Origin of the sequence: Staphylococcus sp. NWU MK-U1 (genome assembly GCF_033283505.1) — a bacterium.
GTDB lineage: Bacteria > Bacillota > Bacilli > Staphylococcales > Staphylococcaceae > Staphylococcus > Staphylococcus haemolyticus.
Map to the genome: position 1 here is coordinate 1 of NZ_JAVSMG010000003.1, position 57,671 is coordinate 57,671.

58 protein-coding genes and 1 pseudogene (1 of these 59 running past the window's edge) are annotated in these 57,671 nt (G+C 34.4%); 25 read left to right on the forward strand and 34 right to left on the reverse strand.

From position 1 onward, the window contains the following. Window positions 1-109 precede the first annotated feature (109 nt). Window positions 110-277: a TM2 domain-containing protein gene (locus tag SBL16_RS05535; RefSeq protein WP_317953376.1), complete on the forward strand. Its 168-nt coding sequence runs from the start codon at window positions 110-112 to the stop codon at window positions 275-277. A 648-nt stretch (window positions 278-925) separates the two neighbouring features. Here SBL16_RS05535 and SBL16_RS12200 read toward each other — a convergent pair. Beyond that, a complete protein-coding gene (locus tag SBL16_RS12200) occupies window positions 926-1,063 on the reverse strand; it encodes a hypothetical protein (protein WP_370444498.1) in 138 nt (45 codons plus the stop codon). Here SBL16_RS12200 and SBL16_RS05545 point away from each other — a divergent pair. The 3 genes from SBL16_RS05545 (at window position 1,017) to arcC (ending at window position 4,255) form a co-directional block, all read left to right on the forward strand. Next, complete coding sequence (locus SBL16_RS05545; RefSeq protein ID WP_226955423.1) at window positions 1,017-2,003, forward strand: PTS sugar transporter subunit IIC; 987 nt, start codon at window positions 1,017-1,019, stop codon at window positions 2,001-2,003. The genes SBL16_RS12200 and SBL16_RS05545 overlap by 47 nt on opposite strands. A 305-nt stretch (window positions 2,004-2,308) precedes the next feature. After that, window positions 2,309-3,307 (forward strand): ornithine carbamoyltransferase, encoded by a 999-nt coding sequence (argF, locus tag SBL16_RS05550; RefSeq protein ID WP_011274587.1) that lies wholly within the window; start codon window positions 2,309-2,311, stop codon window positions 3,305-3,307. 18 nt (window positions 3,308-3,325) lie between these two features. Beyond that, a complete protein-coding gene (gene arcC, locus SBL16_RS05555) occupies window positions 3,326-4,255 on the forward strand; it encodes a carbamate kinase (RefSeq protein WP_107612595.1) in 930 nt (309 codons plus the stop codon). Between the two features lie 254 nt (window positions 4,256-4,509). Here arcC and SBL16_RS05560 read toward each other — a convergent pair whose 3' ends face one another. Genes SBL16_RS05560 through SBL16_RS05580 form a run of 5 tightly spaced genes read right to left on the reverse strand, consistent with a single transcriptional unit; the run spans window position 4,510 to window position 8,604 of the window. Beyond that, window positions 4,510-5,532 carry a lipoate--protein ligase gene (locus tag SBL16_RS05560; RefSeq protein WP_107612597.1) on the reverse strand — a complete coding sequence of 341 codons (1,023 nt, stop codon included), beginning with the start codon at window positions 5,530-5,532 and terminating at the stop codon, window positions 4,510-4,512. An 11-nt stretch (window positions 5,533-5,543) separates the two neighbouring features. After that, on the reverse strand, window positions 5,544-6,458 hold the full coding sequence (locus SBL16_RS05565; protein WP_107612599.1) for an SIR2 family NAD-dependent protein deacylase: 915 nt from the start codon (window positions 6,456-6,458) through the stop codon (window positions 5,544-5,546). Then, window positions 6,442-7,239 carry a protein-ADP-ribose hydrolase gene (locus tag SBL16_RS05570; RefSeq protein WP_107613808.1) on the reverse strand — a complete coding sequence of 266 codons (798 nt, stop codon included), beginning with the start codon at window positions 7,237-7,239 and terminating at the stop codon, window positions 6,442-6,444. The genes SBL16_RS05565 and SBL16_RS05570 overlap by 17 nt, the downstream gene beginning before the upstream one ends. Beyond that, entirely contained in the window at window positions 7,240-7,581 is a 342-nt protein-coding gene (locus SBL16_RS05575) for a glycine cleavage system protein H (protein ID WP_107612603.1), read from the reverse strand. It abuts the gene before it with no gap. A 21-nt stretch (window positions 7,582-7,602) separates the two neighbouring features. Then, complete coding sequence (locus tag SBL16_RS05580) at window positions 7,603-8,604, reverse strand: LLM class flavin-dependent oxidoreductase (RefSeq protein WP_107612606.1); 1,002 nt, start codon at window positions 8,602-8,604, stop codon at window positions 7,603-7,605. A gap of 239 nt (window positions 8,605-8,843) precedes the next feature. On the opposite strand from SBL16_RS05580, the gene SBL16_RS05585 reads away from it, so the two are divergent. The 6 genes from SBL16_RS05585 to SBL16_RS05610 all read left to right on the forward strand — a co-directional run bounded on the left by SBL16_RS05585 (window position 8,844) and on the right by SBL16_RS05610 (window position 15,178). Then, window positions 8,844-10,037 (forward strand): NADH-dependent flavin oxidoreductase, encoded by a 1,194-nt coding sequence (locus SBL16_RS05585; RefSeq protein ID WP_317953152.1) that lies wholly within the window; start codon window positions 8,844-8,846, stop codon window positions 10,035-10,037. A gap of 133 nt (window positions 10,038-10,170) precedes the next feature. Continuing rightward, window positions 10,171-10,449, forward strand: coding sequence for a hypothetical protein (locus SBL16_RS05590; protein ID WP_107612610.1), 279 nt, complete (start codon window positions 10,171-10,173; stop codon window positions 10,447-10,449). Further along, window positions 10,380-12,161, forward strand: a complete 1,782-nt coding sequence (locus SBL16_RS05595) for a GTPase domain-containing protein (protein WP_317953155.1) — start codon at window positions 10,380-10,382, stop codon at window positions 12,159-12,161. Before SBL16_RS05590 ends, SBL16_RS05595 begins: the two co-directional genes overlap by 70 nt. Beyond that, entirely contained in the window at window positions 12,161-13,786 is a 1,626-nt protein-coding gene (locus SBL16_RS05600; RefSeq protein ID WP_107626186.1) for a LeoA/HP0731 family dynamin-like GTPase, read from the forward strand. The genes SBL16_RS05595 and SBL16_RS05600 overlap by 1 nt, the downstream gene beginning before the upstream one ends. Before the next feature lie 160 nt (window positions 13,787-13,946). Then, on the forward strand, window positions 13,947-14,912 hold the full coding sequence (bioB, locus tag SBL16_RS05605) for a biotin synthase BioB (RefSeq protein ID WP_107612642.1): 966 nt from the start codon (window positions 13,947-13,949) through the stop codon (window positions 14,910-14,912). Window positions 14,913-14,977: 65 nt separating this feature from the next. After that, window positions 14,978-15,178, forward strand: coding sequence for a hypothetical protein (locus tag SBL16_RS05610; protein ID WP_142399504.1), 201 nt, complete (start codon window positions 14,978-14,980; stop codon window positions 15,176-15,178). A 73-nt stretch (window positions 15,179-15,251) separates the two neighbouring features. Here SBL16_RS05610 and SBL16_RS05615 read toward each other — a convergent pair whose 3' ends face one another. The 3 genes and pseudogenes from SBL16_RS05615 to SBL16_RS05625 form a co-directional block, all read right to left on the reverse strand. Next, entirely contained in the window at window positions 15,252-15,782 is a 531-nt protein-coding gene (locus SBL16_RS05615; protein WP_107634596.1) for a hypothetical protein, read from the reverse strand. A gap of 256 nt (window positions 15,783-16,038) precedes the next feature. After that, window positions 16,039-16,125, reverse strand: a pseudogene (locus tag SBL16_RS05620) (hypothetical protein); the annotation flags it as partial. 194 nt (window positions 16,126-16,319) lie between these two features. Then, window positions 16,320-17,738, reverse strand: a complete 1,419-nt coding sequence (locus tag SBL16_RS05625) for an anion permease (RefSeq protein ID WP_107612649.1) — start codon at window positions 17,736-17,738, stop codon at window positions 16,320-16,322. Between the two features lie 191 nt (window positions 17,739-17,929). Here SBL16_RS05625 and SBL16_RS05630 point away from each other — a divergent pair, with 191 nt between their 5' ends. Next, complete coding sequence (locus tag SBL16_RS05630) at window positions 17,930-19,129, forward strand: DUF819 domain-containing protein (RefSeq protein WP_317953379.1); 1,200 nt, start codon at window positions 17,930-17,932, stop codon at window positions 19,127-19,129. 66 nt (window positions 19,130-19,195) lie between these two features. Here SBL16_RS05630 and SBL16_RS05635 read toward each other — a convergent pair whose 3' ends face one another. Both SBL16_RS05635 and SBL16_RS05640 read right to left on the reverse strand, forming a co-directional pair. Further along, window positions 19,196-19,981, reverse strand: coding sequence for a putative hydro-lyase (locus SBL16_RS05635; protein ID WP_107612653.1), 786 nt, complete (start codon window positions 19,979-19,981; stop codon window positions 19,196-19,198). Window positions 19,982-20,255: 274 nt separating this feature from the next. Further along, entirely contained in the window at window positions 20,256-21,866 is a 1,611-nt protein-coding gene (locus tag SBL16_RS05640; protein WP_107612657.1) for a BCCT family transporter, read from the reverse strand. A gap of 218 nt (window positions 21,867-22,084) precedes the next feature. On the opposite strand from SBL16_RS05640, the gene nagA reads away from it, so the two are divergent. Together nagA and SBL16_RS05650 are read left to right on the forward strand one after the other, a co-directional pair. Beyond that, complete coding sequence (nagA, locus tag SBL16_RS05645) at window positions 22,085-23,242, forward strand: N-acetylglucosamine-6-phosphate deacetylase (protein ID WP_107612659.1); 1,158 nt, start codon at window positions 22,085-22,087, stop codon at window positions 23,240-23,242. Window positions 23,243-23,371: 129 nt separating this feature from the next. Next, window positions 23,372-23,620 (forward strand): hypothetical protein, encoded by a 249-nt coding sequence (locus SBL16_RS05650; RefSeq protein ID WP_037550762.1) that lies wholly within the window; start codon window positions 23,372-23,374, stop codon window positions 23,618-23,620. 69 nt (window positions 23,621-23,689) lie between these two features. Here the strand turns inward: SBL16_RS05650 and nagB are convergent, their stop codons facing one another. Both nagB and SBL16_RS05660 read right to left on the reverse strand, forming a co-directional pair. Further along, complete coding sequence (nagB, locus tag SBL16_RS05655) at window positions 23,690-24,418, reverse strand: glucosamine-6-phosphate deaminase (RefSeq protein WP_107612500.1); 729 nt, start codon at window positions 24,416-24,418, stop codon at window positions 23,690-23,692. 24 nt (window positions 24,419-24,442) lie between these two features. Beyond that, window positions 24,443-25,114 (reverse strand): N-acetylmannosamine-6-phosphate 2-epimerase, encoded by a 672-nt coding sequence (locus SBL16_RS05660; RefSeq protein ID WP_107612498.1) that lies wholly within the window; start codon window positions 25,112-25,114, stop codon window positions 24,443-24,445. 173 nt (window positions 25,115-25,287) lie between these two features. Between SBL16_RS05660 and SBL16_RS05665 the strand changes: the two genes are divergently transcribed. Further along, window positions 25,288-26,094, forward strand: a complete 807-nt coding sequence (locus SBL16_RS05665; RefSeq protein ID WP_037550756.1) for a MurR/RpiR family transcriptional regulator — start codon at window positions 25,288-25,290, stop codon at window positions 26,092-26,094. A gap of 61 nt (window positions 26,095-26,155) precedes the next feature. Here SBL16_RS05665 and SBL16_RS05670 read toward each other — a convergent pair whose 3' ends face one another. Beyond that, window positions 26,156-27,019, reverse strand: coding sequence for an ROK family protein (locus SBL16_RS05670; RefSeq protein ID WP_107612496.1), 864 nt, complete (start codon window positions 27,017-27,019; stop codon window positions 26,156-26,158). Window positions 27,020-27,263: 244 nt separating this feature from the next. Here SBL16_RS05670 and SBL16_RS05675 point away from each other — a divergent pair, with 244 nt between their 5' ends. The 4 genes from SBL16_RS05675 (at window position 27,264) to SBL16_RS05690 (ending at window position 31,456) form a co-directional block, all read left to right on the forward strand. Continuing rightward, window positions 27,264-28,145: an N-acetylneuraminate lyase gene (locus tag SBL16_RS05675; protein WP_107612494.1), complete on the forward strand. Its 882-nt coding sequence runs from the start codon at window positions 27,264-27,266 to the stop codon at window positions 28,143-28,145. Window positions 28,146-28,196: 51 nt separating this feature from the next. Beyond that, window positions 28,197-29,729, forward strand: coding sequence for a sodium:solute symporter (locus SBL16_RS05680; RefSeq protein ID WP_107612492.1), 1,533 nt, complete (start codon window positions 28,197-28,199; stop codon window positions 29,727-29,729). Window positions 29,730-29,832: 103 nt separating this feature from the next. Next, entirely contained in the window at window positions 29,833-30,648 is an 816-nt protein-coding gene (locus tag SBL16_RS05685; RefSeq protein ID WP_107612490.1) for a CPBP family intramembrane glutamic endopeptidase, read from the forward strand. 199 nt (window positions 30,649-30,847) lie between these two features. Beyond that, on the forward strand, window positions 30,848-31,456 hold the full coding sequence (locus SBL16_RS05690) for an NDxxF motif lipoprotein (protein ID WP_107612488.1): 609 nt from the start codon (window positions 30,848-30,850) through the stop codon (window positions 31,454-31,456). 134 nt (window positions 31,457-31,590) lie between these two features. Here SBL16_RS05690 and SBL16_RS05695 read toward each other — a convergent pair whose 3' ends face one another. Beyond that, window positions 31,591-32,409: a CPBP family intramembrane glutamic endopeptidase gene (locus SBL16_RS05695; protein WP_107612486.1), complete on the reverse strand. Its 819-nt coding sequence runs from the start codon at window positions 32,407-32,409 to the stop codon at window positions 31,591-31,593. 155 nt (window positions 32,410-32,564) lie between these two features. Here SBL16_RS05695 and SBL16_RS05700 point away from each other — a divergent pair, with 155 nt between their 5' ends. Next, on the forward strand, window positions 32,565-33,227 hold the full coding sequence (locus SBL16_RS05700) for a CPBP family intramembrane glutamic endopeptidase (RefSeq protein ID WP_107612484.1): 663 nt from the start codon (window positions 32,565-32,567) through the stop codon (window positions 33,225-33,227). Between the two features lie 72 nt (window positions 33,228-33,299). Here the strand turns inward: SBL16_RS05700 and SBL16_RS05705 are convergent, their stop codons facing one another. From SBL16_RS05705 to SBL16_RS05740, 8 genes are all read right to left on the reverse strand, one after another. Beyond that, on the reverse strand, window positions 33,300-33,932 hold the full coding sequence (locus SBL16_RS05705; RefSeq protein ID WP_107612482.1) for an ATP-binding cassette domain-containing protein: 633 nt from the start codon (window positions 33,930-33,932) through the stop codon (window positions 33,300-33,302). After that, a complete protein-coding gene (locus tag SBL16_RS05710; RefSeq protein ID WP_107612480.1) occupies window positions 33,919-34,692 on the reverse strand; it encodes an ATP-binding cassette domain-containing protein in 774 nt (257 codons plus the stop codon). The genes SBL16_RS05705 and SBL16_RS05710 overlap by 14 nt, the downstream gene beginning before the upstream one ends. Beyond that, window positions 34,659-35,426, reverse strand: a complete 768-nt coding sequence (locus SBL16_RS05715) for an ABC transporter permease (RefSeq protein WP_107612477.1) — start codon at window positions 35,424-35,426, stop codon at window positions 34,659-34,661. Before SBL16_RS05715 ends, SBL16_RS05710 begins: the two co-directional genes overlap by 34 nt. Then, the gene (locus tag SBL16_RS05720; RefSeq protein WP_107634595.1) at window positions 35,416-36,375 is read right to left on the reverse strand and encodes an ABC transporter permease; all 960 of its coding nucleotides are present in this window, start codon (window positions 36,373-36,375) and stop codon (window positions 35,416-35,418) included. The genes SBL16_RS05715 and SBL16_RS05720 overlap by 11 nt, the downstream gene beginning before the upstream one ends. Further along, window positions 36,368-37,930, reverse strand: coding sequence for an ABC transporter substrate-binding protein (locus SBL16_RS05725; protein ID WP_107612473.1), 1,563 nt, complete (start codon window positions 37,928-37,930; stop codon window positions 36,368-36,370). Before SBL16_RS05725 ends, SBL16_RS05720 begins: the two co-directional genes overlap by 8 nt. Window positions 37,931-38,123: 193 nt before the next feature. Continuing rightward, the gene (gene pcp / locus SBL16_RS05730; RefSeq protein ID WP_107612471.1) at window positions 38,124-38,762 is read right to left on the reverse strand and encodes a pyroglutamyl-peptidase I; all 639 of its coding nucleotides are present in this window, start codon (window positions 38,760-38,762) and stop codon (window positions 38,124-38,126) included. A 24-nt stretch (window positions 38,763-38,786) separates the two neighbouring features. Then, window positions 38,787-39,713: a DUF979 domain-containing protein gene (locus SBL16_RS05735; RefSeq protein ID WP_011274623.1), complete on the reverse strand. Its 927-nt coding sequence runs from the start codon at window positions 39,711-39,713 to the stop codon at window positions 38,787-38,789. Beyond that, a complete protein-coding gene (locus tag SBL16_RS05740; protein ID WP_011274624.1) occupies window positions 39,706-40,410 on the reverse strand; it encodes a DUF969 domain-containing protein in 705 nt (234 codons plus the stop codon). The genes SBL16_RS05735 and SBL16_RS05740 overlap by 8 nt, the downstream gene beginning before the upstream one ends. A 350-nt stretch (window positions 40,411-40,760) precedes the next feature. On the opposite strand from SBL16_RS05740, the gene SBL16_RS05745 reads away from it, so the two are divergent. Further along, window positions 40,761-42,137 carry an MFS transporter gene (locus SBL16_RS05745; protein WP_107613151.1) on the forward strand — a complete coding sequence of 459 codons (1,377 nt, stop codon included), beginning with the start codon at window positions 40,761-40,763 and terminating at the stop codon, window positions 42,135-42,137. A 51-nt stretch (window positions 42,138-42,188) separates the two neighbouring features. On the opposite strand, the gene SBL16_RS05750 is transcribed toward SBL16_RS05745, so the two are convergent. The 3 genes from SBL16_RS05750 to SBL16_RS05760 all read right to left on the reverse strand — a co-directional run bounded on the left by SBL16_RS05750 (window position 42,189) and on the right by SBL16_RS05760 (window position 45,491). Beyond that, window positions 42,189-43,163 carry a choloylglycine hydrolase family protein gene (locus tag SBL16_RS05750; protein WP_317953187.1) on the reverse strand — a complete coding sequence of 325 codons (975 nt, stop codon included), beginning with the start codon at window positions 43,161-43,163 and terminating at the stop codon, window positions 42,189-42,191. Between the two features lie 52 nt (window positions 43,164-43,215). Next, window positions 43,216-44,418: an MFS transporter gene (locus SBL16_RS05755; RefSeq protein WP_107611197.1), complete on the reverse strand. Its 1,203-nt coding sequence runs from the start codon at window positions 44,416-44,418 to the stop codon at window positions 43,216-43,218. A gap of 110 nt (window positions 44,419-44,528) precedes the next feature. Beyond that, the gene (locus tag SBL16_RS05760) at window positions 44,529-45,491 is read right to left on the reverse strand and encodes a rhodanese-related sulfurtransferase (RefSeq protein ID WP_107611198.1); all 963 of its coding nucleotides are present in this window, start codon (window positions 45,489-45,491) and stop codon (window positions 44,529-44,531) included. A gap of 276 nt (window positions 45,492-45,767) precedes the next feature. Here SBL16_RS05760 and SBL16_RS05765 point away from each other — a divergent pair, with 276 nt between their 5' ends. From SBL16_RS05765 to SBL16_RS05775, 3 genes are all read left to right on the forward strand, one after another. Next, window positions 45,768-46,745 (forward strand): SMP-30/gluconolactonase/LRE family protein, encoded by a 978-nt coding sequence (locus tag SBL16_RS05765; protein ID WP_107611199.1) that lies wholly within the window; start codon window positions 45,768-45,770, stop codon window positions 46,743-46,745. Window positions 46,746-46,958: 213 nt separating this feature from the next. After that, window positions 46,959-47,054 (forward strand): type I toxin-antitoxin system Fst family toxin, encoded by a 96-nt coding sequence (locus SBL16_RS05770; protein WP_107611299.1) that lies wholly within the window; start codon window positions 46,959-46,961, stop codon window positions 47,052-47,054. Between the two features lie 243 nt (window positions 47,055-47,297). After that, window positions 47,298-48,944 (forward strand): phospho-sugar mutase, encoded by a 1,647-nt coding sequence (locus tag SBL16_RS05775; RefSeq protein WP_107611200.1) that lies wholly within the window; start codon window positions 47,298-47,300, stop codon window positions 48,942-48,944. 138 nt (window positions 48,945-49,082) lie between these two features. Here SBL16_RS05775 and SBL16_RS05780 read toward each other — a convergent pair whose 3' ends face one another. The 7 genes from SBL16_RS05780 to SBL16_RS05810 are packed head-to-tail and all read right to left on the reverse strand — an operon-like array spanning window position 49,083 to window position 54,151. Next, a complete protein-coding gene (locus SBL16_RS05780; protein WP_107611201.1) occupies window positions 49,083-49,940 on the reverse strand; it encodes an urease accessory protein UreD in 858 nt (285 codons plus the stop codon). Then, window positions 49,940-50,554: an urease accessory protein UreG gene (gene ureG, locus SBL16_RS05785; RefSeq protein ID WP_053016234.1), complete on the reverse strand. Its 615-nt coding sequence runs from the start codon at window positions 50,552-50,554 to the stop codon at window positions 49,940-49,942. The genes SBL16_RS05780 and ureG overlap by 1 nt, the downstream gene beginning before the upstream one ends. 12 nt (window positions 50,555-50,566) lie before the next feature. Then, window positions 50,567-51,256 (reverse strand): urease accessory protein UreF, encoded by a 690-nt coding sequence (locus tag SBL16_RS05790; protein ID WP_107613154.1) that lies wholly within the window; start codon window positions 51,254-51,256, stop codon window positions 50,567-50,569. Further along, window positions 51,249-51,701, reverse strand: a complete 453-nt coding sequence (ureE, locus tag SBL16_RS05795; RefSeq protein ID WP_053016236.1) for an urease accessory protein UreE — start codon at window positions 51,699-51,701, stop codon at window positions 51,249-51,251. Before ureE ends, SBL16_RS05790 begins: the two co-directional genes overlap by 8 nt. 12 nt (window positions 51,702-51,713) lie before the next feature. Next, window positions 51,714-53,429, reverse strand: a complete 1,716-nt coding sequence (gene ureC / locus SBL16_RS05800; protein ID WP_107611204.1) for an urease subunit alpha — start codon at window positions 53,427-53,429, stop codon at window positions 51,714-51,716. Continuing rightward, complete coding sequence (locus tag SBL16_RS05805; protein ID WP_107611205.1) at window positions 53,429-53,836, reverse strand: urease subunit beta; 408 nt, start codon at window positions 53,834-53,836, stop codon at window positions 53,429-53,431. The genes ureC and SBL16_RS05805 overlap by 1 nt, the downstream gene beginning before the upstream one ends. Before the next feature lie 12 nt (window positions 53,837-53,848). Further along, window positions 53,849-54,151 (reverse strand): urease subunit gamma, encoded by a 303-nt coding sequence (locus SBL16_RS05810; protein ID WP_107611206.1) that lies wholly within the window; start codon window positions 54,149-54,151, stop codon window positions 53,849-53,851. Window positions 54,152-54,368: 217 nt separating this feature from the next. Between SBL16_RS05810 and yut the strand changes: the two genes are divergently transcribed. Further along, window positions 54,369-55,271, forward strand: a complete 903-nt coding sequence (gene yut / locus SBL16_RS05815) for an urea transporter (protein ID WP_317953202.1) — start codon at window positions 54,369-54,371, stop codon at window positions 55,269-55,271. 77 nt (window positions 55,272-55,348) lie between these two features. Here the strand turns inward: yut and SBL16_RS05820 are convergent, their stop codons facing one another. Then, window positions 55,349-56,272: an ABC transporter substrate-binding protein gene (locus tag SBL16_RS05820; protein ID WP_107611208.1), complete on the reverse strand. Its 924-nt coding sequence runs from the start codon at window positions 56,270-56,272 to the stop codon at window positions 55,349-55,351. Between the two features lie 376 nt (window positions 56,273-56,648). Between SBL16_RS05820 and SBL16_RS05825 the strand changes: the two genes are divergently transcribed. After that, window positions 56,649-57,671, forward strand: the 5' portion of a protein-coding gene (locus SBL16_RS05825; RefSeq protein ID WP_107611209.1) for a polysaccharide deacetylase family protein. Its footprint extends 117 nt past the window's final position; 1,023 of the gene's 1,140 nt are visible here — the first part of the coding sequence; it begins with the start codon at window positions 56,649-56,651; its stop codon lies beyond the right edge, outside the window.

The window sequence follows — 57,671 nt, forward strand, 5'->3', positions numbered from 1 at the left end:
TAGTTTATAATACGGATTTAAAATCCAAGGGAGCCTACAGTCTACTTCTCTCTACAACTATAAAAAATAGCTGTGAAAAAATCTATCGTCATAGATTTCTTCACAGCTAATCTTAGTATGTTTAGGTAGCTTGGGGGCACACAGATTTTATAGAAAGCAATATGGTAAAGCACTATTATATATATTTTTTTGTTGGACAGGTATTCCTGGTGTTATTGGAATGATAGAGGGAGTTATAGCATTTATAAAAACTGCAGATGCCCAAGGTAATATTTAAGACATAATATGGAGTAGGGAGTGAGACAGAATTTAACTTGAATTCAGTTTCATTCCCTTGTTTTATGCATAGCAAAAGCACTTATAGCATTGGGAGAACTATAAGTGCTTTAACGGCCATATTGGCGTTTTGGGAAAATACAATTATTGGGTTTTAATAAAATGTATAGTAAGGATACATTTTATCGGCATGGGATCATTAGTGATTCATAAATGTACTCTATAATTTAAGGAAGTGTGAGTAATTCAATCTAAATTGAAAAGAAAAGAGCATGTAATTCAACACGTAAGAAATTACTAATGCAATGATTATCCCAAAACAAATACATCAATTATGTATCTACTTTTAATAAATACCCATTCAAATTAAAATAAAACTCTTTTAACAAACAAAAAGAATAAAAATATTAACTTTATTGAAATCAAAAGTAATCTACTTAAAATTGCGCTACGTTAATAATAAATAAAAAGTCATTCCAATTACCAAATAATAATATTAAATGCGAAATTCGTATATATTCTTTTGCATAGTATTAATTTTGCTTTTTACATAAAAAATAATAAATTCCGTGGAATATAATTTGTTTTTTTAGTAAAATAGTCACTAAATGAGGATAAAAGATAACTTTAGGCGTCTAAAACAGTTAACTTATATTCTCATTTTTTTATTATCTACAAGGGGATGGGAAAATTTTATGGATTTACTAATTGGTACTTTATTCTTAATTTTAGTTCTTATTATTTTTACATTATTTACGTATAAAGCGCCTAACGGAATGCGTGCGATGGGAGCACTGGCAAACGCGGCTATTGCGACATTCTTAGTCGAAGCATTCAACAAGTATGTTGGTGGAGAAGTATTCGGAATCAAATTTCTAGAAGAGCTAGGGGATGCTGCGGGAGGTCTTGGCGGTGTTGCTGCAGCCGGCTTAACTGCGCTTGCGATTGGTGTATCTCCAGTCTACGCACTAGTTATTGGTGCTGCCTGTGGTGGTATGGATCTCTTACCTGGTTTCTTCGCAGGTTACCTTATCGGTTACGTTATGAAGTATACAGAGAAATACGTTCCAGATGGTGTTGATTTGATTGGTTCAGTAGTTCTACTTGCACCACTTGCAAGATTGATTGCAGCAGGTTTAACGCCAGTCGTTAATAATACACTTTTAAAAATTGGCGACATTATTCAAAGTAGTACAGATACGAACCCAATATTTATGGGTATCGTTCTTGGCGGTATTATTACAGTTGTTGGTACTGCGCCATTAAGTTCAATGGCATTGACAGCTTTATTAGGACTAACAGGTATACCTATGGCAATCGGGGCTATGGCAGCATTTAGTTCAGCATTTATGAACGGTACATTATTCCACCGTTTAAAATTAGGTGATCGCAAGTCAACGATTTCAGTAAGTATTGAACCTTTGTCACAAGCAGATATAGTATCAGCTAACCCAATTCCGATTTACATAACGAATTTCTTTGGTGGAGCAGCTGCAGGTTTAATAATCGCATTATCAGGCATGATCAATGATGCGACAGGAACAGCAACACCAATTGCTGGATTCCTTGTAATGTTTGGTTTTAATAATCCAATGACAGTCGTTATTTATGGCGTTGTCATGGCTATCGTTGGTGGACTTGCAGGTTGGATTGGTTCACTCGTATTTAAGAAATATCCAATTGTTACTAAACAAGATATGATTGATCGAGGCGCTAAAGACGCATAGCACTAAAATAAACCTTCTTTGTATCGTAATTACAAAGAAGGTTTTTTGATATATAAATTCTTAAAAGAAAGTATTTACTAAATAAGTTTAATAATGCTATTTTATGTGTAATAATAAAATCATAAAAATCATAGTAATCACTTTCATTATAGCGCTAAAAATTGTAAATATATCAAAAAACATGTTATTGTAAACATTTTGTCAATTATACATAAATAATTTATAAAGTTATTTGAAAAGTGTTGTATTATATTTTGCAATCGCTTACAATACATGTGAAAGATATCACAAAGGAGTTGTACAAGATGCAAAATTTAAGAAACAGAAGTTTTTTAACACTATTAGACTTTTCACAAAAAGAGGTTGAGTTTTTACTAAATCTATCAGAGGATTTAAAACGCGCGAAATACGCCGGTATAGAACAGCAAAAACTTAAAGGTAAAAACATCGCATTAATTTTTGAAAAAGATTCTACTCGTACACGTTGTGCGTTTGAAACTGCAGCATATGATCAAGGCGCTCACGTGACATATCTTGGACCAACTGGAAGCCAAATGGGTAAAAAAGAATCTGCGAAAGATACTGCTCGTGTATTAGGTGGTATGTATGATGGAATCGAATACCGTGGCTTCTCACAACGTACTGTTGAAGAATTAGCGAAATATTCAGGTGTGCCTGTGTGGAACGGCTTAACAGATGAAGATCATCCAACTCAAGTACTTGCTGACTTCTTAACAGCAAAAGAAGTATTGAAAAAACCTTACCACGAAATCAACTTCACATATGTTGGAGATGGACGTAACAATGTAGCAAATGCATTAATGCAAGGTGCAGCTATCATGGGAATGACTTTCCACTTAGTTTGCCCTAAAGAATTAAATCCAACAGATGAGTTATTAAACCGTTGTAAAGAAATCGCAGCTAAAAATGGTGGCGAAATCTTAGTGACTGATGACATCGATGAAGGTGTTAAAGGTTCAGACGTTATCTATACAGACGTTTGGGTATCAATGGGTGAACCTGATGAAGTTTGGGAAAAACGTATCAAATTATTAGAACCATATCGTGTAACTAAAGAAATGATGGAAAAAACTGGTAACCCACGTGCCATCTTTGAACACTGCTTACCATCATTCCACGATACTGAAACTAAAATTGGTAAAGAAATCCAAGAAAAATATGGCTTAACTGAAATGGAAGTTGCTGACGAAGTCTTTGAAAGTGAACAATCTGTTGTCTTCCAAGAAGCTGAAAACAGAGCACACACTATTAAAGCTGTAATGGTTGCAACTTTAGGAGAATAATTGAAGGGAGACCTACCTATGTCTAAAATCGTAGTGGCTTTAGGTGGTAACGCTTTAGGACAATCACCTGAAGAGCAATTAGAATTAGTTAAAGGAACAGCTAAATCATTAGTTAGCTTAATCCAAAAAGGTTATGAAGTTGTAATCAGCCATGGTAATGGACCACAAGTCGGCAGTATTAATTTAGGATTAAATTATGCAGCTGAAAATGGTCAAGGACCAGCGTTCCCATTCCCAGAATGTGGCGCAATGAGTCAAGCTTACATTGGTTATCAACTACAAGAAAGCTTATTAAATGAACTTCATGCTTTAAATATTGATAAACAAGTGGTTACATTAGTGACTCAAGTTGAAGTAGCTGGTGATGACCAAGCATTCAATAATCCTACGAAACCAATTGGCTTATTCTATACAAAAGAACAAGCGGAACAAACAATGGAAGAAAAAGGTTACAAATTTGTAGAAGACTCTGGACGAGGTTATCGTCGTGTTGTACCTTCTCCAATGCCAATCAACATTGTAGAATTAGATAGCATTGAAACATTAATTAAACACGGTACATTAGTTATTGCAGCTGGTGGTGGCGGTATCCCAGTTGTCAAAGAAGAAGGTAACTATAAAGGCGTCGATGCTGTTATCGATAAAGATAAAACAAGTGCTTTACTAGCAGCACACTTAAAATCAGATCAATTAATTATCTTAACAGCAGTAGATTATGTTTATATTAATTACGGTAAAGATAATCAAGAAGCTTTAGGTGAAGTAACAGTGGATGAAATGAATCAACATATTGCTGACGGTCAATTCGCAAAAGGTAGTATGTTACCTAAAGTAGAAGCGGCATTACAATTTATCGAGAAAAATCCAGAAGGTAGTGCATTAATCACATCTCTTGAAGATTTAGGAGATGCCCTAGACGGTAAGATTGGTACATTAATTAAAAAATAATAAACGTGATTGACTTTTGACATGGTTATACAATAACACTCAATACATTTTAATAAATAAGTTGAATCTGGGCTTAATGTATGTGATTTACATACGTAAGCTCAGGTTTTTTTAGTGGTCGTTTGGGTATCAAAAATCCCCTCACTAGTTGGCGTAGTGAGGGGACTGGTGTTTACTAAATGTATTATGAAACTTGTTAAAGCATTTCAATATCAGAAAGTGTAAAAATGCGACTTCAAATTACCTTATTGTAATTAACTCAATATAAATGACACAAATTCTTCTACGCTAAGATTGCCGAAGTAGAACGTCAAATCAATGTCATTTAAACGTTCAATCAAGTCAGCTTTGACCATACGCGTACCAATTAAATGTTCCTCAACATCGTGAATGTTACCTTGGCCAAAGAAATCGCCATAAATACGACAAGCGGCAATACGGTTATGTTCAATTGATAGGGAAATATCAATTGTGCCACAACTAAAGCGCTCATTTCGATTGTATTCATATCGTGGTGAACGGCCATAGTTCCATTCCCAATTATCATACTTTTCAGCGACTAATTGATCAATGCCAGCCCAATCTTCGTCTGTTAATTCATAGCGTTTGGCATCTTTAATGCCATCTATTCCCATAATTTGCTTAATCATGAGATCTTTGAATTCATGAATGGTGATATCTTGATATTTAGGGTCTAAAGCGTCGCGGATTTGACCGACGCGGGCACGGACTGATTTGATGCCTTTAGATTCAATCTTCTTACGGTTTGGTTTCAATACGTTGACCATGGCGTCGTAATCGACATCTAATAGTAATGAATAACCACCATAAATACGGTTATTCAATAATGTCATCGCAGCACCTGAAATTTTCTTGTCATTTAAAGCGAGATCATTACGACCACTTTGAATGACGTCAGTTGCGCCTAAATTATGCAACGCTTGAATAGCAGGGCGGTAGAAGCGTTGGAAATCACCATAAATGGATGTATCTTGTTCTAAAATACAACATACGTTGACAGCACCATCATCGACGTAAACTGCGCCACCGCCTGTATCGCGACGTACGACTTTAATGTTGTTCTCATCGACGTAGTCTTGATTGATTTCAACCGCTGTATTCTGGAAACGACCGATTTCTACTTTAGGTTGGCAATAATATGGAAGTAATATATCTTCGTCCAGAAAGATATTGTTATTAATATATACTTGCATCGCCAAGTTTACGGCGCCATCATCGATATATTTACCATTACGAATAGGTTCTATTAAATACATGTTTTCGTCTCCTAAGTTGTTAATTGTCTTTGTGCGTTAATGATTAATGATGCTATATCTTCAGTAAGATGAATGGTTCTATCTTGGATTGATTTAGGGATACGATACGCTTTCTTGTTTAACGTCATAAACACGGCATTGGGATTGTGACGCGTCATGCGTTGGAAAGGATGTTTCACAAATTGTGGTGTCGTATAACCAATACCAATTTCAAGATATAACACTTTGCCATTCTTATGAGTATCTAGAAAATGATTGTAGCGATCTAATTGTGCATGGAAATCTGCATCTTCAACCATGCCGACTTGTGCTTTACGTTTGTTAATCTCCATAGGGGCATCACATTTTGGGCAATGTGGAATCAACTCATATGGGATTTTCATGTCTTCTTGCTTGGCTACCATTTCGCGAATGGCATCATCATCACGATAGGTTTGTGCATGACAGTGTTGGCTACATTGCCAAAGAATGTATTCTCCTTGAATATGGAATACTTTATTTAAATCATAATCTGCCACTAAAAAGGCATTATCTGCATTGGTCGTAATAATATGATAATCCTTGTGTTCAAGCATCTTTTTAAGTGCAACGTAAGAAGGGCCGACAGGTTGGTCTAAGTAGTTCAACTTCACGAAACGACTTTCAAATGCCCAATATTCCTGCCAACTATCAAACGGGTGCAAACTCGCTTGCAACATATCGAAGAAATTATATTTCTCGATAAAGTCGGGAAAGTTCTGCGTAAAACGTTCACCAATATAAGTGAAACCGTCTGAAGCAGACATACCAGCGCCTATGCCGACAACAATGGCATCAGCTTCATCAATGGCTTGTGCCAAAATATCCGTTTGAGTGGTGTCTTGTTGTTGCGCCTTATCAAGCGCTATCCAATTCTCGTTATGCGTTGGGTTATCTGTTGTTGTCATTGAAAGCCTCCTTATATAGTTCTATATCTCTGTCTGTAAATACGTTAAAGAGTACTTTCAACTCTGAGCCAGTTTCATGTAAATATTGACGTGTCGTTTCAATCGCTATACGACTTGCCTCATCTTGTGGGAATCCAAAGACACCTGTTGAAATACAACAGAATGCTAAGTGTCTTAACCCCTTTTCATCGGCAAGCGCTAGACAGCTACGATAACAACGTGCAAGCAAATCTTTATTCATCTGAGATACAGGTTGTTTACGAATTTGCGGGCCAACCGTATGAATGACATATTTGGCTGGTAAATTATAAGCAGAGGTAATCTTTGCTTTACCAACACCTTCTTTACGTCCTTGTTGCTCAATTATATGAGCGCAATCTAGACGTAACTGTACACCAGCCTTGGTATGAATAATGTTATCTATGCAGTCGTGATTCGCTTGCATACATCCTAAGAATCGGCTATTCGCTGCGTTGACTATACCGTCAATTTCAAGTGTTGTAATGTCACCTTGCCATAAATATAATGGTTCATCTGAAACAGGCGTTAAATCATCAATATGTGTAATGTCTTGTTGGTTGTTTAATGTAGATAAATAGGCATCTTGAATATCTAAGTACTCAGAACTAACAGGCATAGGAGGGCGCACATTGGCTAAACCTCGATAAAGTTCCCATTGTTCTGTGTCAGTGTGAGGGAAGTCTAAAGGTTTGTCACCATATTGTTCCTTCCACATCGTTTCAATAAGATAAGCTAAGCGTTCTTGTTGGTTCACTGGCATTTAGTCCTTATCTGGATCTGGTAATGCGTCGTATGCTGCTTCATCTACATTTTCTAATTTAACTAACCAATTTTCTTCTGGTTTTTCAGAATTTAAAATCGCTGGTTCATCTTCAGCTTTTGTATTACGTTCGACGATTTTACCAGCAAGTGGAGATTGCACATCTAATACAGTTTTTGATGCTTCGATACTTACAATTTCATCATTGACGTTAACGTCGTCTGGTCCCATAAATTCTACATAGCCTACAGTACCTACGTCATCTTGTAATTCAGGTGTCATACGATAAATATATTGGTTTCCTACCTTTTCAACATATAAATAATTAGCTAATTTAGCCATTTCATATCATCCTTTCTTTATTTATAAATACGCTTGTGCGATGCGTTCAATTGTACGACATCGTTGGTCGATGCCTGGTAATAGCGGTACGACTAAGACTTCATCCGCCTTAAATTCTTGGATCATTGCGTCCAAGCGGGGTTTCACTTGCTCGATTGTGCCAGCTAAGATGCGTGCACGATGCTGAGCGATAACGCGTTTATCACGGTCACTTAAGTTGTATTGTCGTGCTGTTTCGATGGATGGGAAGCGGTCGAACTCGGCAAATTGACGTTTCCCTAATAACCATACGTCAAGAGCGTGTAGTAAGTCTTGCGCTTCTTCTTCAGTGTCCGTTACAATCGCAAACGTTGTTAACATGACTGTGGGTGACATGTTTAACGCAGTTTGTTGAAAATGTTCACGATACGTTTCTACTGACGCTTTAGCTGCATCAATTTTATCTTGGCTAGGTAATAAGAATGTTCCTAAGGTGTAGCCCATGCCTTGTGTAGCAGCTAATTTAGCTGAGCGTTGACTCGCACTTAAGAGCCACATTTCTGGATGACGTGATAGGTGAGGTTGACTAATGATTTGTCCTACACGTTGTTCCTTTGGTGCTCGTGTCAAATAATGACGAATATCCTCAATGCCTTGTGCATAATCAAGGTAGTCACGCTTATCCTCATCCATTGCACGTTTGACCACCGCTGTACCTGGATTATTGCCGATACCCAAGTCAACCCGACCAGGATGGAGTGCCTCTAGAATTTTAAAATTTTCGGCCACTTTAAATGGGCTATAGTGAGGCAACATGACGCCACCAGACCCTAACTTAATGCGCTTCGTTTCCCCTAACAAATGCATCATTAAGAGTTCAGGACTACCACTCGCAAACGCTGGAACATCATGATGTTCTGTTAACCAGAAACGCTTGTAGCCTAAGTCATCAGCGAGTTTCGCAAGTCTTGTGGTGTCTTGTAACGCTTGTGTTGCATCCTTGCCTTCATCAATCATGGCATAATCTAATATATTGAAATCCACTTGGCGCTCATCTCCAAAGTTAATTGTTTAGTCCCTTAATTATAATACCCACCACCATTTTAACGTGTTTAGTGAAATTTTGTAGGAATTTAGTTTATACGTCACACAAATGTTCTAGTGCTTTTCTTCTTTTCCTGAAAAGGGGTGTCCAAACAGTTCACAAACAAGTCGATTGAGTATTGTCATAAAGCATGATACTTTGAAAATAATACAAAAATGAACGAAAGAGGATGTCATAAATGTCGAAATTCGCACCATTGCTAGAACCCATTACATTATCTAATGGCATTACATTAGCCAATCGATTTGTCCTTTCGCCAATGACGACGAACTCATCTACGAAAGAAGGACATATCACAGAAGAAGATTTACGTTATGCGAAACGACGCGCAAGTTCAGCAGGATTGCAAGTAACCGGCGCAGCATATATTGAGCCATATGGACAATTGTTTGAATACGGCTTTAATATCTCTGATGATGCTTGTATTCCTGGTCTTAGAAAAGTTGCGCAAGCGATGAAACAAGATGGTAATAAAGCGATTATTCAACTCGCACATGCTGGAAGATTCTCCAATACTGCAATTATGAATTATGGAGAAGTGTATGGCCCCAGTCCAATGACCTTGCATTCACCAATTAAACATAACGTGTTAGAGATGTCAGTTGATAAAATTCATGAAGTTACACAACAATATGCAGATGCGACATCTCGTGCGATCCAAGCGGGCTTTGATGGTGTTGAGATTTCAGTCGCACAACGTTTATTATTACAAACATACTTCTCAACATTCTCTAATCAACGTCATGACCAGTATGGTGTTGATTCATTAGAGAATCGAGCACGCTTTGGCTTAGAGGTCATGCAAGCAGTACAGAAAGTGATTGATGATGAAGCACCAAGTGATTTCATCTTCGGCTATAGAGCAACACCTGAAGAAACTAGAGGTAGTGACTTAGGCTATACCGTCGATGAATTTAATCAACATATCGATTGGGTTATGGACGTTGCCAATATTCATTATCTAGCTATCGCAAGTTGGGGGCGTAATATTTATCAGAATAAGACACGTACACCTGGCGCACATTATGGACGACGCGTTAATCAAGTCGTATATGAACATTTAAATGGTCGTATACCACTCATTGCAAGCGGCGGTATTAATTCACCTGAGACGGCACTAGATGCTTTAAGTAACGCTGATATGGTTGGCATGTCTTCACCATTTGTCACAGAACCAGATTTCGTGTATAAATTGGCAGAAGGACGTGAAGACGCCATTGACTTACATGTACATCCAGATGAGTTAGATGAGCTGGCTATTCCACATGCTGCCTTTAAAGATATTGTACAAATGATGGATTATGGCGAAGGCCTGCAGAAGAAAACACGTGATGAATTGCGTAAATTAGAGAAGAATTACGATGAAGAATGATTCCGAACCCTGCTAATTAAAATATAAATTAGCAGGGTTCCTTTATTATGATAAAACTTTATATTGTATATTACATATTAATTAAATATAATTTATGTATATATTAATATGAAAGTAATAGGGAGATTACTAAATGGGTAATGTGAATATAGTTTCATTTGGTCAAAATTTAAATAAAATATTCAATGATACTAAAATGTATTTAGAAAATATAAAAAAATTATCAAGTCGTAATATTAAAGATGAGAATATTAAGTCAAACCTAGATAAAATGGGAGAAACAGTAGAAGAAGCGATAGATAAAGTTAACGAACAAATTAGTGATTTAAAAGAAAATTTGGAATGGTCAAAATTGACGATTGGTTTTTTGGTGAAACAAATGCTGGTAAAAGTACTATTGTTGAAACTTTAATTAAAGGTAATGGAAATAGTATAGGTGATGGAACAAAAGACTTTACTAAAGAAACTACAGAAAAAAACTATAATGATTTTAAGATACTAGACCTACCTGGTATGGAAGGTGAAGAAAATACATATGAAGATGAAATTAAAAAAGGATTAAACAAATGTCATATTATATTTTACGTTTCTAGTAGTCAGAAAGAGCCTGAAGAAGGGACTTTAAATAAAATAAAGCGCTTTCTTGATAAGCAAACTAATATTTACTCAATTATGAATGTGAAAAAGTTTTTGAATTCTCGAAATATAAACCAACCATTGATTACTGAAGATATTAAAACAGTTCAATTGAGAACAGAAGAAAAATTTAAGAGAACCTTTGGCTCTCATTATAAGGGTAGCGTAGTTTTAAGTGCTTATATGGCACAAATATCTAGAAATATTATACCTAAAAAGCAAGATGCTAAAAGAAAGAGTAAATCAATAGAATTAATAGGATCTGAAAAAAACTTATATGAGTACAGTAATTTTAATCAATTTGTTGATATATTAAATTCAATTAGTGATAAAAAGAAAATAAATAATGAAATAGCTATTAGTAATACGTATAAATATATAGCTTTAAATGAAGATATAGTTAGCAATATATTAGTGAGTAAGAAAGATTTAGACAAACAGTTTAAGAAAATTAATGAAAATTTCGAAGAAACTAAGTTGTCTATAAGTAGTGAAATAGATAACTCAATGAAAAAAATCAAGAAAAATACTAATGTAGAAATTACTAAATTAAAAGCAAAATTATTCAAACTAGTAGAAGATGCTCATATAAACAAGTGGGATCATGACAAATTGAATGATGAAGTGAAAATAATATCTAAAAATTATGAAAAAATGTTACAAAAAATATATGAATCGGAGTTGAGCGAATTAAATACTCGAATTAATGAATACTATACTCAAATGAATGAGCAAATAAAAATTAATAGTAAATTTGGTGATTTTACAGATGGTTTTGTCGATACTGAAGAACTATTAAAAAAGATTTCATTTGACATTAAAGAAATAACTAAGCTGATTTTGAATGTTCTAGGCACAATAGTATCAACATTAAATGCTATACCGCTCATGGTTGTAGGGATAGTTTCAACATTAGGAAGCAAATTATTTAAATGGAGTAAAGTAGATAAGTATAACCGACAAAATACAAACAATAGAAATGCACAGCATAAAATAGATAATAATATCAATGAAGTGTATGAAGATATAAATAGAAAGTTATATGTAAAACAAAAAGAATTGAACCAACAAATTGAAAAACAAAATAAAATACTCGATAAAAATATTAAGAAAATTAGACAATTAAGCTTTAATATGACAAATCAAATTCAATATTTAAATAAATTAAAAGTGAAAATATCACAAAATTTAATTAATCTAATAGAAGAAAAAGAGGTTGAATTTGCATATATAAGTTTTGGTTTAAAAAGCTTATTTGTAATTGGTGATGCATATATTGATAAAAAAATATATAAGCTTAAGTTCATTGAAAGTCATAAAAGTGTAGATGAGTTTTTTACTAAATATAACCGTAATATAAGAAATGAGGTTCTTTATTTAAAATATAATCAAGAATTTCAAAAAAGAGCGATAACAGAATTTATAAATTATATAAGACTAAAATATGATAATGATAAAATTAAAAAGGTTCAAAAGGAGTTCAGATAATGGGTATTAATTCACATTTGAAAAATAAAGAGCAAGCTTTGAATAAAATAAAAGTCTTTAAAGACAAAATAATAAATCCAGTATTAAAAATAGAAGACATAGAGATTGATCAGAACTTTCTAGAAAAAATTGACAACACATATAAACAATTAGATAACGAAAAATTTGTTATTGCAATGTTTGGCTCTTATAGCGATGGCAAATCTAGTATAATTAAAGCAATTACTAATGAAAGTGATATAGCTATTTCACCAGTGCCTACTACTGATAAAGTTGAAGAATATAATTACGAAAATTCATTAGTCATTGTTGATACTCCAGGACTTTTTTCTGAAAATGATATTCATTCAAAAATCACTAAAGATTATATTTCTGAGTCTAATTTAATTATATACGTAATTGATCCTGAGAATCCTATTAAAGATAGTCAAAAAGGGACAGTAGAATGGTTACTTAAAGATTTGAATAAATTAGATTCTACGCTTTTTGTAATAAATAAAATGGACGTTGTGACAGATATTGAAGATGAAGATGACTATGATTATGATGCTAAGATTAAAATTGAAGTAGTTGAAGACACACTCAAACAATTAGGTGTAAAACCTAAAAAAGAAAATATCATTGCTATTTCGGCTGATCCCTATGGATATGGTCTAGATTTTTGGGGAAATAAAATAGAAGAATATAATGAAATTTCAAGAATAAATTTATTAATAGAAAAATTAAACTCTTATCTTGAAAAATATAAGGAAGAACTATTATTTGGAAATGTAGATAGTGTAATTCAAGATTGTACAAATCAGTTTAATAAAGTATTTGAAGAGAAAAGAGAGATAAATAATAATCTTATTGAAATTTCAACTTCACAACTTCAAGATGCTGAAAAAAAATTAAACCAATTAACGAAAGATGTTACAGATAGTTATAGAAATATTAAAGAAAGAATGAAAGATTTAAGAGAAGATTACATTAATAAACTAAGTAGAATTAATAATCATAATGAGTATAATACATTTTTCAATGAATATATTGGAGAAGAAAACTATATATTAAATGATAAGATTGATAGTATAATGAAATTTGAAACTGAGAACTCTTTAGAGACACAGAAACGTTTGAGTGATGAGTTAAAAAATCAAGCTCACAAGTACGATGAAGCTAGCGAAAGTGCCGTAAAAAAAATATTAGGACAAACCTCTGGAAAGATTACTAAATCAATTAATATAATTCCACGTGATCAATTAGCAAATGGAATTAAAGTTTTTAGAGATACTACTAGAATACCTATTAAATTTAAGCCTTGGGGTATTCAAAAATTAGCAAAAAAATTAAAATTTGGTGGCGCTGCATTGGGTGCAGGTATTGAAATTTTTAGTACTTATTCAGAGATTAAGAAAAAGAATGAACTAGATAGCAAGTTAGCCAAAAACAAAGAATTTATTTTTCACTTTTTTAAAGAACTAAATGAGAAGATAGATTATGATTCATATATTAATGATTATTTTCCTACAATATTACAAACTCAAAAAAGTATAGAAATAATCAAAGAAAAAATTAAAGAGTTGGAAGAGGTTAATCTTCAAGTTAGTAACCTTCAAGATGAATTAATTAATATATCCAAATAATATATAACAAGCCATGTTGATTTTTCATATAAAATCAATGTGGTTTGTTTAATTTTCGGCTAAATATTTAATTTTTTACGTTGTTAATGTAAACTTATTATTATATAAAGTTTACATTTAGAGTTTAGCGGGATTTTTTAAGGATAAGGGGTTTAACAACATGACATTAAATTTAGCAGAACGTATTTTAAATCAAGATGTTTTAAGTAAAGAAGAGGCATTAGCATTATTTGAAGATGAAACGATTGATACATTTGAATTATTAAATGAAGCATATATCATTCGGAAACACTTTTTCGGGAAAAAAGTGAAACTCAATATGATATTAAATGCGAAAAGTGGAATTTGTTCAGAAGACTGTGGCTATTGCGGTCAATCGGTCAAAATGAAAGAAAAACAACGCTATGCGTTAGTTGAACCTGACAAAATCAAAGCTGGTGCACAGGTAGCGACGGAGAATCATATTGGCACATATTGTATTGTCATGAGTGGACGTGGGCCTACAAATAGAGAGGTTGATCATATCTGTGAGACGGTCCATGATATTAAAGCGTTGCATCCACAACTTAAAATTTGCGCATGCTTAGGTTTAACGAATGAGGCACAAGCGGAGAAGTTAAAAGAAGCGGGTGTGGATCGCTATAACCATAATTTAAATACAAGCGAAAGATATCATAGTGAAGTCGTTACGACACATACATATGAAGATCGTGTGCGTACGGTGGAAATTATGAAAGCGAATCATATCTCGCCATGTTCTGGAGTTATTTGTGGCATGGGTGAAACGAACAAGGATATTATCGATATGGCATTTGCGTTGAGAGAAATTGATGCTGATAGTATTCCAATTAATTTCTTACATCCAATTAAAGGGACAAAATTCGGGGGACTCGATTTATTGTCTCCGATGAAATGTTTAAGAATTATAGCGATGTTTCGATTGATTAATCCATCTAAAGAAATTCGTATTGCAGGTGGGCGTGAAGTCCATTTACGTTCATTACAAGCCATCGCATTAAAAGCAGCCAATTCCATCTTTGTAGGTGATTATTTGATTACAGGTGGACAACCAAACGAACTCGACTATCAAATGATTGAAGATTTAGGATTTGAGATTGATGGGTAATTTAGGAAGACTTTGATATTTGATATGATAAAAGAGAATAATATTTGGAAAAGGATGAAAAGAACATGTCATCTAAACAGTCATCATTTGGAGATAAACGTTGGCATAACATTTTACTCATTGTAGTGGGCATATTGGCGTTTTGTATATTTCATTTTGCAATGGGTGTTAATGTAGCATATGCGTTAATGTTTTTATATGCGCCACTTACGATAGGGATTGTCAATTTAAGAAAGATTAGAGGAAAAGACGATAGAAATCACTGAATTATAGACATAAACCACACGCTGTGAATTTAAGGGAAAAGCGTGTGGTTTTTTATGTTAAAACACAAAGTAATTAGTATTCAAAAATTGTATTGAAGATACCTAAAAATAATAATTGATGTTGCGCCATAGTGGGATCTAATAACTCAAAATATACTTGTTTATTTGGTTCTCTTATTAACTTCCAACTTGCTATTGTACTGCCAGTATCTTCATTTACAATTGTACTCCATTCAAAGAAATCATAACGTAACGTATAACAATCATCATTAAAATAAAAATAAGGATAATCTGTTTTCTCGGGAAATAATTTTTGGTGGATGGTTATATCATGCGTTACTCGAGGTTCCGATTCAAAATAATTAACGATATATTTTTTGGTGATAAATGGAAATTTTCTGCGTCCTTTAAATACTAAGCGTTGTTCATTGTTAAAAATACGCCATCTTGCTTTGAAAAAAATACGCATATCCTCAATGAATAAATATTCAAGACCATGTATTTCAAAGCGCTTAATTGTTCCTAACTGTTTGTTAGGATCGTCTACATCAACAATGTTTTTTAATTTTGGTGATAAGACATGCCCGATTTTATGTGTATACATACTACGCACCTACTTTTAAAAAATAAAAGAAGAATCATTTAATTAAAACATAAACAATTTGTATATCACATGCAAGAGGACAAAAGGGAAAAATATTTTATAAGTAGGATATAGGGAACGTGGAATAAGTTTGAGAAGAAAATCATCCAGCTCATAGTTAGTAAGTTCAAAGATATTACAAAGTTGATGGTTTATCTTTTTCATTTTCTACTAGTTTTTTAAATGGATTTGGTTGTGGTGAATTTTCTTCAAGTCAGCTATGAAAAGGCTTAAACTTTGCAGTTGCAAATATGATAACTTCTTCTTCAGTTAAAGTATATGAACTTCTTTCTTCTGGAATCATAGTATCATCTTCATTTGTTATAATATAATGTTTTTTATAAATTATATTACGCATCAAAATATTTAGAAACAGAAAAGATATGTCAGTAAAAGTCTTTATTTGTTCAATAGTATTGACTAAGGCAGAGATAAATATGAAGGAATAAAAACAAAAAAGGAGGGAAACAGAATTCACTGTTCCTCTCCTTAATATAGTTACATCAAACCTATCAATTTCATCCATAAAGAACCTAAACCGAGCCAGATTACAAAGTACACAACGCCTAAGGCTAGGTTCATAAGCCACCAACGTTTCTGACTAACGTAACCAGCTGCATAAAGAATAGGTGCAGGGCCACTACTGTAGTGTGTTGTAGAGGCCATTAAGTTACCAAAGAAACCAAGCATTAATGCACTAAATAATGGTGGTGCACCTGCAGCAACGGCTACACCAAGTAATGCTGCGTACATGGCACTGACATGAGCGGTTGAGCTGGCAAATAAGTAATGTGAATAGAAATAGAAGATTATTAGAATCACAAGGACGATTGGCCAACTTAGACCGCCTAAACTGTTTGCGATAGTATGGCTTAACCATGGAATAAAGCCTAATTGATTCAGTTGATCTGCCATCATCACTAACACTGAGAACCACACTAATGTATTCCAAGCGCCAGTTTCATTTAAAATATCTTTCCAATCTAACACGCCAGTAATAAGTAATAAAGATAATGCGATAAACGCAGTTAATGTAGCGTCTACACCAATAAAGCTACCTACTACCCAAAGTAGTAATGCGATAATAAATACACCAATCATGAATTTTTCGGCTTTAGCAATTGAACCCATATCAGCTAATTCATTTTCGGCCCAGTCTTTCGCATCAGGTGTTTCTTTAACTGTTGGTGGATACATTTTATAAATAATAAATGGTATGACGATAAGTGACACAATACCAGGAACGATGGCTGCTAAGAACCAGTTCATCCAAGTAACGTGAACATGTGCAGTCTTCTCAGCTAAGTTCTGAGCAAGGGGGTTACCGGCCATTGCAGTTAAGAACATCGCGGCAGTAATAAGGTTGCCGTGAAATTCAGTAAAGATTAAAAATGACCCCACCTTACGCTCGGTGCCTTGTTTCGGATCAGAATCAAATGATTTAGAGAGCGACTGAATGATTGGAAACATAATCCCACCTGCGCGAGCAGTATTACTAGGTGTTGCTGGTGCTAAAATCAAATCCACACCGACAAGTGAGTATGCTAGACCGAGTGTCTTCTTCCCAAATAATCTTACGAACTGAAGTGCGATACGACGGCCGAGTCCAGTTTTAACGAATCCTCTAGAGATAAAGAATGCCATTGCAATCAACCAAATACTTGGATTACCGAAACCTTGAACGGCAGTCTTTGTATCGATAACACCAACTAAAACGGTTAGCGTGAAACCTATGATCGATACGGCACCAATAGGCATAGGTTGTGTGATACAGCCGATAATGGTACCTACGAATATAGCAAACATTAGCCATGCATCCAGACTTAATGATTCAGGTCTGAAAGGCGCAATCACAGCTATAAGTATGCCTATGACTAGAGGTAATATAAATTTTTTATATTTAACAGAGTTATTCATCTAGAAACCTTCTTTCCAAATTTCGAACATTTTCATACATAGAATAGTCCTATTTTTAAGCAATGTACAGAGCATTTTTACATTTTATTGAGAATTATTATCAGTAGATTATAACGTTATAAAAACGACATAGACTATCGAAATTAAATTATGAATAGTATAAAATGTTACTCAAGAAAGGGGATGGGATGATGTTTACAATAGGGACATTAATCGCAAAAGATGATACGTGGATATTATGGGCCATAATTATAGTTTGGGCGACAGTCAGTATCTTCTTGGAACAGAAATATCAATGGGCAAGTATCATTTCAGGTGCCATCATTGCATTAGTAGGAGCTATGTTATTATCCAATTTTAAGATTATCCCGACTGAATCGCCGGTTTATGATACAGTGTGGGATTACGCGGTACCAATATCAATTCCTTTATTATTGTTCAGTTCTAATATTTTAAAAATTTGGAAGGAAAGTCGTCGATTATTATATATCTTCTTAATTGCATCAGTTGGAACATTGATGGGGACAACGGTAGGATTTATTTTACTTCATCAGTGGATTCCATATTTATCAAAAATTGGTGCGATGATGACAGGAAGTTATATAGGAGGTGGCGTGAACTTTGCAGCTTTAAGCACGAAGTTTAAAACACCAAGTGACATGATATCATCAACTGTCGTTGCAGATAATAGTGTTATGGCATTGTACTTTATGTTGTTGATTGCAATACCGTCTTTACCTATTATAAAAAGGTGGTTTAAGACAGATTATCAAACTGAGTCAACACCAGAAACGCAACAATCTTATTGGCAACCGAAGCAAATTCAATTATTAGATATTGCACTTTCAATAGCGATTGCAGTGGCATTAGTAGCAATCAGTTTTAAATTATCTGAAGTCATTCAACATGTGATACCGCAGTCTAATGTCCTACTTACGATACTGGTTTCTTTCTTTGGCGATCAATACTTGTTACTTACAACACTTACATTATTGGCAGTGGCTATTTGGGGAGATTTCTTTGATAAATTAGCCGGTTCTTCAGAAATTGGAACATTTATTATTTACATATTCTTTGTAGTGATAGGAACACCTGCTTCATTTATGACGATTATAAAAACTGCACCACTATTATTTGTCTTTGTGATGATTATTTTAATTTTCAATCTAGGTTTAAGTTTAATACTAGGAAAGTTATTTAACTTTAAGATTGAAGAAATACTGTTGGCAAGTAATGCTACTGCTGGTGGTCCTACAACGGCAGCAGCTTTAGCTATCAGTAAAGGATGGCAAGGTCTTGTTGGACCGATACTAATTATAGGTACATTGGGTTATGTCATAGGGAACTATGCGGGCACACTTATTTATCAACTTTTAATACACATTGGATAATATAAATACACAAAGGGAGATATCTCAGCATAATTTTTAGCTGCGTATCTCCCTTTTTCAAAAAAATTAATCATTTAATTCGCTATCTTTAATATCTGTAATAAACATGTGTCCGGGTGAGTGTGTAATCATTAACTCAGGTTTGGCATCAAGTGCAACAGATTGTGGTGTCACGCCACATCCCCAAAAGACAGGTACTTCGTTAGGTTTGATTGTGACAGCTTCTCCATAATCAGGCTTATCGATATCAGTGATTCCTAGTTCTTCTGGTGTGCCAATATGGATTGGCGTGCCATGAACATTCTTAAAATGTGATGTGATTTCTGTTGCCTTAATCGCTTGAGACATAGTCATAGGACGCATACTAACTGTGATATTACCTTTAAAGTATCCGCTTGAATGTGCTGGTATATTTGTACGATACATCGGTACATTATGACCCTCTTCAATATGACGTACAGGTAAGCCAGCTTCCAACATGGCATGCTCAAAAGTGAAACTACAACCAATTAGAAAGCTAACCATATCTTCTGTATAAAGATCAGTGATATCATCAACTTCTTTAATCAATTGGCCATGTTCATAAATACGATACTTCGGAACTTCAGTGCGTATATCTGCATTAGGTCCATAATATGGAAAAGAATGTGCGCCAATTTCTGATACATCTAAGAGTGGGCAAGTCTTTGGATTTCTAAAACAAAACTTTAAGAAATCATAAGCATATTTCGATGGCAATATAACCACATTAGCTTGTATGTAACCCTCTGCCATACCGCTTGTGTGACCGACAAGTTCTCCATCTCGAATTAATTGACGTAATACTTCAGGTGATGCCTGTTTGTAATTCATTATAAATCCCCCTTGTTTCCCCTTAATAATAGAAAGTGCTTATTACTACATTATTTTAAAATTACACATATGACAAGAGCGGTATATGCGCTATTTATTAAAAAGCTTGTATGCTAAAGTGATCGAACTATTCACAAATATTGGTAATAAACAATATAAACTTACAATAACCCAATTATCATCTACGCGATAAATGACAAAATATAGTATGAATAAAATTATACTTATGATTAGTCCAATTAAAGGCAGTAAATTAAAGTACAGCTCCATATTGTTATTCTTCTTCATTGTTTTGTTCCTTTTCATTAGATTTATTATGATCTTCTCGTTGTTCTAATGGAATAGAATAATCTTTGTCATCATCAATATAAGACATTTGGAAGTGCTTCGTATGTTCTCTGCGAAGCGCCCGCATTATTGAGAGTGTCATTAGTAATAGAATGATAGAGAATGGTAATCCTGTTACAACAGATGCAGTTTGTAAACTCGTCAAACCACCTGCAATCGTCATTGCAACTGAAATGGCACCGATGAGCAATCCCCAAATCACTTTATGTTTCACCTTTGGATTCTCACTGCCTCCTGTTGCCATGCCAGCAACAATATGTGTTGTTGAGTCTGCACTTGTCACTATGAGTAAGAATATTAAGACGACTGCTAATATGCTCGTAATATCAGCTAATGGAAATTTTGATAGCAATTCAAATAAAGCCACTGTGTAATCTTTATCTACTAATTTAGCGATGTTATCGCCACCCATAGCAACTTTAACGGCCATACCACCAAAACCTGCAATCCATACGAATGAAATGAGTGGAGGTACGATTAAAACACACATGATAAATTCACGAATTGTACGTCCACGAGATACACGAGCGACGAAACCTCCTATGAATGGTGACCATGAGATTACCCATGCCCAGTAAAAGACAGTCCACTGTTGTATCCAAGCATTATTGCCAGAATATGGATTGATACGTAAGCTGTATTCAACAAAGTGTCTAATATAGTCTCCAATTGCTAGAGTATAAGATTCAAAGATGAATTTTAGGTCTCCAAAGATAAGCATGAATAGTAGTAAAACAGCGCCTAAAATAATATTGATGTTACTTAGCCATTTAACACCTCGATTTAATCCAGTTATCGCAGAACCTAAGAAAATACAAACCATGAGTACCGTAATTGCAATTTTTGTAACGTTATTATTTGGTACATGGAAGACATGATTCAATCCACCACTAATTTGCATGATACCAAGACCTATAGAAGTGGCAATCCCCATAACTGTAGCTATAATTGCTAAAATATCAATCACATTTCGAAATGGACGTTTGTAAGCTTGACCAAAGACAGGTTCCATTGCTGTAGAAATTAAACCATCTCGCTTCTTTCTAAATTGAAAATATGCCACGATAAGTCCAGCCATGGCGAAGATAGACCATTGTGAAATACCCCAATGGAAGAAGGTATAGCCCATAGCTACACGTGCTGACTCTGCTGATTGATTCGGAACATCTTTTGGAAACGGTGAATGAAGATAATGTGTGAGTGGTTCAGCAACACCCCAGAATACAATACCGACACCAAGCCCCGCCGAAAATAGCATACCTAACCATGATAAAAATGAAAATTCAGGTTCTTTATCATCACTGCCTAATTTAAAGCGACCGTAACGAGAAATTGCTAACGAGATTAAAAAGATATCTAAAATAAATATAATAAGTAAGAACAGCCAACCAAATGAATTAGAAATAAAATTATAAATATGCTGTGCATAGGCGCCAAATGCTTTAGGAAAGAATCCGGCCATAGCAGTAATAAGTACAATGATGGCTACGGATATCACATATACTAAATAATTATTTTTCTTTCGCTTGTCATTCATTGTTCAATTAAGTCATCCTTTATATTTTATTTAATTTGAGTATACCTATAATATAAAATATTTTCAAAATTCAATTTATTTGAAATATCATGATTTCTAAGTAATAGTGTTCTGTTTTGAAAACTTTTTCCAAAAGAGAAATTTGGCTAAATATGGCCTAATGAAATGCTATAATTGAGATGAAAATTTGAAGAATTAAATAGAAAAGAAGGTATATCATGTCAACAAACTATGTCATTACAAATGGTAAAATTTATACGGAAAAGCAAGTTATTGAAAATGGATACCTTGTAGTAGAAGATGGCAAAATAAGTGATATTCAACAAGGTACGTATACTGGAGAATTAGAACAAATTGACGTGAAAGGTCAAAATGTATTACCAGGTTTCATAGATATTCACATTCATGGTGGTTATGGCGAGGATGCAATGGATGCTTCTTATGAAGGATTGAAACATTTGGCTGAACAGTTATTATCAGAGGGAACGACAACATTCTTAGCAACGACGATGACACAATCTGATGCTAATATTGAAAAGGCATTGAAAAATATTGTGACATATCAAGCTGATCAACAACGAGGAGAAGCGGCTGAAGTAGGTGGTGTTCATTTAGAAGGTCCATTTATTTCAGAGCATAAAGTTGGCGCGCAAAATCCTAAATATGTGCAACGTCCGTCAGCGTCTAAGATTCAACATTTCCAAGAAGTTGCGAATCAGCAAATCAAAATTATTACCTTTGCGCCTGAAGTTGAAGGTGCGCATGATACACTCAATCAATTACATGAAGATATTATTTTTTCAATGGGGCATACTGTGGCAACGTTTGATGAAGCGAATGAAGCGGTCGACCACGGTGCTAAACATGTAACACATCTATATAATGCTGCTACACCATTTGAACATCGCGATCCAGGTGTCTTTGGTGCGGCATGGACGAATGAACAATTAAATACGGAAATTATAGTTGATGGTATTCATTCGCATCCTGCTTCTGTACATATTGCTTATAAGCAAAAGGGAAATGAACATATGTATCTCATCACAGATGCAATGCGTGCGAAAGGGATGGAAGACGGTGAATATGATTTAGGCGGACAGAATGTCATCGTTAAAGGAAAAGAGGCTCGCTTAGCAAGTGGCGCTTTAGCAGGTAGCATCTTGAAAATGAATGACGGTTTGTATAATTTAATTGAATATACACATGATTCATTAGAGAATTTATGGCGAGTAACGAGTTTGAATCAAGCCATTGCATTGAAAATTGATGACCATAAAGGTAGTTTAGCAATTGGTAAAGATGCTGATATCGTTGTCGTAGATGATACGATTCGTATTGATAAAACAATTAAATCAGGAGTTGTACATCAATATTAAAAAATTGGTTGATGTAGTTATTATAAATTCTCTCTAACCTCTATTCGCGTTTAAAGATATACATTCTAGTGTATATATGTAGTAAATGTTTGATACGAAACTCGAGCGACGGAAGAGAGGTGTCCATTCATGAATAATGATTTCAGATTCCCTAACGCTAAGCATTTCTTTAGTTGGTTAGCGTGGTTATCTATTATTGCTTTAATCGCATTAATCCTACTTAATTTAATCGTTTATAGCACATTCAAAAGTTTTAATAATTTTACTTTAGCATTTGAATTTCACCAAACAGAATTAATATTCTTAATTACTTTCTCAGTAATTGCGGTTATTAGTATTATTATGTATTTAATTTTAAAACTATTTAAACATTCATAATATGAAAAAAACAGAAAGCGGATTGGTCATCAATCCACTTTCTGTTTTTTATTTTATTTGGGTAGTGAACTATAAATGTTTGAAAATAGTGTCATCAACGATGATTTCTACATTAGGATGTTGATGCAAGATAGATGCAGGTAATGACTCAGTTGTTTCATCATTCAAGAGTTGATGAATTGCATCACGTTTACGTTCTCCAAATGCTAATAAGATGATTCGTTTCGCACGCATAATAGAATTCAATCCCATAGAAACAGCTTGTTTAGGCACATCATCAATATGATCAAAATGAACACTGTTAGCATTAATCGTTGATTCAGTTAAATCAACCACACGCGTTTCACTTTCAAAAGATGTGCCAGGCTCATTGAAGCCGATATGTCCATTTTCACCAATACCCAATAATTGAATGTCGGGTTGACCAATTTGTTTCAATTGATCCTCATAACGACGTGTCTCACGCTTTAAATCATCAACATGGCCTTGAGGAATATGAATGTTATCGGCATTCCAACTAGTATTGTGATCAAATAATAATTGATGCATATACGTATGATAACTTTGAGCATGTTCAGGTGCTAATCCTACATATTCATCTAAATTGAATGTTTGAACTTTTGCTAAATTTACTTGATTAGCCAATGCTAATTCTGAGAAGCGTGGGTAAACATCTGTCATCGTGCCACCAGTAGCAAGCCCTAATATAGCATCAGGCTTATCTTTAATTAACTTCAATAGTTCAATTGCAACATAATCACTCGCTAATTTTTTATCTACTAAGTTCGTTATCTTCATGATTTACGCCTCCAAATTAAGTAATTATTTTTGTTGGACAGCTTCTATAAAACGTTCAGTGATTTGTTTAGGACGTGTAATTGCGCCACCGACAACCGTACAATGTACGCCTAAGTCGCTTACCTTTTTATACATTTCAGGTGTAATGACATTACCTTCTGCGATAACTTTCGCGTTGACCTTTTCTAATACTTCTTTTAAAAATTCAAAATCATTTTCAAAGAGAATGTGTCCCTTTGTATAAGACGTATACCCACGTAATGTTGTGCCAATGTAATCAAAGTTTAAATGATCTGCATTGATGGCTTCTTCAACAGTTGAAATATCCGCCATGATTTCAACATGGGGTGCTTTCTCTCGAATGTAATGAACTAATTCTTCAAGGGACTCCTTAGGACGTGTTTGCGTTGTCGCGTCTAAAGCAATCACTTCACATCCACTATCTATTAGTTCATCCACCTCTTTAGAAGTTGCTGTAATAAATACATTAGAACCTTCATAATCTCGTTTTACAATTCCGATAACCGGTAGTGATACTTCTTCTCGAATCGCTAAAATATCTTCTTTAGTATTCGCACGTATACCAACCGCTCCACCTTGATAAGCTGCTAGAGCCATCTTTGACATAATAAATGATGAGTGTAATGGTTCGTCAGGTAACGCCTGACATGACACGATTAATCCATTTGGTAACATTTTTAAACACGCTCCGTCTTTTTCAAAATTGTAAATAGAAATAGTATTTGTAATTGATTCGTTTATTCATTCATATCATAACATTAAGAAAAAATTTATCAATTTATAATTGAGAATTGAAAAATATTTTCAAATATAATACAGTTTAACTAACTTATTTACGAGGTGCTGTCATGAAATTTGAAAATCGTATTCAACGAAGTCGACATTTATTAACGAAAATGGATAAAAAAATTATTGAATATATACAAACACATGAACTTGATGAAAATTTCTCTACAATTAATTCCCTAGCATATGCTATTGGGACATCACCAGCGACCATTACAAGATTTAGTGGCAAATTAAATTATGCCAACTTTCAAGATATGAAGTTTAATTTGCAACACGAAAAATCAGAAAAGGTAGTAGAAAATGCACCGCTTGTTCAGCTCATTCATCGTTATCATCAAAACATTATCCAACAAACGGGTGAATTTATTTCCGAGGAAAAGATTAAGCGTCTAGCACACAATTTAAAAACGTGTAGACAAGTCAATTTCGCAGGATTAGGAAGTTCGGGATTAACGGCAAGTGAATTTTACTATCGCACAATGCGTATGGGTATCAAAGGTTCTGTATCAACAGATGCGCACCAAATGAAGATATCAGCGTCGCTACTTTCATCACGAGATATGTTTGTCGCTATTTCAAATAGTGGAGAAACGTTAGAATTAATTGAAGCTGCGAAGATTGCTCGCAATCAAGGGGCGTATGTCGTAGTCATAACAAATTTCGAAGGTAGTGCGCTTACTAAGAATGCAGATTTAGTATTAATCACGACGGCTCAATCAAGTAACAATGATTCAAAATTCATCAACTCACAGATCGCAACACTATTTTTATTAGATATCGTGAGTTATTTATTACTGAATGACACACATATGCACCAAGTGTATCAACAAACACGAGACGTCATTTTAGGAAATGAGAAAGAATGAGTGAGGAGAGGGACAGAATTCGTTATGAATTCAGTGTCCCACTTCTATTTAGATCCAGCTGTTATTTAGTGAGTGCGCCGAATAAAGCAGCATGATTCTCTGTTTGAGTTGTTTGTATCTTAGCAATACCATAATCAGAAGGTAAATAATGATGAATTTTAGGTTCTATATATTTGAGAAGTGTTTCTCCTTGAGATGAAATACCGCCTCCGATAAGTATCAAGCTTGGATCATAAATAATTTGAATTTGAGCAATACCTTCTGCAACATAATTACTCCATTCATTGAGAATATTAAGTGCTTCTTCATTACCATCTTCTGCTAGATCAAATAATCTAGGTACATCCGTACCATGTTCAAATTGATGTTTAGTCATTAAATCTTTAAGAGCTGATGTTGAGGCACGTTGCTCAAATGTTTTACCATCTTCTTCACGATAAAGTAAGTAACCAATTTCATTGGCACGGTGACGAGAACCTTGATAAATGCCAGAAGCTTCACTGTAAAATGCGCCCCCAATACCTGTCCCCAAAGTTAAACAAAATATATTATCTTCTTCATAATGATGGAGTTTAAGTTCCCCTAACAATGCCGCATCCACATCATTATAAACAGCAATATCAGACGATAAATCTTTGAAGACTTCGAAGAATTGTGTACCGTCATAATTAGGAATGGTTGGCCCCGTATAAATAATTTGACCTAAATCTGAATCGACGACACCAGCACTTGAAATACCAATAAATGGATTTTTAAGTTGATATTGTTTCATAAATGCTGCTACTAATTGATATGTTTCATCTACAATACGCACATTAATATTATCTGGCGTTTTAATCTTTTTATAATCAATCATTTCTAAGTCATCATTAATGACTGCCACTTTAATATTTGTTCCACCTATATCTACAGCTATTTTATACATTGAGGTACCTCCTTAGTCGTCTTTATTATAACGACACTTCAAATTAAAGTAATCGTCATTATTCTTTTTTGAAAAATATTTTCATCAAATTCGCAATATTTTGTTAAATTTTTTTCAAAAGTAGTTGTTTAAGAAAATGATAGCGTTTACAATTCGAGGTGTAAATAGAAATTTATTGTAATTGAATTTATCTCAATGTTTATAAAAATGAATTTGAATAAAAATTGATTTGGAGGAACGTGACATGGAAGATAAATTAAAAGGATTATACGCCGCATTACTTGTACCTTTTGATGAACATGGACAAGTAAAAGAAGAGGGATTAAAGCAAATTACTAAAAATGCGATTGAGACTGAAAAACTTGATGGTCTATATGTGAATGGTAGTTCTGGGGAGAACTTCCTAATTAGTAAAGAACAAAAGAAACAAATTTTTAGAGTAGTGAAAGAAACTGTTGGAGACGATGTGAACTTAATTGCGCAAATTGGATCATTAGATTTAAATGAAGCGATTGAACTTGGGAAATACGCAACAGAACTAGGTTATGATGCGCTATCAGCAGTGACACCATTCTATTATCCATTCTCTTTTGAAGAAATTAAGCAATATTATTTCGACATTATCGAAGCAACACAAAACAATATGATTATTTATGCGATTCCTGACTTAACAGGTGTCAATATTAGCATCGAACAATTTGGCGAGTTATTTAATCATGAAAAAGTTGTAGGCGTGAAATACACTGCACCGAACTTCTTCTTATTAGAACGTATCCGTAAGGCATTTCCTAATAAACTCATATTATCTGGATTTGATGAAATGTTAGTGCAAGCGACAATATCAGGTGTCGATGGGGCAATTGGTTCAACATACAATGTGAATGGTCGCCGTGCACGACAAATATTTGATTTAGCACGAGAAGGCAAAATTGCTGAAGCATATCAAATACAACATGATACAAATGACATCATCGAAACGGTATTAAGTATGGGCATTTACCCAACATTAAAAGAAATATTGAAAACGCGTGGTATCGATGGCGGATTGCCTAAACGTCCATTCCGACCATTTGATGAAAGACATCGCGACGCATTGGACACATTAATTAAGAAATACGATTTATAAACAAACTAAGAATATTTAACAACAGAATATGTAACACAAGGGGTGTTGATTATGCATCAAGTCGGTTTTGGGGCATGGAACTGGGTAGCTGTTATTGGTTATCTTGTCATTATGTTATTAATTGGAGCGTACTTTACTAAAAGGGCTGGTAAAGATACGGATAGTTTCTTCACGGCAAGTGGTCGTTTGCCTTCGTGGGCCATTGGGTTCTCGATTTATGCAACGACTTTAAGTGCCATTACCTTTATGTCTACACCGGAAAAGGCATTTTTAACAGATTGGGCATACATCGCTGGTAATATTGCGATTGTCGCAATTATTCCAATTTTAATCGCATTTTATGTACCATTCTTTAAAAAGTTACGCGTAACATCAGCGTACGAATATTTAGAAGCGCGTTTTGGACCAAGTATACGTGTCATCGGTTCATTATTATTTGTCATTTTCCATTTAGGACGCATAGCGATTGTTATTTATTTACCAACATTAGCGATCACAGCGGTATCAGATATGAATCCATTCATCGTAGCTAGTTTAGTGGGTATTTTATGTATTCTTTATACTTTCTTAGGCGGATTCGAAGGCGTTGTATGGAGCGATTTTATCCAGGGTGTTATTTTACTTGGTGGCGCATTAATGATAATTATCATCGGTGCTTTTGAAATCAAAGGTGGTTTCGGCACAATTGTCAGTGATGCAATTGCCAATAAGAAGATTATTAGTGTAGATAACTGGAAATTAAATAGCGCAGCGGCAGCGATTCCGATTATCTTCCTTGGAAATATCTTTAACAACTTACACCAATATACTGCGAGTCAAGATGTTGTTCAACGTTATCAAGCATCTGACTCTATGGATGAAACGAAGAAATCGTTATGGACAAATGGTGTTTTAGCGTTAATCTCTGCACCTATTTTCTATGGAATGGGAACTATGATGTATTCTTTCTATCAACATGAACAGGTCTTGCCTAAAGGATTCAATACATCATCTATCGTGCCTTACTTCATTCTAACTGAAATGCCACCATTCGTGGGTGGATTACTGATTGCAGCTATATTTGCGGCTGCACAGTCGACGATTTCATCAAGCTTGAACTCTATCTCTGCTTGTATTTCTGAAGATATTAAACACCGTTTCTTTGGAAAAGGGGCAGATAAATCAGAAGTTAACTTTGCACGATTAGTCATTGTTGTGGCAGGCTTATTAAGCTATGGTATTTCAATTTACTTAATTGCTGCTGATTCAAACAATTTATGGGATTTATTCTTATTGATCACTGGATTATTTGGTGTACCGCTAGCTGGTATCTTTGCAGTAGGTATCTTTACGAAACGTGCGAATACATTTGGTGTCTTAGTAGGATTAATTGCAGGTGTAATCATTGCATACCTACTAAATGGCGTGGGTGGAGGTAACTCACCATTCTACGTATCAATTATTTCATTCGTTGTTGCTTTCGTCTTCGGCTATTTAGTAAGTCTTGTCGTACCATCTAAAAATGCAAAAGATATTACTGGGCTAACAATATTTGATAAAGATAAACCATCAACATATATTTCTAAAGTAGTAGAGAAAAAATAATATTTAGTATACGAGTTGGACATCATTGATTGTTCGACTCGTATTTTATATCTTTAACATTATGCTAATATAGTAATGATTATAAAAAGATAGAGGTATTATCATGAAAATATTGAAAATTGCAGGTATGTTCTTATTAGCACTACTTATCATGGTCGTTACACAAGGTATTGCATCCATCTTTAGTGATTTAATTCCATTTCTAGGTATGGGCGCTATTTTACAAGGGATTTTATATATCATTTTTGCTTTTTTAGTCGTTCGTTTATTCATTAAACGTGTATTAAAAGATCGCTTGAGCGCATATCGTATAACAACACCTAAGTTTAATAAACTCTATGTGATATTAGGTTTAAGCTTACCAATAGTAGTTTATGCCATTTATTTCATTTTTGTTCCAGGCGATTTTACTGTGCACCACTTTGGTAATTTAAATGATACATTGCACACGTTTTTCTGGGCTATCTTCGTAACAGCTATAGGTGGTGCAGTAGTCGAAGAAATGGTATGCAGAGGTTTGTTGATGGGATACATTGAGAAGAAGACGAACATTAAGATTGCCATTATTTCCACGGCAATATTTTTTGGGGCAATCCATTTATTAAATGGTGGGATAAATGTTAGTAGTTTCTTCTTATTATTAATTTGCGGTTCACTAGTAGGCATCATGTTCGGTTTGGCAACCTATAAATTCAATACCATTTGGGCGAGTATTACACTACATTTTTGTTGGAATTTATCCCAACTTTTACTTATCACTGAAAAGGAAAGTCAGTATAGTATTTGGCAATATGTCGTACATACGAACAACATAGCCATCACAGGCAATCAATTTGGCTATGAAGCATCCATTATATCTATCGCAGGATACATAGGCGTTATTCTAATTTTACTAACAATTAAACGAAAGCAAGCATAAGAAAAGGTCCAGACTTCCATAAGGGAGTTTGGACCTTAATTATTTATATCGAACGTTCATATTTTTTATTCAACTTCAAGAGCAAACTAATTATAATTATATTATTTAAGTTTTCGATTCTGTTTATTTATATAATTTTGTACGATATACTCTGACTGTGAATATATTTAATACTGATAAATAGAAAAGGAGATTTGATATGAAAAAGTTTATATTATTCATTTCAACATTAGTATTAACCCTTTCATTAGTAGGATGTTCGTCATCGTCTGAAGAAAATGATTCTAAAGATACATCAAATGATAATAAGCAGTCACAAAATAGTTCTAAACATAATGATAAGATACCTAAACATATTTTTGATAAAACAACTAAAGATCAGAAGATCTCTGAGAGTACGATAAAAAAAGATATTAAAACATATTTAGATACCGATAGAAAATTAATAGATGCAAGAGAGCCTTACGAAGAAAAGTTAGAATCTGGCGAAAAGTTGTCTAAAAAGAAAGAGCAAAAATTTAATCATATTGTAGACTTACAAGAACAAAATTTAAATAACTTTGCTAAGTACATAAAAAATAATCAGATGCCTAACAAAGAATATGAACAATACACTAAAAAGATAAGTAATTATATGATAGCAACATATCAAACAAATCAACGTGCGTTAAATTTAGATGAAGATGCATCATTAAAAGATATTTTTGATGTCAATAAAGACAAGGCGATTGCGAATGGTCGAGAACAAGCTAAAATTGAGAAATTCTTGAAAGAGAAAAATATAAAGACCATTGCATTTGATAAATAAGAATAAGCAGGACTTCGACAGAATGAAGTCCTGCTTTTATAGTGTTAATAAGTTCTCAATTCTAAATTAAGAAATATTTAAGATTAAATTGCGACAATATTTGTTATGTTAGAACTAGTTTAAGAGTTTATTGTTTAACTAAAAAATACCATAAAGTAACTTACTAGAACCATGATGCCACTCACACCATTATGAATCATATGAACCATCATGCTGTCACGAACATTTTTACGACGATGGTAAGCAAGATAGAATATCATTCCCATCATGGTATACATTAGAATTGCTACCCAATTTGAAATACCATGCTGAGAGGCAAAGATAAGTGATGATAGGATGAACGGTAACCAGAATCGTGTACGTTTAAATAATGTTTCTTTAAAAATGCCACGATAAACAAGTTCTTCTAAATAAGGTGCTACAAATGTAATTGTCAGTACGAAGACAATTAGCGGGAAGACTTGGCCCAATTGATCAGGCGTTGGTTTGGCAGCGTTCATATCACCTAATAACATTTTGTCATTTTGTGTTTGCATTGAACCTGTCGCAAATAGCATTAAATATGACATACCAATAACGATTAATCTAAGAAGTACGGCCCAACCAACATTAACTGCAATATCCTTACCTGTAAATTTTTTAGGTTTTTCATAGGTATGACGTTTGTAATAGCTTCTATCTAGCCATATTACTACAGCAGCTAGTATGAAATAAATGATGGTCACTAATGTGCAAGTTAATGTATCCATATAAATAGAAAAACTATAGATAAACATACTACTCACAATAGGAATTTGAATTAGTAGCATCCAGCCAATGAAAATAAGGGCACGTACAAACTTATTACCAGTTGGACGACGTTCTTCGGTATGTATGTGGTCTTTAGTTGAATTATCTTCATTTGAAGAAGATGTTGTATTAGAAATTGTATCCATATTCTGATGATTCATCATAATAAACCCACCTTTGTCTAGAAATATAAAATCTTGAAATGAATACTTCTATTTAAATGTAACATATATTTGACATTTATTGTAGGTAACTTCATAAAAATGCGTTATCTTAACTAAAAATTAACATTTCGAATTATATGTTTAGGAGGCTAACTATGTCTAAATATGAAATGTCACATGACCATACAACAGGAGATTTCCAAATTTCTCAAAAACCTTATTGGAAGTTGCTATTACAATCTCTATTATTAATTTGTATTTTATTTGTTGCCGAATCAATGGTTATATTTTTAGTAGAGAAGCCAAAGTACTTTTGGATTGCTATTGTAGGGGTCATTATCGCATTTCTAATTTTAAAATTAAGTAAGTTGAAGCTATTTCAATTTAGTCGAATAACTAAAAAGCAATGGCTAATCATTATCATTGGATTCATTCTTGCCAATGGTGCAGATTATATTTATTTTGAATTCATGCCTACAACAGGGAATGAAAAGGAGTTAGAGGAAAGTTACCGCAATGTACCACTGTATTTACAACTCATTGCGATAGGTATTTTAGGTCCTATCTTAGAAGAAATTATATTTAGAGGATTGTTAATTAAAGGTATATTTAGAGGTGCGCCTATAGTTGGTGGCATAGTATCTGTTATTTTATTCGCTGGCGCTCATGGCCCAAGCAACATAGGTGAATGGTTTATTTACGGCTTTTCAGGTTTCATTTTCGTTATTGCATATTTAACAACAAAACGGATCGAAATACCTATCATCATACACATGCTTGGTAATATATTAGCTACATTTCAAAATTATTTTTGGTAGAAATACTTTAATTACATAGTATATACGCAATAAAAAGCAATGCCTAAGTTTTGATAGGCATTGTTTTTTAACTTAAATATGCTCAATTTTTAAATGTTTACCGGGAAGGCTGTCTAATAAATAAGGATCATGCGTAATAATAATAAGCTGTAACTTATCCATATTTCGTAACATTTGGAGTATGATTTCTTCATTTATCACATCAAGATTCGTTGTAGCCTCGTCTAGAATTAATACTTCAGGTTCAACTAATAATGCCTTCGCAATCCATAAACGTTGGAATTGTCCGCCACTTAAGGTGCTCACTTTTTTAGGTAACAAAGATTTGTCGAGTTTACATTGTTCTATGACGCTTAACATCTTATCATCATGTTGACTTTTAGGAATATTAAAGTGTTTTAAAGGTTGTTTTAAGATCCAAGAAACTGTTTTTTTAGGATCTAATGTATTGGGATTATATTGAGGCACGTATTGAATATGTTTCAGCCAATCTTGCTGTGACACATGTCCAAGCGTCATATCTTTATAACTTACCATACCTTCATAATTATCATCTAAACCTGCAATGATTTGTGCGAGCGTAGACTTACCACTTCCACTAGTACCACTAATGATTAAATTATCAGTATCTTTAAGTTCTAAATTAAAGTTTTTAAATATCTGCTTTTCAGAAAATGATTTATTTAAAGATTTAATCTGCAACATAACGGTATCTCCTATGCGCTAATTCAATTAATTGCTGTGAGTAAGCGTGCTCGGGACGCACTAAAATATCGTTTGCTTCGCCACTTTCAATCATTTGGCCATTACGCATCACACTAATATGTGTTGCGTAATCCATAGCTAAACTTAGGTCATGCGTGATAAATAGTAATGTCATATTATGTTCTTGAACAACATGATTTAATAATTTCATTAGTTGATTTCGATTGTCAAAATCAAGTGCACTTGTCGGTTCGTCCACGATCAATAATTTAGCTTCTCTAACAATTGACATTACTAAGGCAATTCGTTGAGCCATACCACCACTCAACTGAAAAGGGTAGTCATTAAATAAATCTTCAGGATTCTCTAATCCTAAATGTCTAAATTGAGGTAGAACAAATTCGTGTTGCTGTTGTCGCGACAATTGAGTATTTAATGCATCAAATAGTGCATCAAAATGTTTTCGAATACGTACATTTTGGAAGAAATTACTATTAGTATCTTGGAACATGGCATCGGTATTATTTAAATCAATAGCAATTTGACCTTGATACTTTAGATGAGGATGACGCATATTCAAAACTGTACGTGCTAATAAAGATTTACCACTGCCACTCTCTCCAACTAAACAATGAAAGCTACCCTCTGTAACAGTTAAATCTACTTGATTCAACAATGCATGATTTCCGTCATAAACGGAGACATTCTTCAAATGTAGTAAAGCATTTATTGAGTGAATCGACGATTGAGTATTTGACATATGAGCGCGAACCCTCCTAACAATATTCCTGGAAAGAAGAATAACCAAGGTGCTGAGTAAAAGTAGCTCTTACCGTCGTAGAGTATGGCACCTAATTCAGGCAATGGTGGTTTTACTCCTAATCCAATAAAAGCTAATCCTGAAATACTAAGCATTAATTTTCCAAAATCGGCAGTAATGAGTGCAGTCACGTTACGTATAAGATGTGGAATAATATGATGTACTGTCGTTTGTGTCTTTGTTAAACCACTTAATGACGCAAATTTAACGAACGGTTGTGTTTGAACATCACGAGCCAAATTTCTGAAATAACGTAAATAGCGTCCTAACCACCCAATCATCAAGGCCAAACATAAACCTACAATTGAGTTATTAATAAAACCTAATACGACAAGTGCGATAATAATAGATGGTAAAGCAATTAACATATCAGCAAATGCCATTAATAATGCATCTAACCAACGACCAATTAGTGCAGCTGCTAGACCTAATATTAGTCCTAATATTACGGTCCCAACTATAATGAGCGTCGTTAAACCAAGTGTAACCATGCTACCAACAAATAGGCGAGTGAAGAAGTCACGTCCTAAATGGTCAGTGCCTAATAGATGATGAAGGCTTGGAGGTAAAAGTGCTTCCGATTGATGAATCATGTTTGCTTTGTCATAAAGCAGAAAAGCAAGTATAACGAATATGATTGCAATAATAGGCCATATCCAATGTTTAATCTTCATAAGCTATTCGGCCTCCTGACTTTTTTGACATTCTTAGACGTGGGTCACTTTTCTCAAGTAAAACATCACCGAAGAAATTGAGCACCATTATAAAGGTAATAATCATCATTAAAATGCCTAAAATAACAGGGTAGTCACGTAAATTAATACTATTGATTAATAACTTACCTAATCCAGAAATACTAAAAATAACTTCTAAAATAATCACTCGGCTAAATAAATGAATAAAATTATTAATGGTGATTGTCATGAGTGGTGCCAAAATTTCTTTTACTTGTACATAGATACGATCTTTTAATTTAAATTGTCGTAATTGAGCTAATTGGAAAGGTTGGCTTTGTAATGTACTTTCAAAAAGATGACTGCTTAACAACAACATATGACTCCCTTCTACAAGGACGAGTATGACAATCGGAAGAACAAAATATTGCCAACTATTACTTCCTACGAAAGGGAATAGATGCCATTTCACACCAAAGTAATAAATGAAAATAATCGCTAGCCAATATTCTGGTAATGATGTAACTACTTGGGCAATACGAGTTATTACGACTGACCACTTTTTTCGTGAATGATTGCCACATAAATAACCAATTACGTAACTTATAGGAAACAGTATGAGAGCTGAACCGAATATTAATTTAATGGTTGGGACAATTGCCTGGGAAATACGTTCTGTTACGGGTTCACCATTACTAAAACTCGTACCAAGGTCGCCTGTAAAGACATTGCCTAACCATTGGACATATCGAACTGGCATTGCCTGACTTAAACCAAGTTTATCTTGAGCCATTTTAATACGTTCAGGCGTGATTTGTGCAACACCATGTTCTTGTATGTATTGAACGGCAGGGTTACCGGTTGTATTCTCTAAAAGAAGAAATAATACAAAGGAAATGATGATTAAATAGATGAGTAGTCTGATGAAATGTTTTACAATGTTAGTCATTATTAGACACCTTCAACTTATCGTAATTTATTGGTGCATCTGTTTGTCCTGAGAACTCGAATTGTCTGATTTTAGGACTTGTCACAAAGGTCTCATTAGGATATGAAATAGGAACTATGAGATATTGCTGATCAATATAAGACGATAGTTTATTAAATGCGCGTTGTCGGTCATGCATGTTGATAATCGTCGGAAATTGCTTAATCATAGATGTTAAGGTTGTATCGTTTGCGAATACGCCAGGGCGTGAGCCATCTTGTTTAAAACGTGCATTCAAGAAATTGTATGGCATTAGCGCATTTGTATATGTACGATAATAAATGAGATCAAAATCTTTACGCACCGTTAAAGTTTCATAATACGTTTGCGAATCTAAAATATTAATATCGAGTTTAATTCCTACTTTTTTAAGGTCTTGCTGCATGATTTCAGCTTTCGTCTTCCATTCTGGAAATTCATCCGTTTGGAGTGCGAGTTTAAGTGAAAGTATGTGACCATCCTTTTCGAAATAACCATCATTATTCATCTTATAACCTAAAGAGCGGATTAACGATTTAGAAGTCGAAGGCGAGTAAACATGGTCAGGTTGATTGTGAGCATTAACGTATTGAACATTCTGTTGAAATAGACCCTTCAGTTTCTTATCTGACGATAGGTCGTCTGTGTTAATCGCTTTACTAATCGCCTCTCGCATTGTCTTATCTTGTAAGATTTTATGCTGTGGATTAAATCCCATAAATTGCGTTTCTGTACTTGGCGACGTATGTACTGATAGTGCTTTGTTTCTATAAGATTCTTTCACTTGTTGTGGTGTCATCTGACCTAATGAACCACCTGTAATATCAATAGAGTGACTCTCAATCGCTAAGTGTCTTGAATCACTATCTTCTATAGATTGGAAAGTTAGATTGTAATTAAGTGGATGGCCATTGCGATAATATGTATTAGGTTTAAAACTCACAGTTTCATTTGTAGAATCTGCTACTTTGAATGGACCTGTGCCAATTGCTTTTTCAAATTTACCAGTTGTATTGCCACCTTTAACAGCGTGTGGACTCATAATGCGAAGCGGTCTAACTTGAGACAATTCATTTAATACTTGGTTTGACGGTGATTTTAACTCAATCTCAACAGTGTGTTTATCTTTTATTGTTATTGATTTTAATTTATCTAACGTTTCCATAGGGTCAGTTGTATCCGTTGCCTTCGCACGTTCAATTGAGAATTTAACAGCCGATGCATCAAAATCAGACCCATCATTGAATTTTACATTCTTCTTTAAATGAAATAGGTAGTGTTTACCGTCTTCTGAAGCTTCCCAAGATGTAGCAAGACCTGGTTCAATCTTGCCATTTTTACCATAAGTTACAAGCGGTTGATAGATAGCATTGTACACAGGCATAGGCGCATCAAAGCCTTGTGCATCTAGTTGATTTGTATTAAATTCACGAGGTAGTGAGACTTTAACCTCTTTGTTGTCATTATGATGCTGAGCACAACCACTTAACATAAGCATCGCGCACATAGAAAGTGAATAGAATATGCGCTTTTTCAATGTTTTACCTTCTTTCCATTGTATTCATCATTATTTTTTATAATAGCGTTTAGTTATTGGAAAATATTTTTCCATCAATAGACATTATTATATGATACACCCTATACAAATTCTTTGAAATGATAAATTTGTGAATAGATACGTAGAAGTTTTTCAATTTTGAAAATAAAAAAAGAGGGTGGGGACCCTCTTTTTAATGTGTTTCTCCTAGTGCAACTTTGGCGTCGTCTTCTTTAGAAATGGCTTTAATAGCGGCTGTTAAACCTTTCGCAATTGTTTCAATAGACATCGAAGGTTTCTCAGTCTTATCTGTCACTTGTTCAGGGATAAATGGTACATGAATAAAACCGAATAATAACCCTGGATAAGACTTGTCAGCGAGATAACCTAATTGGTATAAGACATGGTTACAAACAAATGTGCCTGCTGTATTCGATAAGCTTGCAGGGACGCCTGCTGCTTTAATCGCTTCCGTCATCGTTTTAACAGGTAAGTTTGAGAAGTAGGCAGGTGCGCCATCTTCTTGAATGGCCACATCAATAGGCTGATTACCTTTGTTGTCAGGAATACGTGCATCGTCGATATTGATACCTACACGCTCAGGAGTAAGGTCATAACGACCTCCAGCTTGACCAATAGACAAGACCACATCGTAATTGCCATTTGCTAACTCTTTATCAATAACGTCTTTAGATTCATGAAAGACGGTTGGAATTTCTAACTTTGAAATGGTATGTTCGCCAATCGTATTCTCCAATTGCTTTACCGCCTCTAATGCAGGATTTATCTTTTCACCGCCAAATGGATCAAATGCTGTAACTAAAATTTTCATTATTCATTTCCTCCTTAGAATTTTTTAAAATGCCCAGAAATACATTAGAGCGATGTGAATTACTATAAGTGCTAATGCTATAGGAGCTTGTGCTTTAATAACGCCAAATTCTTGTTTCATCTCAAGTAGTGCAACTGGTAATGTGTTGAAATTTGCTGCCATAGGTGTAAGTAATGTACCACAGAAACCACCAGTCATGGCAAGCGCACCTGCAACGATTGGATCGCCACCTTGTGCAATAACGAATGGAATACCAATACTTGCTGTTATAACAGTAAATGCTGCGAAAGCATTTCCCATAAGCATTGTAAAAAGAACCATACCTAATATATAAGCAATTGCGCCTATTAAATGGTTGCCCTCAGGTAAAAATGAAGAGATACCTTTTGAAATGACTTGACCCACGCCACTTGCAGTAAAGAGTACACCAAGTGCAGCTAAGAATTGTGGTAATATACCTGTCGTTCCAACTTGTTGCGTTAATCGGTCACTGTCATACAATGTGTAAGATAATTTTGGCTTGATAATGAGTAGTGCTGCGATTAATCCCACAATTGATGAAATACCTAAACCGATGGCACCGCCAAGTGGAGTCCAGTTTGAAACAACTACTGCTACCACAGCTAAGACAATTGCAGGAATAAAAAGTTTATTTCCATATTTAGCAGAACCTTTTTCAACTTCTTTATCATTAACATCGATAATATTTTTAATTTTCACTTGTCTGAAAAGTGTTAACGCACCCATTGCTAAAACTAGAAGACCATTAATTGCATCTGGTATGTAAGGACCACCTATAAATAAAATAGCTAAAATGGTCCAAAATGCTGCTGTACCTAAACTTTTAGATTTATCTTGTGAACGTAAAGCGCGATAAGCTGTATATAAAAATTGAAGTCCAATCAGTATGTAAAATATTTCTAAAATATGGTTTAAAGTTGCTTCACTCATGATTTTTCACCTCATTATTTCCATATTTTTTATTAAAGTAACGATCGAGTAAAATATTTTTAATCCAAACTAAAATAAGTGTGATGATAGCAACAGGAATTGAAGCGAGCACTAAACTCATTGCATTCACTTTGATGTCTAAAGATTGGAAAGTCCCAACCATCAATAACACACCAGCAGCACCAACAAATAAGTTTTGTCCAAAGAAATTACCATAATTTTCCATGGCAGATGCTTCGGCTTTTAGTTTTTCAATATCTTTCTCATCGATGTCTTTATCAGTAAGATTGTAACGTGTTCGAAGTGCACCTTGAACCATAGGGTTAATTAAAGGTCGAACAAATTGAGGATGGCCACCGATACGTATTGATGCTACGCCAGCGATTTCACGAATAATTAAATATAAAGTAAGAAGGCGACCGGTTGTTATTTTCTTAACGTTACTAATTAGTTTAGAAGCTTGTTGCTTCAAACCAAAACGTTCAATTAAACCGACCATAGGAAGTGTAAGCATAAATAATGTTACAAGACGTTGATCTACAAAGGCTTTTCCAAGTGTTGAAAGTACTTCAACGATATCCATACCGGCAACTAAACCAGTGACTACTGCTGCAATTAAAATAATTGCGATAGTGTCAAACTTAAGAATGAAGCCGATGATTATGATTAAAATACCAATCAATTTAATCCATTCCATAAAAACACTCCTTAACAGTTATTCAAATTAACCTTTAATATTTAATTGATGAGATTCAGAGATATAGTTAATATCTGTAACCCTATCTAATTAATATGAAAAGATAAGTGAATAATAGATGTAATTTTCTTAATATTAGCACAACGAAAATTGCTATTAAAGTGAATTTAAAATAAATTGAATAATATTTTGAGATTGCATAGTTTGAAATATTTAATGGAGTAATTAAACATTTAAAGAAAATGGTATTACCCTATATACATTGTTTGCGGGCATGATATAATATCTTAGGTCAGATGAGAATAATTCTCGATGACTATTTTATTATATCAGTAAAGGAAGTGTCAGATGTGAGTTCACATCAAAGTAGGTTCGACGGTAAATTAATCATTGCAGCTAGTTTTGCAGTGTTAACATATTGGTTGTTTGCGCAATCATTTATAAATATTGGTTCTAGTGTACAAAAGACATTTGGTGCTGCAGATTCTACACTTAACCTATCTATCAGCCTTGTATCATTCGTTACAGGTATTTTCATGGTGGGTGCAGGAGATATTGCAGATAAAGTTGGAAACCTCAAGATGACAATAATAGGTCTCGTCTTTAGTATTATTGGTTGCATTAGTATTATTATTGTTCCTGTCACGCCATTCTTAGTTATTGGGCGCATTTTTCAAGGTCTATCAGCTGCCGTATTACTACCTTCTACAATTGGCTTAGTATCAGATAACTTTAAAGGTCAATCACTCCGTAAAGCTTATAGTTTTATGATGATTGCGACAGTTGGCGGAATAGGATTTTCTTCCTATGTCGGTGGTCTTATTTCTAGCTTTTTAAGTTGGCAATTTATCTTTGTTATTTCTATCGTTTTATCAATTATTGCGATTTTTATTTTAAGTCGTAGAAAAGAAGTGCCACGTCAAGAACGTGATCACCAGCCCTTCGATTATGTAGGCATGGTGATTTTTGGCGTAATTATCGCTTGCTTAATGCTATTGATGACTCAAGGTTTTACATATGGTTGGACAAGTCGATTCACGTTAACTGTTGCAATCGTTGGTCTCATTGCTTTAGTTGTATTTTATATTTTTGAAAAAGGCAGACCCACACCATTTATTGATTTTTCAATTGTAAAAAATCGAGCATTTCTGGGCTCAACAATCAATAATTTTGTGCTTAACACTGGGGTAGGTACCACAGTCGTCTTCAATGGTTACGCTCAAAAACAATTTGGTATGAGTGAAGCACAAACTGGCTTGGTTACAGTGCCGTATGTCTTCATGGCGATAGCGATGATACGCTTAGGTGAAAAAGCAATTCAAAAATATGGCGGTAAAAGTATGTTAATTGCAGGGCCACTATTTCCAGCAATTGGTATCATTCTAATTAGCTTCACTTTCTTATCGCCAAGTTGGTATATAGGTATTGTAACTTTCGCATTTGTTGTATGTGCGATTGGTAATGGGTTAGTTGCTACACCTGGCTTAACGATTGCAGTATTCAACATGCCAGAAGAGAAAGTGAGCTTTGCAACAGGTTTATATAAGATGGGCGCTACACTCGGAGGAGCCTTTGGTATCGCGTTAAATACGACCGTATTTACAGTATGTCAACAATTCTATTCAGTAGAAATGTCAGCAATGATTTCATTCTTAGTCGGGGCAATTATTATGATACTTGGACTTATATCAGCATTTATTCTGATTCCTAAAAATGTTAAAGCATAATAAAAACAAGCGTGGCTTTTTAATCAGTCACGCTTGTTTGTTTATATATAATTAATTTACTTTATCGGTAGACAATCCTTGCGGAATCGGATCAAATATAACTAAATCGTCGCTATTTAATAACTCCTCAGTTAATTGTAATTCAGCAATACGATTAGAATTATAGTATTTCACATACAATGTACGCGATGTTAAGTTGAATACAGTTTGGTACAGCGTATAGTGGAATTCATCTTCAGAAGGGCGAACTGCACCTTTAGGAATGCTTACACTATCAAGAATTCTAAACGCATCTAATACTGCATCATCACCATCGTCAGGCAACATATTACTTACAAGATAAGCTGCTCTTACATAACGTTCTGCTGACGTATAACCACCTGGTAGTCCAGAGGTACCACTTTCATTGCCCATATATAAATTTTTATAGCGTTTATATTGTGGTTTGTAAGGCGTCACATTCGCATAATTCTTCAAGTTCTCGTAATGCCAATTTAAATCAGGGCTATTTGTTAGTACACCGACTGGATTATCATGAAGGACAATGCGACCTTCTACAAACGTAATCTCTGCAGTTCGGCCTGTCGCGTCCGATACATGATAATGTAATGGCGGTGCTTCATTAATATCATTCAATGTATGTGCAACGACATTAACTTGGTCTGCTTGTTCAATAAGTTCCTCAATCGTTTTGTTGTAACCAAGAACCCATGTTAATACTTCAGTTTGTGAAATATTGATGTATCCATCGTGTATTTTATTAGCGTATGAGGCATAACCACGGTCATATTGATTAGATATTGCGAGGCCATGCTCATTTACACCGTCTCCGAAAATAAAGCCTTCCATATCAGAACCGGCACCAGTAAAACCATACGTCGTTGTACCTTTATAATCTACACGAGATTCCCAATAGTAGTGACGTGGTTGCACAGCAGGATGTCCAGTTAATGGATAGTCATAGTCCATCGTACGTCCTAAAATAACGTCACCGTTTTCAGCTTGAAACGTAAAACCTGTACACATATGTAGAAACCTCCAGTATTTAAAGTGAGAATTATTATCAATTATAAGGTTTCTAATTATGCATTTCAATTTTTAAAGTTTTTCGGAAAAAGAATCCTAAAATAAAAGTTGCTATATACATACTAAAACAAATAATATAGGCCCAAATTATACCGTAATAGTCAACTATCATAGAAATAATAAAAGTGCCAATAGCGAAGAAAATGCTGTTAAATAAATTGTTTAATATGTATGTAGAAGTTAGAATTTCTTTTGGTGTGTTGCGTTGAATCATTGAATTTAGTGAAATATAACGCATGTCTTCGAAAATGCCCATAAATAATGAAAATAACAATGCGATCATTATTGAATGGTGAAGAATAAAACTTAAATTAATAAATGCTAAAAGCAAAGGAACGTAAATAATTATTGGATAGTTTATTTGTGTGAAGAAACGATCCTTATGGTTTATCCATAGTCCTGCAATAATTGTACCACTAAAGAAAAGGGCATTGATTAGTCCAAACCAATAATCAGGGACATGTAAATAGGTTCTTGTATAAGTAAGAATGATAGCTGCTATCCATATGGTCGTTGCGAAAGATTCAAAAATAATAGAAATGTTTAAATACAAACTCAATTTATCACGATAATTATCACGAATAACAGCTTTAAAACTACTAAAAATATTTGCCTTCTCATTTTTGTAAATATGACGTTCTGAAAGGCGTAAAATAAAAAAATAACTTATCATTTCAAGTACTAGCGCAAATAAAAATAAGTATTTCGCACCTATAAGACTCATTAAAATGCCGCCTAATGCCCACGTAGAAAGTTGAACAACACTACTCATCATATTCATTAAAGCGTTAGCAGATGTAATCGCATCTTTATTCTCAATAAAAGGAATCATTGAGTTCTTAATTGGGTTTGTAAAACCATCAAAAATAGCATTAAGAAAAAGTAAAACAAAAATAAAAATGGGAGATATGCCAAATATTAATAAACCAGCGATACTTGCTAAACTTACTAATTTAAGACCTTGAAATATAGATAAGACTTGCTTTTGCGTAAAATATTGATAAATATAATTGGAAATAAAACTACTCACAAAAATGCCAGATGTAAAGATAATGGGAATCATCAAGGCAGCGGTCGTTTTAGATGTGATATTAAAAACAATAGCAATAAGGCCAACAATTGTTAAAATATCACCAGTGTTAGCAAACAATTGACTATAAAACAGATGAAAGTAGTCTTTACTATGTTTTCTCATATTGCCACACCTCAATAACACTTGTGATTTTACACTATTATAGCATTAGGTAGTCATAAAAAATATCCCTTATGAGCTAATTAAATCTCATAAGGGATAGGATTCATATATTAAGCATGTGCATGTTCTGGAACGTCTTTGAAGTTTTCTAAACGACGATTCCATTCTTCATCGCTAATGTTGTTTTTAGCTACATAACGGTTACGTTCATGTTTGGCACAGTCATATGAACAAGCACCGAGATATTTGTCTTCATTTTCTTCTGAAACAAGAATTTGCTTGTTACATTCAGGATTTGAACAGTTAATATAACGTTCGCAAGGTGTACCGTCAAAGTGTTCTTTACCGATAACTGTTTTCTCAACTTGGTTAACGTCAACGCTAATACGTTCATCGAAGACGTACATTTTACCGTCCCAATATTGGCCTTTAGTTTCAGGGTCTTTACCGTAAGTTGCGATACCACCGTGTAGTTGTCCTACATTTTCGAAGCCTTCTTTAACTAACCAACCAGAGAATTTTTCGCAACGAATACCACCAGTACAATATGTCACAATGTTTTTACCATCTAATTGATCTTTGTTCTCACGAATCCAGTCTGGTAAGTCTCTGAAGCGTGTGATATCAGGGCGAATGGCACCGCGGAAGTGACCTAAATCAAATTCATAGTCATTACGAGCATCTAAGATGACAGTATCTTCATCTTCAAGTGCTTCTTTAAATTCGCTAGGTGAATAATATTTACCAGTTGTAACACGTGGATCAACATCGTCTTCTAAACCTAAAGCAACGATTTCATTTCTTGGACGTACGTGCATTTTTTTGAAGGCATGGCCTTCAGCTTCATCAATTTTGAACGTCATATCTGCGAAACGTTCATCTGCATGCATATGTTCGATATATTTATCAGTATCTTCTTTCGTACCTGATAATGTACCATTGATACCTTCTGTAGAAACTAGAATTCTACCTTTTAAGTTGTTCGCTTTACAGAATTCTAAGTGCTCAGCTGCAAATGTTTCAGGGTCATCAATTGTTGTGTATTTGTAATATAATAACACTCTATAATCCATTTTCTAATTCTCCTCTAAAAATTTATTTATCGTAAAGGCAAGCCGTATCATTTAGTTATTCATTAATTTATCTTTTTATAAAAATCAACATTATATTATTTTACCAAATTTACAATAACTTTCAATATTTCGGTTTTGAAAATAGGGCAACAGACCTATGTAAGAAGTACAATTACTTTTTGAAAACGATTACATGTAGTACGATAAGTAGAAAGTGAAGTAAAGGATTATAATGAATTAAGATTATACTTTTCGAAAAGGGAGGAATTGTTAATTATGACAAATCAATCTTTACCAAAATTAACATATACTGGGGCATCAAAAAGTGCAGTACCTATTATTTCTGAAAGCGAATTACAAACGGTAACGGCAGAACCTTGGTTAAAAATTTCAGATGAAGGACTTCAACTTGAAGGTCTTATCTTTGATAGAGATCATAAATTATTTTTATGTGAAGTGTTTGGCGGTAAAATCTTTAAAGTCGACATAGACACAAAAGAGGTTTCAACAGCGTTTCAATCAACAAAACAAAATCCAGCTGCAGTCAAAATACATAAAGATGGACGTTTATTCACTTGTTATTTAGGCGATTTCGAGTCAACAGGTGGCATCTTCGCTACTGATGAACATGGTAATCAATTTGAAGAAATTATTTCGGAACTTAACACGGAATATTGTGTCGATGACATGGTCTTTGATAGTAAAGGTGGTTTCTATTTCACTGATTTCAGAGGGTATTCTACAAATCCTAAAGGTGGCGTCTACTACGTTTCGCCTGACTTCAAGACAGTGACCCCAGTTATTCAGAATATTTCAGTAGCGAATGGTGTAGCTTTAAGTACGGATGAAAAAGTACTATGGGTTACAGAAACGACGACAAACCGACTTCATCGTATTCAATTAGAGGACGATGGCGTGACAATTGCACCATTTGGCGCAACGATTCCATATTACTTTACTGGACATGAAGGGCCAGATTCAGTATGTATTGATAGCGATGATAATTTATATGTCGCGATGTATGGACAAGGTCGTGTTTTAGTCTTTAATAAACGTGGCTATCCTATTGGTCAAATTTTAATGCCAGGGCGTGATGAAGGTAAAATGTTACGTTCAACACATCCACAATTTATTCCTGGAACAAACCAATTGCTCATTTGTACCAATGACATTGAGAACGGCTCAGAAGGTGGTTCTATGATTTATACCGTTGAAGCCTTTGCGAAAGGTCATGAAAGCTATCAATTTCAGTAAGTAATAAAAACTCAGAAAGATAGTAAATATAAATTATTTTAGAGTAAACAAAACAGTTCTCTATAAATAATCGTGAATTTATTAATTTAAATGCTAATGTAGCATTTAATATATAAAAATTTGCAACGTAGAGTGATTTTACACTTTGGTGCTATAATCAAGGCGTCGCTAGCTCTTCCGGCGGTAATTTCGACGGAAGGAGGTGTGATGCCAATGGAGTTAATTTTTTTAACCATCATTGGTCCTGTTATAACAGGATGTATTGTTACGGCTTTTAAATATTGGTTAGACAACCGTAGTAGAAAATAAACGACATCGTCTAACACACCATAAAACCCCTCACTATCGACCTAGTGAGGGGTTTGGTGTTGCCAATGGAATTAATTTATGAATGTATTATATCACTATGAGTAACTTATTGCAAGTTTAATTCGTCTAGCATAAATGATTACTAAGTAATGCTTATTTTCTAATCCAATGAAACTTTTTCGAATATCCAGTATACTGTAATAGAATAATAAGACATCCGCATAAGTATGAAAGGAGTATATAATGAAAGACAATTGGATGAAATATAAAGATGACAGTCTTGTAGCATCATTCTATGATAGCCAGACCACGACGTTTCAAGAACAAGGATTTGAAACTGAATTAGCATTTGGTACTGCAGGTATTCGTGGCCAGTTTGGACTTGGTCCAGGTCGTTTAAATCGCTATACCATACAACGTCTGGCATTAGGAATTGCTAATTACTTAAAAGATAAAGAAGATAATCCTTCAATTGTCATTCACTATGATATTCGTCATTTATCTTCAGAATTCGCGCATATTATTACGCAAATTTTGACTTCGAATGGCATCAAAGTTTATCTGGCAGATGTATATAAAACAACGCCACAACTATCTTTTGCTGTCCGATACTTGCAAACATCTGCCGGTATCATGATTACAGCAAGTCATAACCCTAAAGATTATAACGGCATCAAAGTTTATGGTGCAGATGGTGCGCAATTAGATGAGGATACTTCATTAGAAGTTGCTCAATATATCAATAACTTAGGTAATCCACTTGAGTTGAATATTGACTTAAATCAAGAACTTATTGAGAAGAATACCTTTGATTTACCAGAAGCGGTTTATGATAGTTACATAAATGAACTTACAAATCTTATAGGTGATATTCCACAATCTGATTTGAAGGTCGTATATACAAGTTTGCATGGTACTGGTGTGCCGATTATTCCTGACGTTTTAAAGCATCTTAATTTTCAGAATGTAAGTTTAGTCGAATCGCAATGTGAGCTGGATCCGAATTTCAGTTCCGTTAAAAGTGCGAACCCCGAAGAGCGAGAAGCCTTTGATTTAGCAATTCAACAAGCTCAAGATATCGACGCCAATTTAATTATTGCGACAGATCCGGATGTCGATCGCATGGGCTTTGTTGAACGAGATACAAATGGTCGTACATATTACTTTGGTGGCAGTGAGATTGGCGCATTATTAATTAAATATCTGCTCGAACATTCGAATGTCCCAAATAATCCAATTGTTATTCAATCTATTGTAAGTGGCGAGTTAGGTAAACGTCTTGCTCAACAACATGGGGTGATTGTGAAGGAAGTCTTAATCGGCTTTAAACATATTGCTAAAGCCATTCGTGAGTTAGATGATACAGAATCATTTTTATTTGCCTATGAAGAAAGCTATGGTTACTTAGCTGACGACTTCGTGCGAGACAAAGATGCCATTCAAATCGTTCCGTTAATTATTAAGTATGCTTCTATTTTGAAAAATGAAGGCAAAACACTACACGACGCATTAAAAGAGATTCATAGAGAAGTAGGTCAATATCGGGATAAACCGATGTCTAAAGTCTTTGAAGGTAGAGAAGGACAACAACAAATTAACGCTTTAATGGATAAATTAAGACGTAATATTCCTGATGTCATTGCAGGATTAAAAGTCATTGCAGTAGAAGATTATGAGACATTGAAACGCATTTATAAAGAAGACAACATCGAAGAAATAATATCATTACCACAAGCAAATGTGATTCGAATTATCTTTAATGAAGGATTTATTGCCTTAAGACCATCAGGTACAGAACCTAAACTTAAATTTTACTTGTCACTCAATGTCGATAACTTCGAACAAGTATCACAAGACATATATAATTTCATATTTGGCGATACCGAATAGCATGATAAAAAACCATTTATATGCAAGTAAGCAGTATTAAATATCATTCCACCTCAATCGTTCTTTTTCAAAATTAAAGAATAATATAAAACAGCTTATAGTACACATCATAAAGTGCACCATAAGCTGTTTTCTTAATTAATATTTTCTTAAAAAGTCTATTTGCCGATCAAATAACTTATTCGCAATATAAGATTGAACTGTATTTAGAATCTCCTCAATTTCCTGGGTCATATTAGATAACACTCTTACAGTAAAACCATGTGTTGGCAATTGCGTGATACCAAGGCGACAATTATATTTCAACGTATAATCTTTAATTTCCTCATACACTTCATCGATTAACTTCTGCGTCACTTCCGGATGAATAAAGTAAGCTGAACCTAAATGCGTATAATGCTCCATATAACCAAGTGAACTAATTTCTGTTTCGCCCGGATGCATACGCAAATTATCATATACGACAAGCTCATCATCTACATAAATTTCATTAAGTAAATGCATATAGTCATAAGTGAAATACGCTTCACTCGAAGAATAACCAGGTGTAAGAATATCCGTATAGAACATTGATGCGGTCGCATCCAATTTGAATTGATTATGTGGGAAGAATTTCGCATGTTCGTATGCAATAATCGGATCACCAACATATTCCATATAACCATCTTTCGCTATATGGAATGTTTGATATTGTTCAACACGGTCATTCAATGTCTTATATATCTTTGTAGCACCTTGCGATGTTAATGTCACTGACGCATTTTCATCCACATTAATATTCATTCGGTATCGATCGCCATCAAGGTAGCCACCACCAACATTCACAATATAGAAGGTTGGAATTGTTGAATCATTTAAATAGACTGGGCGAATAACTTTTAAAGCTTTTTCAAAAAAGATATCTCGTGCAACAGAACGTTTACCATTATTGAACACAGTTAGGTCTAACTGTCCAGTCCAAGATTGTTCAGTATCTGGTTTCATATCTTCAGCCATTAAGCTAACCCTTTAAGTAATACATCTCGTTCAATCCACTCAATAACGTTGTCTAAACCATCATCTGTCTTAAGGTTAGTGAATGTGAATGGGCGATTTCCTCTAAATGTTTTCGTATCTTCGGCCATTTGGTCTAGTGATGCTCCAACAAATTCTGCTAAATCTGTTTTATTAATAACGAAGTAGTCAGATTTAATCATACCTTGACCACCTTTACGAGGAATCTTCTCACCTTGGGCAACGTCAATAATGTATATTGAGAAATCTACCAATTCTGGACTAAATGTCGCTGCTAAGTTATCGCCACCAGATTCAATAAATATTAACTCAATGTCGTCATTACGTTCCAACAATTCATCGATGGCAGCAAAGTTCATTGAAGCATCTTCACGTATAGCTGTATGAGGACAACCGCCTGTTTCGACACCTATAATTCTATCTTCAGGTAACACACCTGTATCTACTAAGATTTTTTGGTCTTCTTTTGTATAAATATCGTTTGTGATAACACCGATACTTAATTCTTTAGACAGACGGCGCACTAATTTTTCTACTAATTGTGTTTTACCTGCACCAACAGGACCGCCAATACCAATTTTAATTGGATTTGCCATAACTCTTACCTCCTATGAAATAAAGATTCTCACATTAACGTTCTCATGTTCCATTTGATTAAGTTCTAATCCCGGTGCTGTTACGCCGAAATCTGCTTTGCTTAATGTAAATATGTGTTGTCGTGTACGTTCGATTTGTGGAATCATTTCCGTCACAACTTGTTGACCTGTTGTTTGGCCTAGTGGAATTGCACGTACTGCATTTTGAGTTAAACTTGAAACATTTTGATACAAGTAGTAGTCAATAATCGTCTCGATATCAACGCCTAAATAGTGACCTAACATTGCAAAGCAAATTGCTGGATGCAACTTTGCACGCTTCTCAGTCATTTGTGTGTGGTACCAATTGATCCATTGACTATCGTAGAGTTCCATCGTAAGTTTAGCCATACGTGTTCCCATTTGTTTTGTACCTACACGTGTTTCACGCGGTAAACTTTGAACATAGATTAATTGGTCTAATCTTAATATTTCCTCTGCGTCTTCATTTTCTAACGCTTGGTACACAAGTCGCATAGCTAAACCATCTGAATAGGTTAATTGTTCATTTAAAAATAATTGTAACCATGCTTTAAATGTTTCAGCATCTTTAACTACATCGCGTTGAATGTATGTTTCTAAACCAAATGAATGACTAAATGCACCTGTAGGTAATTGCGAATCACAGAACTGAAATAATCTTAAGTGTGAATGATCAATCATGTGAATGTCCTATGTGTCTAAACGCTTTATTCACTTTACGATCTTCATGACTATAAGGTATGCCTAACGTTTTAAGTAGGTCTTCTACTAAATAGTCATATTGGACTAACATTTCAGTTTCTGTAAATTGTGCAGGTAAATGACGATTGCCAAGTTGATGTGCAATATCGCCCATTTCTTGTAACGTACGTGGTTTGATAACGAGTAGATCTTCAGAATTCACATCAACAACAATCATATTTGTGTCATCTTGGTATAAAATATCACCATATTGTAAATCGATAGGTTGATTTAAACGGATACCAATTTCTGTGCCATGATCAGTTGTAACACGTTGAATACGTTTTACTAAATCTGAATTCTCTAAATAGACTTTTTCAACATGTTTCTTTTTATCTTCATCTGATAAATTAGCAATGTTGCCTTGAATCTCTTCTATAATCATTAAATGAACCTCCTAGAATAAGAAGTATCTTTGAGTCAACGGTAGTTCAGTAGCAGGTTCACTAGTCACTTTTTCGCCATCAACAAATACTTCATAAGTTTGTGGATCTACATCCAGTTTTGGTGTAGCATCATTATTTTTCATATCTTTTTTCGTTAAATTACGGATGCCGTGAACAGGTCGAACCATACGTTGTAGGTTCAAGCTACGATAAATACCACTTTCGAATGCAGTTTTAGAAACAAATGTAATGGCAGTGTGCTGTAAGTTACCACCATATTGGCCATACATTTTACGGTATTTTTGAGGTTCTGATGTTGGAATAGAACCATTGGCGTCACCATTAACTGCGGCATTAATTAAACCACCTTTAACTATAAGTTCTGGTTTAACACCGAAGAAGGCTGGTTCCCACATAACTAAATCTGCTAACTTACCACCTTCTACTGAACCGACATAGTCTGAAATACCGTGTGTAATGGCAGGATTAATTGTATATTTAGCGATATAACGTTTAATACGGTTGTTGTCGTTGTATTCTGCATCACCATCTAAGAATCCACGTTGTTCTTTGATACGATGAGCTACTTGCCATGTACGTGTAATCACTTCACCGACACGTCCCATAGCTTGTGAATCAGAGCTAACCATGCTAAATACGCCCATATCTTGAAGTACGTCTTCAGCTGCGATGGTTTCTTTTCTAATTCGAGAATCAGCGAATGCTATATCTTCAGGAATAGATGCATTTAAGTGATGTGTAATCATAACCATATCTAAATGTTCATCTACAGTATTTTGTGTATAAGGCAATGTTGGGTTGGTAGATGAAGGTAAGATATTAGGATATGAAGCGGATTTAATTAAATCAGGCGCATGTCCGCCACCCGCACCTTCAGTATGGTACATATGTAAGACACGACCTTTGACTGCTGCCATTGTATCTTCCATAAATCCAGCTTCATTTAATGTATCGGCGTGAAGTGCGATTTGAACATCGAATTCATCTGCTACTTCTAATGCATGATCGAGTGCTGAAGGTGTTGCACCCCAGTCTTCATGTACTTTCAGACCGATTACACCTGCGTGTATTTGTTCAATAAGTGCAGTGTGATTAACAGCTTGCCCCTTACCAGTAAAACCTACATTAATAGGGAGTTGTTCAGCTGCTTCAAGCATACGATGAATATGCCAAGGTCCAGGTGTAACTGTTGTAGCCTTCGTACCTTCTGATGCGCCAGTACCGCCTCCAATATGAGTCGTGATACCACTTTCGAGTGCAACTTCAGCTTGTTCAGGGTTGATAAAATGAACGTGTGTATCAATACCACCAGCTGTCACAATTTTTCCTTCAGCTGAAATGATATCTGTTGTTGCACCGATAATAATATCAATATTATCCATAATATCTGGGTTACCAGCTTGACCAATAGCAAAGATGTAGCCATTTTTGATACCGATATCGGCTTTAACGACTTTATCGTAATCAATGATAACTGCATTTGTAATAACTAAATCTGCAACATAACGGTCGTCACGTGTCACGTTTGGATTTTGCCCCATTCCGTCACGAATAGATTTACCGCCACCAAAAGTGACTTCATCTCCGTAACTTGTATAATCATGTTCAACTTGAGCAAATAAATTTGTATCACCTAGACGAATTGAATCGCCTTCGGTCGGACCATAAAGACTGGTATATTGAGATTGTGTCATTTTAAAGCTCATTAGTCTTGTCCTCCTTTTTTATTGAGGTTTTCTTCGCCTTCATCATTAAATACGCCGGCATATTCATCATCTTCGTTGGTTGGACGGTAAACACGACTTTCATCAATTTTACCGTTAACCATACCACGGAAACCATATATGTTACGATGACCTGCATATTCAACAAGTTGGACTTTCTTTTCGTCGCCTGGTTCAAAACGTACGGCTGCACCAGCGGGGATATCTAAGTGTTTGCCATAAGCTTTTTCACGTTCAAACTGTAAAGCTTTGTTAGCTTCAAAGAAGTGAAAGTGAGAGCCAACTTGTACTGGGCGATCTCCGGTATTTTTAACAACAAGCACCGTTTCTGCACGCCCATGATTAATTTCGATTTCAGTTTTTTTAACAATAATTTCTCCAGGAATCATAATATAGCCTCCTTAGACGATTGGATGATGGACTGTAATAAGTTTCGTACCATCTGGAAATGTTGCTTCAATTTCGATTTCTTTAATCATGCTTGCAACGCCTTCCATTACATCTTCTTCATTTAGAATTGTTTTACCGTAGCTCATTAACTCGGCTACCGTTTTACCCTCTCTGGCACCTTCAAGTAATTCATCACTGATTAATGCAAGTGCTTCAGGATGATTTAACTTTAAACCACGTGCTTTACGACGTCTTGCTACTTCTGCAGCTACAACAATCATCAACTTATCTTGTTCACGTTGAGTAAAATGCACATCTATTCCTTCTTTCCATTTAGAATAACTTTCGTAGTTTTAATGTTAGAACTGTTAAAGGTAGAGTACAAGCAATATAGTAATACGATTATTTTAAATTCAAACTCAAATTGTATTTCTACATGTTTAAATATTGTGAAAGTATTTTGTAAGTGCTACTAATAGTGCTAGAATTTAAAAGGAATGTTTAGTAATAACTAAAGAGTAAGGTGAGTTTGTGAAGTATGTAGATATATTTTTCAAGAATATAGCGCAAGTAGTGTTTATGAATAATAAATGGTCAGGTATATTCATTTTAATTGGTTTGTTTGTGGCTCAATGGGAAATTGGTTTAGCGGCAATGATAGGTAGCGTCTTATCAATCTTATTGGCACCTTATTTCAATTATAGTGAAGCGGAAATTCAAGATGGGTTAGCAGGGTATAATGCTGTGTTAACTGCTATTGGTTTAGCGTTATTCCTTCAATCCTCAGTGGTAGCTTGGATAGTATTGATACTTGCAACCATTTTAACTTTGCCAATGGGTGCTGCCATTAGAGAACTATTAAAACCATTTGACATACCGATGCTAACATTTCCATTTGTATTGATGACATGGCTCGTGTTAGCTATGACGACGCAATTTTCAAAATTAAAAGTAACGATTGATATATTGCCTCAACAGGTGAAACATCCTGATATTAGTCATAACCATATAAGTTGGATTAGTGGAATTACAACCAATTTTAGTGAGATATTTCTTGTGACATCTATGCTTGGTAGTGTGTTGATTATTATAGGTATCTTTGTAGGATCAATAAGAGGTGGCGTATATGCGGTAATCTCTAGTATCTTAGCAGTGGCATTTATTGTCTTATTAGGTGGAGATTATCCATCAATCACCAATGGTCTATATGGTTATAACGCTATACTTACTGGAATAGCGTTAGGTGTAACATTTAAAACTAAACTCGATACTTATATTGCCGTTATTACAGGGTTATTATTAACTGTAGTAATGCATGGTGCAATCGCAACGTTACTTACACCAGTAGGCTTACCTGTATTTACAGCACCTTTTATATTTGCAACGTGGATAGTTTTATTTGCTGGCAAACAAACGTTTGAAGAAACAACCTAAAATGATCGAATAGAAAAACCATCAATAAACCAGCTATTCTGGTTCATTGATGGTTTTTAGTTAAATCGAGAAAATCATTATTTATTTGCAGAATCTAATAATTTTTTCTTTAAATCTTTACGTTCATAGTCAAGTGAGTAAGGGTCATTTAACCAATAAATACCTTCGTCTACTTTAAATGTTTGACCTTTTTTAACTGCGTCTGTGTTTTTCCAAACATCTTTATTAGCGAATGAAAGTTCAGCGCCTTTAGCGACAGGTGTCACAACGTAATCTCCAGCCATTTCTGGAATTTGTTCAGCAGAAATATCAGCTAAATCTTCTTTCTTAGTGGCACTTTCAACTTTGCTTGGCATTTTTAGACCAAATGAATCATAAAGCACTTCACTACCGTGACCGTATGTTTTACCTAAAACATAGATTTTTTTATCAAAGTCTTTAATGATTGATACAGTTGCATCTTTACCAATGGCATCTTTAATTTCTTTGCCATCATCTTTTGTTTTGTCTTCCCATTGGTCTACCCATTTTTGAGCTTTATCTTTTTTACCAATAATTTTACCTAATTCTAAATGTTGTTCTTTGTAGTCATGTTTCATATAGTCGAATGCGACAGTTGGTGCGATTTTTTTCAATTTCTTCAAGTTTTTATCTGTATTGTAAGTAATGATTAAATCTGGTTTTTCTTTTGCTACGGCTTCGACGTTTTCAGGGTCAATTTTTTTAACATCTTTAAATTTATCTTTTAATACTGAACTATCATCCACGTTTTTAGCTACAGCTTGAATATTAGCATCAAGTTCCTTTAAACCACCTGCATATGTTGTTCCTAAAACAACTATACGTTTAGGATTTTTAGGGATTTTAACTTTTTTACCATCGTCAGTTGTATAAGATTTAGTATCTTCTTTCGCATCTTTAGAATTACTATTATCCCCATTGTTTCCACAAGCGGCTAAGGCTAATATAAACACTAATGCCAAGGCTAATAATTTTCTCAAAACATCCATCTCCTTTTATATGTATAATGCAATTATATAGGAAATTATATTAAAGCTAAAGGTGAGCGTAATGACATTAGATATTCACGATAAAATTGCGATAGTACTCATACTAATATTTGTGTTTATTAGTACATTTTCGATGCCAACAATTTATGAATTAATATTGAAAAGCTTAATCGTTTTAGCGATTGTAGTTAATGTAAGTTTGAAATTCCTCGTGAAAAGAAGAAACAAATAATTTAATATTGAATAAAATTAATTTCATGTAAAAATTCCGTTAAGTTAGAAATGATATGTTATTCATAGTATAAAAATGTTATATAATATTTAGTGATCGGCATAAAATTACTTTCTTACATAAAGGAGCCAATACATGATTAAAAAATATTTGTTGAGTGTATTCACTGTTTTAATAGCCATTGTTTTATGTGCATGTCAATCGACATCGCAAACGCATGAGAAAAAAGCTAAAGAAGAAACGCATAATAAAGAAGAGAATATTTATGCGAAAAAGCGTAGTTCTGGTCAAAAAGATTGGGTTGAATATAAGGGTGATGTAGCACATATCTTCTTCCATCCTTTAATTACGGATCCTAAAGTGGCGTTTACTGGTGAAGCGAATCAAGCCAAAGGGAATAATGATTGGATGATTACCGTTGAAGAATTTAAACGCTCACTTGATGAATTATATAAGCATCATTACATATTGATTGATCCACATGATGCATATGATTTCAATTCTAAACCTATTAAAAAGAAATCACTTAAGTTGCCTAAAGGAAAGAAACCGTTAATTTTATCAATAGATGATATGAATTATTATGAATATATGAGAGGAAATGGTTATGCAGATCGCTTAGTATTAGACAAATATAATCATGTTGTATCTGAAACGAAAGGCAAAGATGGTAAGGTTACTCAAAGTGAATCGAATGATATTGTTCCGATTCTAAATCGTTTCGTAAAAGAACATCCAGATTTTTCATTGAATGGACAAAAAGGTGTAGTTGGTTTAACTGGATACAATGGGGTACTCGGATATCGCACGAATGAATTGGATAGTAAAGACTACTCTAAGCGTAAAGAACAAGCGATAAAAGTTGCAAATGCAATGAAACGCGATGGTTGGACATTCGCAAGTCATTCTTGGGGGCACATTGATTTTGCAAATAGTTCATATGATCGTATTGTGAAGGATACAGAACGTTGGAAGAAAGAAGTAACGCCAATTATTGGCAAAACGGACTTATTTATTTTCCCTCATGGTGCGCAAGATAGAGGTTCAGCAGGTTATCAGTACCTAGAGAATAAAGCAGAATTTAAATTCTTAGCTGGGGTAGGTCCGAATAATTTTACTGATATTGGTGAAGATAGCGTTTATCAAGACCGTGTTGCT

What these genes read in the sequence shown, in the direction of transcription:
- SBL16_RS05775 (WP_107611200.1), top strand. Translation starts at nt 47,298, where the DNA reads ATGAAAGACAATTGGATGAAATATAAAGATGACAGTCTTGTAGCATCA.
- SBL16_RS05700 (WP_107612484.1), top strand. Translation starts at nt 32,565, where the DNA reads ATGTCTAAATATGAAATGTCACATGACCATACAACAGGAGATTTCCAA.
- SBL16_RS05710 (WP_107612480.1), bottom strand. Translation starts at nt 34,692, where the DNA reads ATGTCAAATACTCAATCGTCGATTCACTCAATAAATGCTTTACTACAT.
- SBL16_RS05675 (WP_107612494.1), top strand. Translation starts at nt 27,264, where the DNA reads ATGGAAGATAAATTAAAAGGATTATACGCCGCATTACTTGTACCTTTT.
- SBL16_RS05780 (WP_107611201.1), bottom strand. Translation starts at nt 49,940, where the DNA reads ATGGCTGAAGATATGAAACCAGATACTGAACAATCTTGGACTGGACAG.
- SBL16_RS05595 (WP_317953155.1), top strand. Translation starts at nt 10,380, where the DNA reads ATGGTCAAAATTGACGATTGGTTTTTTGGTGAAACAAATGCTGGTAAA.
- SBL16_RS05635 (WP_107612653.1), bottom strand. Translation starts at nt 19,981, where the DNA reads ATGAATTACAAACAGGCATCACCTGAAGTATTACGTCAATTAATTCGA.
- SBL16_RS05695 (WP_107612486.1), bottom strand. Translation starts at nt 32,409, where the DNA reads ATGATGAATCATCAGAATATGGATACAATTTCTAATACAACATCTTCT.
- SBL16_RS05585 (WP_317953152.1), top strand. Translation starts at nt 8,844, where the DNA reads ATGTCGAAATTCGCACCATTGCTAGAACCCATTACATTATCTAATGGC.
- ureG (WP_053016234.1), bottom strand. Translation starts at nt 50,554, where the DNA reads ATGGCAAATCCAATTAAAATTGGTATTGGCGGTCCTGTTGGTGCAGGT.
- SBL16_RS05685 (WP_107612490.1), top strand. Translation starts at nt 29,833, where the DNA reads ATGAAAATATTGAAAATTGCAGGTATGTTCTTATTAGCACTACTTATC.
- SBL16_RS05575 (WP_107612603.1), bottom strand. Translation starts at nt 7,581, where the DNA reads ATGGCTAAATTAGCTAATTATTTATATGTTGAAAAGGTAGGAAACCAA.
- nagA (WP_107612659.1), top strand. Translation starts at nt 22,085, where the DNA reads ATGTCAACAAACTATGTCATTACAAATGGTAAAATTTATACGGAAAAG.
- SBL16_RS05680 (WP_107612492.1), top strand. Translation starts at nt 28,197, where the DNA reads ATGCATCAAGTCGGTTTTGGGGCATGGAACTGGGTAGCTGTTATTGGT.
- SBL16_RS05765 (WP_107611199.1), top strand. Translation starts at nt 45,768, where the DNA reads ATGACAAATCAATCTTTACCAAAATTAACATATACTGGGGCATCAAAA.
- SBL16_RS05760 (WP_107611198.1), bottom strand. Translation starts at nt 45,491, where the DNA reads ATGGATTATAGAGTGTTATTATATTACAAATACACAACAATTGATGAC.
- SBL16_RS05690 (WP_107612488.1), top strand. Translation starts at nt 30,848, where the DNA reads ATGAAAAAGTTTATATTATTCATTTCAACATTAGTATTAACCCTTTCA.
- pcp (WP_107612471.1), bottom strand. Translation starts at nt 38,762, where the DNA reads ATGAAAATTTTAGTTACAGCATTTGATCCATTTGGCGGTGAAAAGATA.
- SBL16_RS05755 (WP_107611197.1), bottom strand. Translation starts at nt 44,418, where the DNA reads ATGAGAAAACATAGTAAAGACTACTTTCATCTGTTTTATAGTCAATTG.
- SBL16_RS05630 (WP_317953379.1), top strand. Translation starts at nt 17,930, where the DNA reads ATGTTTACAATAGGGACATTAATCGCAAAAGATGATACGTGGATATTA.
- SBL16_RS05660 (WP_107612498.1), bottom strand. Translation starts at nt 25,114, where the DNA reads ATGTTACCAAATGGATTAATCGTGTCATGTCAGGCGTTACCTGACGAA.
- SBL16_RS05615 (WP_107634596.1), bottom strand. Translation starts at nt 15,782, where the DNA reads ATGTATACACATAAAATCGGGCATGTCTTATCACCAAAATTAAAAAAC.
- SBL16_RS05770 (WP_107611299.1), top strand. Translation starts at nt 46,959, where the DNA reads ATGGAGTTAATTTTTTTAACCATCATTGGTCCTGTTATAACAGGATGT.
- SBL16_RS05805 (WP_107611205.1), bottom strand. Translation starts at nt 53,836, where the DNA reads ATGATTCCTGGAGAAATTATTGTTAAAAAAACTGAAATCGAAATTAAT.
- SBL16_RS05640 (WP_107612657.1), bottom strand. Translation starts at nt 21,866, where the DNA reads ATGAATGACAAGCGAAAGAAAAATAATTATTTAGTATATGTGATATCC.
- SBL16_RS05665 (WP_037550756.1), top strand. Translation starts at nt 25,288, where the DNA reads ATGAAATTTGAAAATCGTATTCAACGAAGTCGACATTTATTAACGAAA.
- arcC (WP_107612595.1), top strand. Translation starts at nt 3,326, where the DNA reads ATGTCTAAAATCGTAGTGGCTTTAGGTGGTAACGCTTTAGGACAATCA.
- argF (WP_011274587.1), top strand. Translation starts at nt 2,309, where the DNA reads ATGCAAAATTTAAGAAACAGAAGTTTTTTAACACTATTAGACTTTTCA.
- SBL16_RS05625 (WP_107612649.1), bottom strand. Translation starts at nt 17,738, where the DNA reads ATGAATAACTCTGTTAAATATAAAAAATTTATATTACCTCTAGTCATA.
- SBL16_RS05790 (WP_107613154.1), bottom strand. Translation starts at nt 51,256, where the DNA reads ATGATTGATCATTCACACTTAAGATTATTTCAGTTCTGTGATTCGCAA.
- SBL16_RS05735 (WP_011274623.1), bottom strand. Translation starts at nt 39,713, where the DNA reads ATGAGTGAAGCAACTTTAAACCATATTTTAGAAATATTTTACATACTG.
- SBL16_RS05610 (WP_142399504.1), top strand. Translation starts at nt 14,978, where the DNA reads ATGTCATCTAAACAGTCATCATTTGGAGATAAACGTTGGCATAACATT.
- SBL16_RS05565 (WP_107612599.1), bottom strand. Translation starts at nt 6,458, where the DNA reads ATGACAACAACAGATAACCCAACGCATAACGAGAATTGGATAGCGCTT.
- SBL16_RS05570 (WP_107613808.1), bottom strand. Translation starts at nt 7,239, where the DNA reads ATGCCAGTGAACCAACAAGAACGCTTAGCTTATCTTATTGAAACGATG.
- SBL16_RS05715 (WP_107612477.1), bottom strand. Translation starts at nt 35,426, where the DNA reads ATGAAGATTAAACATTGGATATGGCCTATTATTGCAATCATATTCGTT.
- SBL16_RS05750 (WP_317953187.1), bottom strand. Translation starts at nt 43,163, where the DNA reads ATGTGTACAGGTTTTACGTTTCAAGCTGAAAACGGTGACGTTATTTTA.
- bioB (WP_107612642.1), top strand. Translation starts at nt 13,947, where the DNA reads ATGACATTAAATTTAGCAGAACGTATTTTAAATCAAGATGTTTTAAGT.
- SBL16_RS05560 (WP_107612597.1), bottom strand. Translation starts at nt 5,532, where the DNA reads ATGTATTTAATAGAACCTATTCGTAATGGTAAATATATCGATGATGGC.
- SBL16_RS05600 (WP_107626186.1), top strand. Translation starts at nt 12,161, where the DNA reads ATGGGTATTAATTCACATTTGAAAAATAAAGAGCAAGCTTTGAATAAA.
- SBL16_RS05720 (WP_107634595.1), bottom strand. Translation starts at nt 36,375, where the DNA reads ATGACTAACATTGTAAAACATTTCATCAGACTACTCATCTATTTAATC.
- SBL16_RS05670 (WP_107612496.1), bottom strand. Translation starts at nt 27,019, where the DNA reads ATGTATAAAATAGCTGTAGATATAGGTGGAACAAATATTAAAGTGGCA.
- SBL16_RS05650 (WP_037550762.1), top strand. Translation starts at nt 23,372, where the DNA reads ATGAATAATGATTTCAGATTCCCTAACGCTAAGCATTTCTTTAGTTGG.
- SBL16_RS05590 (WP_107612610.1), top strand. Translation starts at nt 10,171, where the DNA reads ATGGGTAATGTGAATATAGTTTCATTTGGTCAAAATTTAAATAAAATA.
- SBL16_RS05740 (WP_011274624.1), bottom strand. Translation starts at nt 40,410, where the DNA reads ATGGAATGGATTAAATTGATTGGTATTTTAATCATAATCATCGGCTTC.
- ureC (WP_107611204.1), bottom strand. Translation starts at nt 53,429, where the DNA reads ATGAGCTTTAAAATGACACAATCTCAATATACCAGTCTTTATGGTCCG.
- nagB (WP_107612500.1), bottom strand. Translation starts at nt 24,418, where the DNA reads ATGAAGATAACGAACTTAGTAGATAAAAAATTAGCGAGTGATTATGTT.
- SBL16_RS05705 (WP_107612482.1), bottom strand. Translation starts at nt 33,932, where the DNA reads ATGTTGCAGATTAAATCTTTAAATAAATCATTTTCTGAAAAGCAGATA.
- ureE (WP_053016236.1), bottom strand. Translation starts at nt 51,701, where the DNA reads ATGATTATAGAAGAGATTCAAGGCAACATTGCTAATTTATCAGATGAA.